The organism is Streptomyces sp. NPDC005761 (assembly GCF_040630635.1).
Taxonomy (GTDB): Bacteria; Actinomycetota; Actinomycetes; order Streptomycetales; family Streptomycetaceae; genus Streptomyces.
This window is the reverse complement of sequence record NZ_JBEXXX010000003.1, coordinates 159,071-214,169: the sequence shown is the minus strand read 5'-3', so window position 1 is coordinate 214,169 and position 55,099 is coordinate 159,071. Positions and strand designations below refer to the sequence as shown.

62 protein-coding genes and 3 tRNA genes (1 of these 65 only partly in view) are annotated in these 55,099 nt (G+C 68.0%); 10 read left to right on the top strand and 55 right to left on the bottom strand.

The window, feature by feature from the left end; translation table 11 throughout:
- On the top strand, positions 1-1,317 hold the 3' portion of the coding sequence (locus ABZ434_RS04940) for a hypothetical protein (protein ID WP_359132092.1). Its footprint begins 555 nt before the window's first position; the window shows 1,317 of its 1,872 coding nt (coding positions 556-1,872); its start codon lies beyond the left edge, outside the window; the stop codon is at positions 1,315-1,317.
- Positions 1,318-1,328: 11 nt separating this feature from the next.
- On the opposite strand, the gene truA is transcribed toward ABZ434_RS04940, so the two are convergent.
- The 31 genes from truA to rpsJ all read right to left on the bottom strand — a co-directional run bounded on the left by truA (position 1,329) and on the right by rpsJ (position 18,616).
- Positions 1,329-2,183, bottom strand: a complete 855-nt coding sequence (gene truA, locus ABZ434_RS04935) for a tRNA pseudouridine(38-40) synthase TruA (protein ID WP_359132091.1) — start codon at positions 2,181-2,183, stop codon at positions 1,329-1,331.
- A gap of 90 nt (positions 2,184-2,273) precedes the next feature.
- Positions 2,274-2,777: a 50S ribosomal protein L17 gene (gene rplQ / locus ABZ434_RS04930; protein WP_359132090.1), complete on the bottom strand. Its 504-nt coding sequence runs from the start codon at positions 2,775-2,777 to the stop codon at positions 2,274-2,276.
- A 199-nt stretch (positions 2,778-2,976) separates the two neighbouring features.
- Complete coding sequence (locus ABZ434_RS04925) at positions 2,977-3,999, bottom strand: DNA-directed RNA polymerase subunit alpha (RefSeq protein WP_024755423.1); 1,023 nt, start codon at positions 3,997-3,999, stop codon at positions 2,977-2,979.
- 137 nt (positions 4,000-4,136) lie between these two features.
- Positions 4,137-4,541, bottom strand: a complete 405-nt coding sequence (gene rpsK, locus ABZ434_RS04920; protein ID WP_003956432.1) for a 30S ribosomal protein S11 — start codon at positions 4,539-4,541, stop codon at positions 4,137-4,139.
- A 105-nt stretch (positions 4,542-4,646) separates the two neighbouring features.
- Positions 4,647-5,027 carry a 30S ribosomal protein S13 gene (gene rpsM / locus ABZ434_RS04915; protein WP_014154579.1) on the bottom strand — a complete coding sequence of 127 codons (381 nt, stop codon included), beginning with the start codon at positions 5,025-5,027 and terminating at the stop codon, positions 4,647-4,649.
- A 191-nt stretch (positions 5,028-5,218) separates the two neighbouring features.
- Positions 5,219-5,332, bottom strand: a complete 114-nt coding sequence (rpmJ, locus tag ABZ434_RS04910; RefSeq protein ID WP_003956441.1) for a 50S ribosomal protein L36 — start codon at positions 5,330-5,332, stop codon at positions 5,219-5,221.
- Positions 5,333-5,392: 60 nt separating this feature from the next.
- Positions 5,393-5,614, bottom strand: coding sequence for a translation initiation factor IF-1 (gene infA, locus ABZ434_RS04905; RefSeq protein ID WP_003956442.1), 222 nt, complete (start codon positions 5,612-5,614; stop codon positions 5,393-5,395).
- Between the two features lie 163 nt (positions 5,615-5,777).
- Positions 5,778-6,614: a type I methionyl aminopeptidase gene (map, locus tag ABZ434_RS04900; RefSeq protein ID WP_148020238.1), complete on the bottom strand. Its 837-nt coding sequence runs from the start codon at positions 6,612-6,614 to the stop codon at positions 5,778-5,780.
- A gap of 118 nt (positions 6,615-6,732) precedes the next feature.
- Positions 6,733-7,389 carry an adenylate kinase gene (locus tag ABZ434_RS04895; protein ID WP_359132087.1) on the bottom strand — a complete coding sequence of 219 codons (657 nt, stop codon included), beginning with the start codon at positions 7,387-7,389 and terminating at the stop codon, positions 6,733-6,735.
- Positions 7,389-8,708, bottom strand: a complete 1,320-nt coding sequence (secY, locus tag ABZ434_RS04890) for a preprotein translocase subunit SecY (RefSeq protein WP_359132085.1) — start codon at positions 8,706-8,708, stop codon at positions 7,389-7,391. The genes ABZ434_RS04895 and secY overlap by 1 nt, the downstream gene beginning before the upstream one ends.
- 223 nt (positions 8,709-8,931) lie before the next feature.
- Positions 8,932-9,387 (bottom strand): 50S ribosomal protein L15, encoded by a 456-nt coding sequence (gene rplO, locus ABZ434_RS04885; protein ID WP_018550610.1) that lies wholly within the window; start codon positions 9,385-9,387, stop codon positions 8,932-8,934.
- Between the two features lies 1 nt (position 9,388).
- Positions 9,389-9,571: a 50S ribosomal protein L30 gene (rpmD, locus tag ABZ434_RS04880; RefSeq protein ID WP_024491595.1), complete on the bottom strand. Its 183-nt coding sequence runs from the start codon at positions 9,569-9,571 to the stop codon at positions 9,389-9,391.
- A complete protein-coding gene (rpsE, locus tag ABZ434_RS04875) occupies positions 9,571-10,176 on the bottom strand; it encodes a 30S ribosomal protein S5 (RefSeq protein WP_359078354.1) in 606 nt (201 codons plus the stop codon). Before rpsE ends, rpmD begins: the two co-directional genes overlap by 1 nt.
- A 47-nt stretch (positions 10,177-10,223) precedes the next feature.
- Positions 10,224-10,607 carry a 50S ribosomal protein L18 gene (gene rplR, locus ABZ434_RS04870; protein WP_219569007.1) on the bottom strand — a complete coding sequence of 128 codons (384 nt, stop codon included), beginning with the start codon at positions 10,605-10,607 and terminating at the stop codon, positions 10,224-10,226.
- 3 nt (positions 10,608-10,610) lie between these two features.
- A complete protein-coding gene (gene rplF, locus ABZ434_RS04865) occupies positions 10,611-11,150 on the bottom strand; it encodes a 50S ribosomal protein L6 (RefSeq protein ID WP_359078351.1) in 540 nt (179 codons plus the stop codon).
- Positions 11,151-11,171: 21 nt separating this feature from the next.
- Complete coding sequence (rpsH, locus tag ABZ434_RS04860; RefSeq protein WP_219569008.1) at positions 11,172-11,570, bottom strand: 30S ribosomal protein S8; 399 nt, start codon at positions 11,568-11,570, stop codon at positions 11,172-11,174.
- Between the two features lie 224 nt (positions 11,571-11,794).
- Entirely contained in the window at positions 11,795-11,980 is a 186-nt protein-coding gene (locus tag ABZ434_RS04855) for a type Z 30S ribosomal protein S14 (protein WP_024491590.1), read from the bottom strand.
- Positions 11,981-11,982: 2 nt separating this feature from the next.
- Positions 11,983-12,540, bottom strand: a complete 558-nt coding sequence (rplE, locus tag ABZ434_RS04850; RefSeq protein ID WP_014047789.1) for a 50S ribosomal protein L5 — start codon at positions 12,538-12,540, stop codon at positions 11,983-11,985.
- Entirely contained in the window at positions 12,540-12,863 is a 324-nt protein-coding gene (gene rplX / locus ABZ434_RS04845) for a 50S ribosomal protein L24 (protein ID WP_018550616.1), read from the bottom strand. Before rplX ends, rplE begins: the two co-directional genes overlap by 1 nt.
- 2 nt (positions 12,864-12,865) lie before the next feature.
- The gene (rplN, locus tag ABZ434_RS04840) at positions 12,866-13,234 is read right to left on the bottom strand and encodes a 50S ribosomal protein L14 (RefSeq protein ID WP_003966950.1); all 369 of its coding nucleotides are present in this window, start codon (positions 13,232-13,234) and stop codon (positions 12,866-12,868) included.
- Between the two features lie 107 nt (positions 13,235-13,341).
- Complete coding sequence (gene rpsQ, locus ABZ434_RS04835) at positions 13,342-13,626, bottom strand: 30S ribosomal protein S17 (RefSeq protein WP_024494977.1); 285 nt, start codon at positions 13,624-13,626, stop codon at positions 13,342-13,344.
- Entirely contained in the window at positions 13,626-13,850 is a 225-nt protein-coding gene (rpmC, locus tag ABZ434_RS04830; protein ID WP_024494976.1) for a 50S ribosomal protein L29, read from the bottom strand. Before rpmC ends, rpsQ begins: the two co-directional genes overlap by 1 nt.
- The gene (gene rplP, locus ABZ434_RS04825; RefSeq protein WP_003966953.1) at positions 13,850-14,269 is read right to left on the bottom strand and encodes a 50S ribosomal protein L16; all 420 of its coding nucleotides are present in this window, start codon (positions 14,267-14,269) and stop codon (positions 13,850-13,852) included. The genes rpmC and rplP overlap by 1 nt, the downstream gene beginning before the upstream one ends.
- Positions 14,270-14,274: 5 nt before the next feature.
- Positions 14,275-15,111 (bottom strand): 30S ribosomal protein S3, encoded by an 837-nt coding sequence (gene rpsC, locus ABZ434_RS04820; RefSeq protein WP_326738105.1) that lies wholly within the window; start codon positions 15,109-15,111, stop codon positions 14,275-14,277.
- Entirely contained in the window at positions 15,111-15,458 is a 348-nt protein-coding gene (gene rplV / locus ABZ434_RS04815; RefSeq protein ID WP_073733141.1) for a 50S ribosomal protein L22, read from the bottom strand. Before rplV ends, rpsC begins: the two co-directional genes overlap by 1 nt.
- A gap of 42 nt (positions 15,459-15,500) precedes the next feature.
- Positions 15,501-15,782: a 30S ribosomal protein S19 gene (gene rpsS / locus ABZ434_RS04810; protein ID WP_015610726.1), complete on the bottom strand. Its 282-nt coding sequence runs from the start codon at positions 15,780-15,782 to the stop codon at positions 15,501-15,503.
- A gap of 12 nt (positions 15,783-15,794) precedes the next feature.
- A complete protein-coding gene (rplB, locus tag ABZ434_RS04805; RefSeq protein ID WP_024494973.1) occupies positions 15,795-16,631 on the bottom strand; it encodes a 50S ribosomal protein L2 in 837 nt (278 codons plus the stop codon).
- Between the two features lie 39 nt (positions 16,632-16,670).
- On the bottom strand, positions 16,671-16,994 hold the full coding sequence (rplW, locus tag ABZ434_RS04800; protein WP_356322373.1) for a 50S ribosomal protein L23: 324 nt from the start codon (positions 16,992-16,994) through the stop codon (positions 16,671-16,673).
- Complete coding sequence (gene rplD / locus ABZ434_RS04795) at positions 16,994-17,644, bottom strand: 50S ribosomal protein L4 (RefSeq protein WP_359078345.1); 651 nt, start codon at positions 17,642-17,644, stop codon at positions 16,994-16,996. The genes rplW and rplD overlap by 1 nt, the downstream gene beginning before the upstream one ends.
- Positions 17,645-17,648: 4 nt before the next feature.
- Positions 17,649-18,293, bottom strand: a complete 645-nt coding sequence (gene rplC / locus ABZ434_RS04790) for a 50S ribosomal protein L3 (RefSeq protein ID WP_136328436.1) — start codon at positions 18,291-18,293, stop codon at positions 17,649-17,651.
- 14 nt (positions 18,294-18,307) lie between these two features.
- A complete protein-coding gene (gene rpsJ, locus ABZ434_RS04785; RefSeq protein ID WP_003948644.1) occupies positions 18,308-18,616 on the bottom strand; it encodes a 30S ribosomal protein S10 in 309 nt (102 codons plus the stop codon).
- A 506-nt stretch (positions 18,617-19,122) separates the two neighbouring features.
- Here rpsJ and ABZ434_RS04780 point away from each other — a divergent pair.
- From ABZ434_RS04780 to ABZ434_RS04770, 3 genes are all read left to right on the top strand, one after another.
- Positions 19,123-20,811, top strand: a complete 1,689-nt coding sequence (locus ABZ434_RS04780) for an RNA ligase family protein (RefSeq protein WP_359132082.1) — start codon at positions 19,123-19,125, stop codon at positions 20,809-20,811.
- Entirely contained in the window at positions 20,811-23,045 is a 2,235-nt protein-coding gene (locus tag ABZ434_RS04775) for a poly(A) polymerase (RefSeq protein ID WP_359132080.1), read from the top strand. Before ABZ434_RS04780 ends, ABZ434_RS04775 begins: the two co-directional genes overlap by 1 nt.
- Positions 23,046-23,686: 641 nt before the next feature.
- Entirely contained in the window at positions 23,687-24,565 is an 879-nt protein-coding gene (locus ABZ434_RS04770; RefSeq protein ID WP_359132079.1) for a hypothetical protein, read from the top strand.
- 98 nt (positions 24,566-24,663) lie between these two features.
- Here ABZ434_RS04770 and ABZ434_RS04765 read toward each other — a convergent pair whose 3' ends face one another.
- Positions 24,664-25,137: a hemerythrin domain-containing protein gene (locus ABZ434_RS04765; RefSeq protein ID WP_359132078.1), complete on the bottom strand. Its 474-nt coding sequence runs from the start codon at positions 25,135-25,137 to the stop codon at positions 24,664-24,666.
- Positions 25,138-25,258: 121 nt separating this feature from the next.
- Between ABZ434_RS04765 and ABZ434_RS04760 the strand changes: the two genes are divergently transcribed.
- Positions 25,259-25,726 carry a GNAT family N-acetyltransferase gene (locus tag ABZ434_RS04760; protein ID WP_359132076.1) on the top strand — a complete coding sequence of 156 codons (468 nt, stop codon included), beginning with the start codon at positions 25,259-25,261 and terminating at the stop codon, positions 25,724-25,726.
- 95 nt (positions 25,727-25,821) lie between these two features.
- On the opposite strand, the gene tuf is transcribed toward ABZ434_RS04760, so the two are convergent.
- The 14 genes from tuf to ABZ434_RS04690 form a co-directional block, all read right to left on the bottom strand.
- On the bottom strand, positions 25,822-27,015 hold the full coding sequence (gene tuf, locus ABZ434_RS04755; protein WP_359132075.1) for an elongation factor Tu: 1,194 nt from the start codon (positions 27,013-27,015) through the stop codon (positions 25,822-25,824).
- A 159-nt stretch (positions 27,016-27,174) separates the two neighbouring features.
- Positions 27,175-29,304, bottom strand: a complete 2,130-nt coding sequence (fusA, locus tag ABZ434_RS04750) for an elongation factor G (protein WP_359132073.1) — start codon at positions 29,302-29,304, stop codon at positions 27,175-27,177.
- Positions 29,305-29,342: 38 nt separating this feature from the next.
- Positions 29,343-29,813, bottom strand: coding sequence for a 30S ribosomal protein S7 (gene rpsG, locus ABZ434_RS04745; protein WP_014154599.1), 471 nt, complete (start codon positions 29,811-29,813; stop codon positions 29,343-29,345).
- Between the two features lie 2 nt (positions 29,814-29,815).
- Positions 29,816-30,187 (bottom strand): 30S ribosomal protein S12, encoded by a 372-nt coding sequence (gene rpsL / locus ABZ434_RS04740; RefSeq protein WP_003948652.1) that lies wholly within the window; start codon positions 30,185-30,187, stop codon positions 29,816-29,818.
- A 434-nt stretch (positions 30,188-30,621) separates the two neighbouring features.
- Positions 30,622-34,521: a DNA-directed RNA polymerase subunit beta' gene (locus ABZ434_RS04735; protein ID WP_359132071.1), complete on the bottom strand. Its 3,900-nt coding sequence runs from the start codon at positions 34,519-34,521 to the stop codon at positions 30,622-30,624.
- 129 nt (positions 34,522-34,650) lie between these two features.
- On the bottom strand, positions 34,651-38,136 hold the full coding sequence (rpoB, locus tag ABZ434_RS04730; RefSeq protein WP_359132070.1) for a DNA-directed RNA polymerase subunit beta: 3,486 nt from the start codon (positions 38,134-38,136) through the stop codon (positions 34,651-34,653).
- 593 nt (positions 38,137-38,729) lie between these two features.
- Positions 38,730-39,113: a 50S ribosomal protein L7/L12 gene (rplL, locus tag ABZ434_RS04725; RefSeq protein WP_359132069.1), complete on the bottom strand. Its 384-nt coding sequence runs from the start codon at positions 39,111-39,113 to the stop codon at positions 38,730-38,732.
- A gap of 83 nt (positions 39,114-39,196) precedes the next feature.
- Positions 39,197-39,757 carry a 50S ribosomal protein L10 gene (gene rplJ / locus ABZ434_RS04720; RefSeq protein WP_136328447.1) on the bottom strand — a complete coding sequence of 187 codons (561 nt, stop codon included), beginning with the start codon at positions 39,755-39,757 and terminating at the stop codon, positions 39,197-39,199.
- A gap of 295 nt (positions 39,758-40,052) precedes the next feature.
- The gene (locus tag ABZ434_RS04715) at positions 40,053-40,970 is read right to left on the bottom strand and encodes a hypothetical protein (protein WP_359132068.1); all 918 of its coding nucleotides are present in this window, start codon (positions 40,968-40,970) and stop codon (positions 40,053-40,055) included.
- A 163-nt stretch (positions 40,971-41,133) separates the two neighbouring features.
- Positions 41,134-41,856 (bottom strand): 50S ribosomal protein L1, encoded by a 723-nt coding sequence (gene rplA, locus ABZ434_RS04710; RefSeq protein WP_266781638.1) that lies wholly within the window; start codon positions 41,854-41,856, stop codon positions 41,134-41,136.
- A gap of 79 nt (positions 41,857-41,935) precedes the next feature.
- The gene (gene rplK / locus ABZ434_RS04705; protein ID WP_010058817.1) at positions 41,936-42,370 is read right to left on the bottom strand and encodes a 50S ribosomal protein L11; all 435 of its coding nucleotides are present in this window, start codon (positions 42,368-42,370) and stop codon (positions 41,936-41,938) included.
- 177 nt (positions 42,371-42,547) lie between these two features.
- Complete coding sequence (gene nusG / locus ABZ434_RS04700; RefSeq protein ID WP_359132067.1) at positions 42,548-43,459, bottom strand: transcription termination/antitermination protein NusG; 912 nt, start codon at positions 43,457-43,459, stop codon at positions 42,548-42,550.
- A gap of 73 nt (positions 43,460-43,532) precedes the next feature.
- On the bottom strand, positions 43,533-43,820 hold the full coding sequence (secE, locus tag ABZ434_RS04695; protein WP_073732696.1) for a preprotein translocase subunit SecE: 288 nt from the start codon (positions 43,818-43,820) through the stop codon (positions 43,533-43,535).
- 106 nt (positions 43,821-43,926) lie between these two features.
- A tRNA-Trp gene (locus tag ABZ434_RS04690) sits at positions 43,927-43,999 on the bottom strand.
- A 235-nt stretch (positions 44,000-44,234) separates the two neighbouring features.
- Here ABZ434_RS04690 and ABZ434_RS04685 point away from each other — a divergent pair.
- Positions 44,235-45,461 carry a pyridoxal phosphate-dependent aminotransferase gene (locus tag ABZ434_RS04685; RefSeq protein WP_359132066.1) on the top strand — a complete coding sequence of 409 codons (1,227 nt, stop codon included), beginning with the start codon at positions 44,235-44,237 and terminating at the stop codon, positions 45,459-45,461.
- A gap of 235 nt (positions 45,462-45,696) precedes the next feature.
- Positions 45,697-46,719: an adenosine deaminase gene (locus ABZ434_RS04680; protein ID WP_359132064.1), complete on the top strand. Its 1,023-nt coding sequence runs from the start codon at positions 45,697-45,699 to the stop codon at positions 46,717-46,719.
- 12 nt (positions 46,720-46,731) lie between these two features.
- Here the strand turns inward: ABZ434_RS04680 and ABZ434_RS04675 are convergent, their stop codons facing one another.
- The gene (locus tag ABZ434_RS04675) at positions 46,732-47,337 is read right to left on the bottom strand and encodes a helix-turn-helix domain-containing protein (protein ID WP_359132062.1); all 606 of its coding nucleotides are present in this window, start codon (positions 47,335-47,337) and stop codon (positions 46,732-46,734) included.
- Positions 47,338-47,424: 87 nt separating this feature from the next.
- Here ABZ434_RS04675 and ABZ434_RS04670 point away from each other — a divergent pair, with 87 nt between their 5' ends.
- A complete protein-coding gene (locus ABZ434_RS04670) occupies positions 47,425-48,060 on the top strand; it encodes an NAD(P)H-binding protein (RefSeq protein WP_359132060.1) in 636 nt (211 codons plus the stop codon).
- 13 nt (positions 48,061-48,073) lie between these two features.
- Here ABZ434_RS04670 and ABZ434_RS04665 read toward each other — a convergent pair whose 3' ends face one another.
- The 8 genes from ABZ434_RS04665 to ABZ434_RS04630 all read right to left on the bottom strand — a co-directional run bounded on the left by ABZ434_RS04665 (position 48,074) and on the right by ABZ434_RS04630 (position 52,817).
- Positions 48,074-49,129 carry a UDP-N-acetylmuramate dehydrogenase gene (locus tag ABZ434_RS04665; RefSeq protein ID WP_359132059.1) on the bottom strand — a complete coding sequence of 352 codons (1,056 nt, stop codon included), beginning with the start codon at positions 49,127-49,129 and terminating at the stop codon, positions 48,074-48,076.
- 70 nt (positions 49,130-49,199) lie between these two features.
- Entirely contained in the window at positions 49,200-50,636 is a 1,437-nt protein-coding gene (locus ABZ434_RS04660) for an MFS transporter (RefSeq protein ID WP_359132057.1), read from the bottom strand.
- 75 nt (positions 50,637-50,711) lie between these two features.
- Positions 50,712-51,260: a helix-turn-helix domain-containing protein gene (locus ABZ434_RS04655; protein ID WP_359132233.1), complete on the bottom strand. Its 549-nt coding sequence runs from the start codon at positions 51,258-51,260 to the stop codon at positions 50,712-50,714.
- 126 nt (positions 51,261-51,386) lie between these two features.
- On the bottom strand, positions 51,387-51,815 hold the full coding sequence (locus ABZ434_RS04650; protein WP_359132056.1) for a MaoC family dehydratase: 429 nt from the start codon (positions 51,813-51,815) through the stop codon (positions 51,387-51,389).
- Complete coding sequence (locus ABZ434_RS04645; protein ID WP_359132055.1) at positions 51,815-52,267, bottom strand: MaoC family dehydratase N-terminal domain-containing protein; 453 nt, start codon at positions 52,265-52,267, stop codon at positions 51,815-51,817. Before ABZ434_RS04645 ends, ABZ434_RS04650 begins: the two co-directional genes overlap by 1 nt.
- Positions 52,268-52,370: 103 nt before the next feature.
- Positions 52,371-52,535, bottom strand: coding sequence for a 50S ribosomal protein L33 (gene rpmG, locus ABZ434_RS04640; protein WP_003956487.1), 165 nt, complete (start codon positions 52,533-52,535; stop codon positions 52,371-52,373).
- Between the two features lie 90 nt (positions 52,536-52,625).
- Positions 52,626-52,698: transfer RNA gene (locus ABZ434_RS04635), tRNA-Met, on the bottom strand.
- Between the two features lie 46 nt (positions 52,699-52,744).
- Positions 52,745-52,817 (bottom strand) — tRNA-Thr (locus ABZ434_RS04630).
- A 279-nt stretch (positions 52,818-53,096) separates the two neighbouring features.
- Here ABZ434_RS04630 and ABZ434_RS04625 point away from each other — a divergent pair.
- Both ABZ434_RS04625 and ABZ434_RS04620 read left to right on the top strand, forming a co-directional pair.
- Positions 53,097-54,374 carry an amidohydrolase family protein gene (locus tag ABZ434_RS04625; protein ID WP_359132054.1) on the top strand — a complete coding sequence of 426 codons (1,278 nt, stop codon included), beginning with the start codon at positions 53,097-53,099 and terminating at the stop codon, positions 54,372-54,374.
- Between the two features lie 34 nt (positions 54,375-54,408).
- Positions 54,409-55,065: an SDR family oxidoreductase gene (locus ABZ434_RS04620; protein WP_359132053.1), complete on the top strand. Its 657-nt coding sequence runs from the start codon at positions 54,409-54,411 to the stop codon at positions 55,063-55,065.
- Positions 55,066-55,099 lie beyond the last annotated feature (34 nt).

Sequence of the window (55,099 nt, the reverse complement as noted above, 5' to 3'; positions counted from 1 at the left end):
CCGCACCACTTCGGCTGCCACGCGCAGGCGCTGCAGTACCTGTGCGCCAAGTGGTACGGCTCGCACGAGGAGATGTTCCGGTACGCGGAGCGCGTGGCCGCGTCCGCCCCGCCCGGCTCCAGGCTGCACGCGCTGCCGCTCCAGGCGGCACTGGAGTACCGGCTGTCCGAGGCGGACGAGCCCGAGGGCCCCGACCCGTACGGGCCCAAGGTCGACGCGGCCATCACCAGGGCACTGAGCCTCTCCGACACCTACGACGGGGCCGGCGACCGCGAGGCCGCCGGGTTCCGCAACGAACTGGCCCTGTTGCTGATCATGTCGGCGCGGCCTGCCGAGGCCCTCGACGTGTTCCGGGCCATCGGCGTCCACGCCACCGAGTACCCGTGGAACCGGCTCGGCGACCCCCGTACCGAGTTCCTCGAAGCCCGGTCCGACGTCCGGCTGGACCTCGCTGCGGAGATCCCGCTCTTCCGCCGTCCGCCCGAGCCGCCCGCCGTCGCCCCCGACTGGGCGGCCCTCACCCCGCGCGCCGTCGCCATCGTTCCCGCGCCCCCGGCCGTCGTGGCCCAGGCCGCTCTGATCTGCGGATTCTCACTGCGTACGGCTCCGGCCGGCGAAGGCTACAGCTATGTGGAGGTGGTCCCCGAGGCCACCCGCGGGCGGCGCGCGGCGCTGCTGCCGGAGGAGCCGCTGACCGCGGCGGCGGAGACCTTCACGACCGGTGAGAGCTGGCCCGCCCTGGTGCTGCACCGCACCCCCGAGCGCTGCACCGTCACCGCCCTCCACCAGGGCCGGCAGATCGCGACGCACACCTGGGACGCCGAATCCCCCGCCCCGGACCACGCCGACGTACAGGACGTCGCCGCGGAGCTCGCACATCTGTACCGGGTGGCGGACCCGCGCCCGCTGGCCCACATCCTGCGCGCCACCGGCGACCCGGTCCGCCACCAGGCCGACCTGGTGACCGCTCTCGGCCTTCCGCCCGTGCCGACCGGCTTCGGCGGGGACCCCGAGATCCTCGGCGACATCCCCGGCGCGCGGGTGCAGGCCCGCCGCTCCATCCTGGCGGGGATGCGCGACACGATGACGACGAGCACCGGCAGCCATCCGCCGGCGACCGACGACGACACCCCGCGGACGACCCGCTGGTGGCTGCTCCGGACCGCCGCGCTGGTGGCCGTGGGTGCGGCCGCCGTCCTCGCCTGGTGGAGTCCGCGGATCGGCTGGTTCCGCTCCTCGTTGCTGAGCGGCGCGGCGCTGTATCTGGCCGGCTCCCTCACGACCGCGCTGCGCCGTCGCAGACGTACGACAACCTGACAGGCCTGCCGTCAGCAGCAGCCGGCCCCCGGCAGCGTCCGCACGTTCCGCGCCTCCACTGCCCTGGCGGCGAGCAACTCGTCGGCCGGGTATGCGACTTCCTCCAGCGTCAGCCCGTGCGGCCGCACCACGTGCACGCCCGGGTCGCGGACCCGGGCGGCCAGCACCTCGGCCGGCCACGGGGCCGGACGGCGCCCGTCGCCCACGAACAGCATCGCCCCGACCAGCGCCCGCACCATGTTGTGGCAGAAGGCGTCGGCCTGCACGGTGCCGGTGATGATCCCGGACGCCCCGTCACGTACCCAGCTCAGCTTCTGCAACGTCCGGATGGTCGTGGCACCCTCACGCTTCTTGCAGTACGCGGCGAAGTCGTGCTCACCCGTCATGCGCGCCGCCGCCGCGTTCATCGCGTCGAGGTCCAACGGCCGGTCGTGCCACAGGACATGACCGCGCACCAGCGGATCGACCCCGCCCGGCCCGTCCGAGATCCGGTACGCGTACCGGCGCCACAAGGCGGAGAAGCGGGCGTTGAACCCGGCCGGCGCCTCCTCGATGCGCCGGATCCGAACATCGGGCGCCATCCGGCCGGCCATCCGCCGCAGCAGCTTCTCCGCATGCTCGGCCCACACCTCGGCCGGCAGGTCCACGTGCGCGACCTGGCCCCGGGAGTGCACGCCGGCGTCGGTGCGCCCTGCCACGGTCAGGTCGTAGTTTCGCGGGGAGCGGGTCACGGTCCGCAGCGCGTCCTCGATCTCCCCCTGGACGGTCCTCCGGCCGGTCTGCTTCGCCCAGCCCGAGAAGTCCTTGCCGTCATAGGCCAGGTCCAGCCGCACCCGTACGAATCCGGGCTCCACCACGTCACTCACACCAGCGATCCTCTCAAGATCCGTACACAGCGAAACGGGCCCGCACCGCCCCGAAGGGTGATGCGGGCCCGTCCAGAGGTCTCAGAACGCTCAGGCGTCCTTGGACTCCTCGTCGGCCTCGGCCGGCTTGACGTCCTCGACGGACTCGACCGGGGTCTCGTCCTTCTTGAGGGCGTCTTCCTTGACCGCACGCTTCGTGGCGGCCTCGGCCTCACCGGTGGCGGCCTGCGCCACGGTCAGGGCCTCGACCAGCTCGATGACGGCCATCGGGGCGTTGTCGCCACGACGGTTGCCGATCTTGGTGATGCGGGTGTAACCACCGGGGCGGTTCTCGTACCGCGGGGCGATCTCGGTGAAGAGCGTGTGCACGATGCCCTTGTCCGTGATCGACTGCAGCACCAGGCGACGGTTGTGGATGTCGCCCTTCTTCGCCTTGGTGATGAAACGCTCGGCGACCGGACGCAGGCGGCGGGCCTTGGCCTCGGTCGTGGTGATGCGGCCGTGCTCGAACAGCGACTTCGCAAGGTTGTTGAGAAGAAGCTTCTCGTGCGCAGCGCTGCCGCCCAGACGGGCACCCTTGGCGGGCTGAGGCATGGTTTTCTCCTTGTGTGCTGCACCGGCCGTATCAGGTACCGGTGTCAGTTCCCGTGCGGCGGTCGCCACACAGAAGTCCAGGTGCCGGAAAACACTTCCAGCCCGTCCGAGCCGAACTCGAGCCCGAACGGCGATTGAGGCCGGAGCCTCGCCCGGTCCGGGGCACCCGGAGAATCCGGGGGCCCCGGCCGGAGGCGTACTAGTACTGCTCGGTCTCCACGAAACCGGCGTCCGCGTCGTCATCCGCACCGAACGCGTCGGCCGCGGCGGTCGGGTCGAAGCCGGGAGGCGAGTCCTTCAGCGCCAGGCCCATACCGGCCAGCTTCGCCTTGACCTCGTCGATCGACTTCGCACCGAAGTTGCGGATGTCGAGCAGGTCCGCCTCGGAGCGGGCCACGAGCTCGCCCACCGAGTGGATGCCCTCGCGCTTGAGGCAGTTGTACGAGCGGACCGTGAGCTCCAGCTCCTCGATCGGCAGCGCCAGATCGGCGGCGAGCGCGGCGTCCGTGGGCGAGGGGCCCATGTCGATGCCCTCGGCGTCGATGTTGAGCTCGCGCGCCAGACCGAACAGCTCGACCAGGGTCTTACCGGCCGACGCCATGGCGTCACGGGGACGCATGGCCTGCTTGGTCTCGACGTCGACGATCAGCTTGTCGAAGTCGGTGCGCTGCTCGACACGGGTCGCCTCGACCTTGTACGTGACCTTGAGCACCGGCGAGTAGATGGAGTCGACCGGAATCCGGCCGATCTCCTGGCCCGCCTGCTTGTTCTGGACGGCGGAGACGTAGCCGCGACCGCGCTCGACGGTCAGCTCCATCTCCAGCTTGCCCTTGCCGTTCAGCGTCGCCAGGACGAGGTCCGGGTTGTGGACCTCGACACCGGCCGGCGGGGCGATGTCAGCAGCGGTGACCAGGCCGGGACCCTGCTTGCGCAGGTACATCACGACCGGCTCGTCGTGCTCCGAGGAGACGACCAGCTGCTTGATGTTGAGGATGAGGTCGGTCACGTCCTCCTTGACGCCCGGCACGGTGGTGAACTCGTGCAGGACACCGTCGATACGGATGCTGGTGACAGCGGCACCCGGGATCGAGGAGAGGAGCGTGCGGCGCAGGGAGTTGCCGAGCGTGTAGCCGAAGCCCGGCTCCAGCGGCTCGATGACGAACCGCGAGCGGAACTCGTCAACGACCTCTTCGGTCAGCGACGGACGCTGAGCGATAAGCATGTGTGAATCCTTCAGTCGTGGGCGCCCACTATTTGACACCCGACAGATGAAACAAGGATACGGGCGGCACACCCCCGTAGGGGGCATACCGCCCGTACCCACGCTACTGACGCACGGCCGTCACCGGCCGTGGCGAATCAGACGCGGCGACGCTTCGGCGGACGGCAGCCGTTGTGCGGCGTCGGGGTGACGTCCTGGATCGAACCGACCTCCAGGCCCGTGGCCTGCAGGGAGCGGATCGCGGTCTCGCGGCCGGAGCCCGGACCCTTCACGAAGACGTCGACCTTGCGCATGCCGTGCTCCTGCGCGCGGCGGGCGGCCGACTCGGCGGCCATCTGCGCGGCGAAGGGGGTGGACTTGCGCGAGCCCTTGAAGCCGACGTGGCCGGCGGAGGCCCAGGAGATCACGTTGCCCGAGGGGTCCGTGATCGAGACGATGGTGTTGTTGAACGTGCTCTTGATGTGGGCGTGCCCGTGAGCGACGTTCTTCTTTTCCTTGCGACGCACCTTCTTGGCTGCGCCCTGACGACCCTTGGGGGGCATGTCTTGACTCCAGATGGAGAGGGGAGGTGATCGGTCCTACAGCGAAGACCGCTGGATACTGCGGTTGTCCGGCGAACCGGACGCTCGCAGTGCGTCCGCTGAGGACTACTTCTTGCCCGGCTTCTTCTTACCGGCGATCGCGCGACGCGGGCCCTTGCGGGTACGAGCGTTCGTGCTGGTGCGCTGGCCGTGGACCGGCAGACCGCGACGGTGGCGAATGCCCTGGTAGCAGCCGATCTCGATCTTGCGGCGGATGTCGCCCTGGATCTCGCGGCGAAGGTCACCCTCGGTGCGGAGGTTGGCGTCCACGTACTCGCGGATCTTGACCAGGTCCTCTTCGGCCAGGTCACGAACGCGGGTGTTGGGGTTCACGCCGGCGGCGGCGAGGATCTCCTTGGACCGGGTGCGCCCGATACCGAAGACGTAGGTGAGGGCAACCTCCACGCGCTTTTCGCGCGGGATGTCAACACCTGAAACGCGTGCCATTCAATGGCTCCAGTTGTTATTTCGGGGGTCTTCCACAGAACCACTCCCGACCGCCGACCTCTCGGAGAGAGGTGGTACGCCCGGGTCCCCGGCCCCCGCCGGAGGTGTCGTCAGCCGTGGCTTGGACGGGTTCTGCGTATGTACGTTTACGTGCGTCGCGCGAAGTACTGCGAGATGCAGGGGGTCGTGCGTCAGCCCTGGCGCTGCTTGTGGCGCAGGTTGTCGCAGATGACCATGACCCGACCGTGACGGCGGATCACCTTGCACTTGTCGCAGATCTTCTTGACGCTCGGCTTGACCTTCATGGGATGTCAGGTTCTCCGGGTCAGTGCCAGCACCCCGCCGAAACGAGATGTGGGCAAGATCTACTTGTAGCGGTAGACGATCCGGCCACGCGTCAGGTCGTACGGGGAGAGCTCCACCACGACCCGGTCGTCCGGGAGGATTCGGATGTAGTGCATCCGCATCTTGCCGGAGATGTGCGCGAGGACCTTGTGACCGTTCTGGAGTTCCACCTTGAACATGGCGTTCGGGAGGGACTCGATCACGGTGCCCTCAATTTCGATGGCACCTTGCTTCTTGGCCACGCTTCGCCTTTCGAATCGGCTACCTTGATCGACTTCGTCACTCGTATGCGGACACACGGATGCACGAGAGCCGACGAGTCAGTCTACGTCAGCGGACTCCAAAAGACGAATCCGTCAAGTTTGCCCACCGCGGGAGATCCTTAGACCTCGCGGTGGCTCCCAATCAGCCCAGCGGGTCGGGCGCCGCCTCCACCCCGTACTGCGCCAGCTTCTCGCGGCCGCAGTCCGGAGCGGTCAGGACCAGCGGGCCCTGCTCGGTGAGGGCGATGGAGTGCTCCCAGTGGGAGGACCAGGTGCCGTCGGTGGTGATGACGGTCCACTCGTCCTCCAGCACCTCGGTGCGGGCCGTGCCGAGGGAGACCATCGGCTCGATGGCCAGGCAGAGACCCGGGACCAGCTTGATGCCCTTGCCGCGCTTGCGGGCGACGTAGTTCAGCAGGTGCGGGTCCATGTGCATCTCGGTGCCGATGCCGTGCCCGCCGTAGTCCTCGATGATCCCGTACTTGCCGGTCGCCGGGCGGGGCTGACGGCGGATGTAGGACTCGATCGCCTTCGAGATGTCGACCAGGCGGTTGTTCACCTTCATCGCGGCGATGCCGGCCCACATCGACTCCTCGGTCACCCGGGAGAGCTCGATGAGTTCCGGAGCGTGGCCGGTGCCGACGAAGGCCGTGTACGCGGCGTCGCCGTGCCAGCCGTCGATGATCGCGCCGGCGTCGATGGAGATGATGTCGCCGTCCTTGAGGACGGTCTTCTCGTCCGGGATGCCGTGGACGACTACCTCGTTCACCGAGGTGCAGATGGTCGCGGGGAAACCGCCGTACCCGAGGAAGTTCGACTTCGCGCCGTGGTCGGCGATCACCTTGCGGGCGACCTGGTCCAGGTCGTGCGTGGTGGCGCCGGGCACCGCCGCCTCGCGGGTGGCGGCGTGAATGGCGGCGACCACCAGCCCCGCCTCACGCATCTTCGCGATCTGCTCGGGGGTCTTGATCTGCACCATTGCGCGGCGCCTTTCTGCATGAGCGGGGACGGGTACTCAACGATACGGCGGCAAACAGTCGGCCGCGGCGCCCAAGGACGCCGCGGCCGAATGCACTGCTGGTACTACGGGTGTGCTCTCAGCCCTTGTCGGCCCGCAGAGCCTCCATGGCCCGCTCGGTCACATCGGTGACCTTGCCGAGCGCGGAGATGGTGACCACCAGGTTCTGCGCCCTGTAGTAGTCGATGATCGGCTCGGTCTGCGTGTGGTAGACCTCGAGCCGGGTGCGGACCGTCTCTTCGCTGTCGTCGTCGCGCTGGTACAGCTCACCGCCGCAGATGTCGCAGACACCCTCGGTCTTCGGCGGGTTGTACGTCACGTGGAACACGTGCGCGCTCTCGTTGCGGCAGACCCGGCGGCCCGCGATCCGCTTCACGACCTCGTCCTCGGGTACCTCGAGGTCGAGCACCGCGTCCAGCTTTACGCCCTCGTCCTTGAGCATCTCATCGAGAGCCTCGGCCTGACCCACGTTGCGCGGGAAGCCGTCGAGCAGGAAGCCGTTGACCGCGTCCGGCTGGGACATGCGGTCCTTGGCCATCCCGATCGTGACCTCGTCCGGCACCAGCTGCCCCGCGTCCATGTAGGCGCGGGCCTGCTTGCCAAGGTCAGTGCCCTGGCTGATGTTGGCGCGGAAGAGGTCGCCCGTGGAGATGTGCGGAATCGACAGGTTCTTGGCAAGGTACGCAGCCTGCGTTCCCTTGCCGGCACCCGGCGGGCCGACGAGGACGATTCGCATCAGCGGAGGAACCCTTCGTAATTGCGCTGCTGGAGCTGACTCTCGATCTGCTTCACGGTCTCCAGACCCACACCCACGATGATCAGGATGCTCGTCCCGCCGAACGGGAAGTTCTGGTTGGCTCCACCGAAGCCTGCCAACGCCATCGTCGGCACAAGAGCGATCAGACCCAGATACAGCGAGCCCGGCCAAGTGATCCTGTTGAGCACGTAGCTCAGGTACTCGGCAGTAGGTCGACCAGCCCGGATACCCGGGATGAAGCCACCATACTTCTTCATGTTGTCGGCGACTTCCTCGGGGTTGAACGAGATCGCCACGTAGAAGAAGGCGAAGAACACGATCAACAGGAAGTACGCGGTGATGTAGTACGGGTGGTCGCCCTTGACGAAGTGATCCTGGATCCAGGTCGCCCAGCCCGCCTGAGAGTTGGAGAACTGGACGATCAGGGCCGGGATGTAGAGCAGCGAAGAAGCGAAGATGACGGGAATCACACCCGCCTGGTTCACCTTCAGCGGGATGTACGTGGACGTACCGCCGTACGACCTGCGGCCGATCATGCGCTTCGCGTACTGAACCGGGATACGACGCTGGGCCTGTTCGACGAAGACGACGAGGCCCACCATCACGAAGCCGATCAGGATGACGGTCGCGAACTCGATCCAGCCGTCCGCGAGCTTGCCGCTCGTCTTGATGGCCCAGATCGCGCCGGGGAAGCTGGCGGCGATCGAGATGAACATCAGGATCGACATGCCGTTGCCGATGCCGCGGTCGGTGATGAGCTCACCGAGCCACATGACGGCGGCGGTGCCGGCGGTCATGGTGATGACCATGACGACCGTCGTGAACATCGACTGGTTCGGGACGATCTGGTCGGCGACCGGGCAGCCGCTGAAGAGCGCACCGCTGCGTGCGGTGGCCACCAGGCCGGTGCCCTGGAGGATCGCGAGCGCGACCGTCAGATAACGCGTGTACTGCGTGATCTTGGTCTGCCCGGACGACCCCTCCTTCTTGAGCGCCTCGAGTCGGGGAATCACCACGGTCAGCAGCTGAAGAATGATGCTGGCCGTGATGTACGGCATGATGCCGAGCGCGAAGATCGTGATCTGCAGCAGTGCACCACCGCTGAACATGTTCACCAGGCCGAAGAGGCTGTTGTTGCCCTTGCTTGCCTGATCAACACAGGTCTGGACGTTCTCGTAGCTCACTCCTGGCACCGGGATGTGCGCCCCGAGCCGGTAGAGCACGATGATGCCGAGCGTGAAGAACAGCTTCTTGCGCAGGTCGGGCGTCTTGAACGCCCGGGCGAACGCGGTGAGCACGGTGCCTCCTGCGACCCCCGCGCAATGCGTAGAGGTGACGGTCTTGAGGATCGACGAATAAGTAAGAGCCAAAGGCCCCCGGACGCGTACATCCAGGGGTTACCACAGCAACGGACGCCACCTTACCGGCGTACATGCCCCCCTAGGAACGACCAACCGGGGATGCCCCATATGAGAGGCATCCCCGGTCGGATGTTCAGGCCACCGAATGGTCCGAGTTGTCTCAGACGAGCTCGGTGACGGTGCCGCCCGCAGCGGCAATCTTCTCCTTGGCGGAGCCGGAGACGGCGTCAACCGAAACCTGCAGTGCCACGGAGATCTCGCCCTGTCCGAGGACCTTGACGAGGTGGTTGTTGCGCACAGCGCCCTTGGCGACCAGATCGGCCACCGTGACCTCTCCACCCTCGGGGTAGAGCGTCGCGAGCTTGTCCAGGTTCACGACCTGGTACTCGGTGCGGAACGGGTTCTTGAAGCCCTTGAGCTTCGGGAGACGCATGTGGAGGGGCATCTGTCCACCCTCGAAGCGCTCCGGAACCTGGTAACGGGCCTTGGTGCCCTTGGTACCACGACCAGCGGTCTTACCCTTGGACGCCTCACCACGGCCCACACGGGTCTTGGCGGTCTTGGCACCCGGGGCAGGCCGGAGGTCATGCGCCTTCAGCGGCTTGTTCTCCGCCATGTCAGTCGACCTCCTCAACCGTCACGAGGTGGCGGACGGTGTTAGCCATTCCGCGGAACTCGGGGCGGTCCTCCTTGACAACCACGTCGTGCAGGCGCTTGAGCCCGAGCGAACGCAGGGTGTCGCGGTGGTTCTGCTTGCTGCCGATGTACGACTTCGTCTGCGTGATCTTGAGACGGGCCATTACGCACCCGCTCCCGCACGAGCACGAAGCAGAGCCGCGGGGGCGACGTCCTCGAGGGGCAGACCGCGGCGGGCCGCGATCTCCTCGGGACGCTGCAGGCCCTGGAGGGCCGCCACGGTCGCGTGCACGATGTTGATCGGGTTCGAAGACCCGAGCGACTTCGACAGGATGTCGTGAACGCCGGCGCACTCCAGAACGGCGCGCACCGGGCCACCCGCGATCACACCGGTACCGGGGGAAGCAGGCTTGAGCAGAACGACGCCCGCAGCCTTCTCGCCCTGGATCGGGTGAGGGATCGTGCCCTGGATACGCGGAACCTTGAAGAAGTTCTTCTTGGCCTCTTCAACGCCCTTGGCGATGGCCGCGGGAACTTCCTTGGCCTTGCCGTATCCGACACCGACACTGCCGTCGCCATCGCCCACCACGACGAGCGCGGTGAAGCTGAAGCGGCGACCACCCTTTACGACCTTGGCGACGCGGTTGATCGCGACGACTCGCTCGACGTACGCGGTCTTCTCGGCGGCGCTGGGGCCACCGTCACGGCCCTTCCGGTCCCGCCGCTCGCCGCCACCGGCACCGCTTCCGCGGCGCTGGGGTCCAGCCATTGGAATTACCTCTCTCTGTTACGTCCGCTGTGCGTAGGAACCGGGGCTTAGAACTTCAGCCCGGCTTCACGGGCGGCGTCAGCCAGAGCGGCAATCCGCCCGGCGTACTGGTTACCACCGCGGTCAAACACGACGGCCTCGACGCCTGCGGCCTTGGCGCGCTCGGCGACCAGGGCCCCGACCTGCTTGGCGAGGGCACTCTTGTCACCCTCGCCACCGCGGATGGAAGCGTCAAGCGTCGACGCCGACGCGAGCGTGTGGCCCGCGATGTCGTCGATGACCTGAGCGACCATGTGACGGTTCGAACGCGTCACAACCAGGCGCGGGCGCTCGGGCGAACCCGAGATGTGCTTCCGCACGCGGATGTGGCGGCGCTTGAGGGCGGCACGCTTGTAGGCGTCACCCTTGGCAATCTTTACACCGTATGCCATGGCTTACTTACCCGCCTTTCCGACCTTGCGGCGGATAACCTCGCCGGCGTACTTGACGCCCTTGGCCTTGTACGGGTCAGGCTTCCGCAGCTTGCGGATCTTCGCCGAGACCTCGCCGACCTTCTGCTTGTCGATGCCCTCGACGCTGAACTTCGTGGGCGACTCGACCTTGAAGGTGATGCCTTCGGGGGCCTCGATGAGGATCGGGTGGCTGTAGCCCAGGGCGAACTCCAGATTGGAGCCCTTCGCCTGGACGCGGTAACCGACACCACTGATCTCGAGCGCCTTGATGTATCCCGTGGTCACGCCGGTGATCATGTTCGCCACCAGCGTGCGGGACAGGCCGTGAAGGGCCTTGTTCTGACGCTCGTCGTTCGGGCGGATGACGTTCAGGACGCCGTCCTCACCCTTGGTGACCTCGATCGGCGCGGCAACGGTGTGCGAGAGGGAGCCCTTGGGCCCCTTCACCGCGACCGTACGGCCATCGATGGTGACGTCCACACCGGCGGGAACCTGGATGGGGAGCTTGCCGATTCGCGACATGAGCTTTTCCTCCGTTCCCGACTACCAGACGTAGGCGAGGACTTCCCCACCTACGCCCTTCTTGCTGGCCTGCTGGCCGGTCAGGAGACCGTGGGACGTGGAGATGATCGCCACGCCCAGGCCGCCGAGAACCTTCGGCAGATTGGTGGACTTTGCGTATACACGCAGACCCGGCTTCGAAATACGCTTGATGCCGGCGATCGAACGCTCGCGGTTCGGACCGAACTTCAGGTCGAGCACGAGGGTCTTGCCGACCTCGGCGTCCTCGACCTTCCAGCCGGTGATGAAGCCCTCCTGCTGGAGGATCTCCGCGATGTGCGACTTGATCTTGCTGTGCGGCATCTTGACGTCGTCGTGATACGCCGAGTTCGCGTTACGCAGACGCGTGAGCATGTCTGCGATGGGATCAGTCATGGTCATGAGTTGGCCTTCGGCCTCTCTCGCCGGGGTTTCCTGTATGCGCCATCCCTCTCCCCACTCAGTGGTGGGACGGGTGCGGTGCGGGGACCTACGGCGTAGTAAGTCGGTCTTGGGCGGCAGGCGCCCAACCACACAAGCCTACGGCATGTGCGGGCGGGCTCCTGCCGACCAGATACTTACCGAGAGTCTCCGGGTAATCCCAACGCCCAAAGGGCGAAGGAGAGTTACCAGGAGCTCTTGGTCACGCCCGGCAGCTCGCCACGGTGAGCCATCTCACGAAGGCACACGCGGCACAGGCCGAACTTGCGGTAGACGGAGTGGGGCCGGCCGCAGCGCTGGCAGCGGGTGTACCCGCGGACGCCGAACTTCGGCTTGCGGGCGGCCTTAGCGATCAGGGACTTCTTCGCCACGGTCAGTTCTCCTTGAACGGGAAGCCGAGGTGACGAAGGAGGGCACGACCCTCGTCGTCATTGGTCGCCGTGGTGACCACGGTGATGTCCATGCCCCGGACCCGGTCGATCTTGTCCTGGTCGATCTCGTGGAACATGACCTGCTCCGTGAGACCGAAGGTGTAGTTGCCACGGCCGTCGAACTGCTTCGGCGACAGGCCACGGAAGTCACGGATACGCGGCAGCGCGAGCGACAGCGTACGGTCCAGGAACTCCCACATGCGGTCACCACGGAGGGTGACGTGGCAGCCGATCGGCTGCCCCTCGCGCAGCTTGAACTGCGCGATCGACTTGCGGGCCTTGGTGACGGCCGGCTTCTGACCGGTGATCGTGGTGAGGTCGCGCACGGCGCCATCGATCAGCTTGGAGTCGCGGGCGGCGTCGCCCACACCCATGTTGACCACGATCTTGACCAGACCGGGAACCTGCATGACGTTCTCGTAGGAGAACTCCTCACGCAGCTTGCCGGCGATTTCCTCGCGGTAGCGCGTCTTGAGACGCGGCGCAGTGGTGGTAGTCATCAGATGTCCTCACCGGTGCGCTTGGCAACGCGGATCTTGTTGCCCTCGTCGTCAAAGCGGTAGCCGACGCGAGTAACGACCTTGTTGCCGTCCTTCTCAACAACCAGCTGCACGTTGCTGACGTGGACGGGGGCCTCGGTCGTCACAATGCCACCGGTCTGCGAACCGCGAGCGGTCTGACCGGCCTTCGTGTGCTTCTTGACCCGGTTGACACCCTCGACGAGGACGCGGTCCTGAGCAGGGTAGGCAACGATGACCTTGCCCTGCTTGCCCTTGTCCTTACCGGTGATGACCTGAACCAGGTCGCCCTTCTTGATCTTCATGCTTACAGCACCTCCGGCGCGAGCGAGATGATCTTCATGAACTTCTTCTCGCGCAGCTCACGGCCCACCGGGCCGAAGATACGGGTGCCGCGGGGGTCGCCGTCGTTCTTCAGAATGACGGCGGCGTTCTCGTCGAAGCGGATGTACGAGCCATCCTGACGACGACGCTCCTTGACGGTGCGAACGATGACGGCCTTGACGACGTCACCCTTCTTCACGTTGCCACCGGGGATCGCGTCCTTGACGGTGGCGACGATGACGTCACCGATGCCCGCGTAGCGGCGACCCGAGCCACCGAGAACACGGATGGTGAGAATTTCCTTCGCACCCGTGTTGTCGGCGACACGCAGTCGCGACTCCTGCTGGATCACGTCTATCTCCTGATCGTCTGCCGGTTCCCGGCGGGGGCCGCTCCGTTACCGGAGCGAACCCCCGCCGAGCCTGGCGGAACCTGCCTGAGGGGAATGCCCCTCAGGAATTACTTGGCCTTCTCGAGGATCTCGACGACGCGCCACCGCTTCGTGGCGGACAGCGGCCGGGTCTCCATGAGGATGACACGGTCGCCGACGCCGGCGGCGTTCTGCTCGTCGTGAGCCTTGAGCTTGTTCGTACGGCGGATGACCTTGCCGTACAGCGCGTGCTTGACGCGGTCCTCGACAGCGACGACGACGGTCTTGTCCATCTTGTCGCTGACGACCAGACCCTCACGGGTCTTACGGAAACCGCGGTCAGTGTTCGTCTCAGTCACAGTCTTCTCGCTCATCAGACGCTCTCCACCGTCTCGATGCCGAGCTCGCGCTCGCGCATCAGGGTGTAGATCCGGGCGATGTCCTTACGGACGGACTTGAGCCGGCCGTGGTTCTCGAGCTGTCCGGTCGCCGCCTGGAAGCGGAGGTTGAACAGCTCTTCCTTGGCCTCGCGGAGCTTGTTGAGGAGCTCCTCGTTGCCCAGCTCGCGCAGCTCGGACGTCTTGGTACCGGCCGACATCACGACTCACCTGCCTCGCGCCGAACAATCCGGCACTTCATCGGAAGCTTGTGAGCAGCGCGGGTGAGCGCCTCACGAGCAATCTTCTCGTTCGGGTAGGACAGCTCGAACATCACCCGACCCGGCTTGACGTTCGCGATCCACCACTCGGGGGAACCCTTACCGGAACCCATGCGGGTCTCGGCAGGCTTCTTCGTCAGGGGACGGTCCGGGTAGATGTTGATCCAGACCTTGCCGCCACGCTTGATGTGACGGGTCATCGCGATACGAGCGGACTCGATCTGACGGTTCGTCACGTACGCCGGGGTCAGCGCCTGGATGCCGTACTCGCCGAACGCAACCTGCGTGCCACCCTTGGACATACCGCTGCGCTTCGGGTGGTGCTGCTTGCGGTGCTTGACCCTACGGGGGATCAGCATTTCGGTCAGGCCTCCGTTCCGGTGCTCTCAGCCGCCGGAGCAGCGGCGGTCGCGTCGGCCTTGGGGGCCTCGGCGGCCGGAGCCGACTGCTGCGGCTTGCGGCCGCGACCGCCACGCTCGCCACCACGGCCACCGCGGCCGGCCGGACGGTCAGCGCCGCCACGGGCCGGGCGGTTGCCCGCACGGGCAGCAGCGTTCTCGGCGCGGACCTCGGCGATGTTCTTGACGTCGCCCTTGTAGATCCAGACCTTCACGCCGATGCGGCCGAAGGTCGTCTTGGCCTCGAAGAAGCCGTAGTCGACGTTCGCACGGAGGGTGTGCAGGGGCACGCGGCCCTCGCGGTAGAACTCCGAGCGGGACATCTCGGCGCCGCCGAGGCGACCGCCGCACTGGATCTTGATGCCCTTGGCGCCGGCCTTCATCGTGCTCTGCATGCTCTTGCGCATGGCACGACGGAAGGAGACGCGGGAGGAGAGCTGCTCGGCGACGGCCTGGGCCACCAGCTGAGCGTCCACCTCGGGGTTCTTGACCTCGAGGATGTTCAGCTGGACCTGCTTGCCGGTCAGCTTCTCCAGCTCGCCACGGATGCGATCGGCCTCGGCGCCACGGCGACCGATGACGATGCCCGGGCGGGCGGTGTGGATGTCAACGCGGACGCGGTCGCGGGTGCGCTCGATCTCAACCTTCGAGATGCCGGCTCGCTCCATGCCCTTCGTCATCATGCGACGAATGGCAACGTCTTCCTTGACGTAGTCCTTGTACAGCTTGTCGGCGTACCAACGGGACTTGAAGTCCGTGGTAATGCCGAGCCGGAACCCGTGCGGGTTTACCTTCTGGCCCATTACCGGGTTCCTTCCTTGCTGCTGACGACCACGGTGATGTGGCTGGTCCGCTTACGGATCCGGTAGGCACGGCCCTGAGCACGCGGACGGAACCGCTTCAGGGTCGGGCCCTCGTCCACGAACGCCTCGCTGATGACCAGCGAAGAAGCGTCAGGGTGGTCGTAGTTGTGTGCAGCGTTGGCAATGGCGCTGTCGAGCACCTTGCCAACCGGCACGCTCGCGGCCTGCGGGGCGAAACGCAGGACCGCCTGAGCCTCCGTGGCATCCATGCCACGGATGAGGTCCACCACTCGGCGGGCCTTCATGGGCGTGACGCGGATGTACCGCGCCTGGGCCCTGGCTTCCATGGTTGTCCCTTCGGTGTGAGTCATAGTCGTTTCCACCCCGCGCTAGCGGCGCTTCGACTTCCGGTCGTCCTTGACGTGGCCGCGGAAGGTGCGAGTCGGCGAGAACTCGCCGAGCTTGTGGCCGACCATCGACTCGGTGACGAACACCGGGACGTGGATCTTGCCGTTGTGCACCGCGATGGTGTGACCCAGCATGGCCGGGATGATCATCGAGCGACGGGACCAGGTCTTGATGACGTTCTTGGTGCCAGCTTCGTTCTGGACGTCCACCTTCTTGACGAGGTGGCCGTCGACGAAGGGCCCCTTCTTGAGACTGCGCGGCATCTAAACCCGCTCCTAGCGCTTCTTGTTCGTCTTGCGGCGGCGGACGATGTACTTGCTCGATGCCTTCTTCGGCGAGCGAGTACGACCCTCCTTCTGACCCCACGGCGAGACCGGGTGACGTCCACCGGAGGTCTTGCCTTCACCACCACCGTGCGGGTGGTCGACCGGGTTCATCGCAACACCGCGGACGGACGGGCGAACGCCCTTCCAGCGCATGCGACCGGCCTTGCCCCAGTTGATGTTCGACTGCTCGGCGTTGCCGACCTCGCCGATCGTGGCGCGGCAGCGCGCGTCGACCAGACGGATCTCACCCGACGGCATACGAAGGTGGGCCATGGTGCCCTCCTTCGCCAGCAGCTGCACGGAGGCACCCGCGGAACGGGCGAACTTCGCGCCGCCGCCGGGCCGCAGCTCGATGGCGTGGATGGTCGTACCGACCGGGATGTTGCGCAGCGCCAGGTTGTTACCGGGCTTGATGTCGGCGGCCGGGCCGTTCTCGACACGGTCGCCCTGACCCAGGCCGCGCGGCGCGATGATGTAGCGCTTCTCGCCGTCGGCGTAGTGCAGGAGCGCGATGCGCGCGGTGCGGTTCGGGTCGTACTCGATGTGCGCGACCTTGGCCGGCACGCCGTCCTTGTCGTGACGACGGAAGTCGATCACGCGGTAGGCGCGCTTGTGGCCACCACCCTGGTGGCGAACGGTCACACGACCGGTGTTGTTACGGCCGCCCTTGCTGTGCAGGGGGCGGACCAGCGACTTCTCCGGCGTGGACCGCGTGATCTCGACAAAGTCGGCGACGCTGGAGCCACGACGGCCCGGGGTCGTCGGCTTGTACTTGCGGATACCCATTTCTCAGTCCTCGTCCGATTCCGGACGACTCGACCTCCGTTAGGAGGTCGGGCCGCCGAAGATGTCGATACGGTCGCCCTCAGCGAGGGTCACGATGGCGCGCTTCGTGTCGGCGCGCTTGCCGAAACCGGTCTTGGTGCGCTTGCGCTTACCCTGACGGTTGATCGTGTTGACCCCGGTGACCTTGACCGAGAAGACCGCTTCCACGGCCTGCTTGATCTGGGTCTTGTTGGAGCCGGGCGCGACGATGAACGTGTACTTGTTCTCGTCGAGCAGCGCGTAGCTCTTCTCCGAGACAACCGGCTTGACGAGAACGTCACGCGGGTCGTCGTAGGTCTTGCTGGTAACGGTCGCCTCACTCATCAGGCGTCGCTCCCTTCGGTCTCAGCGGTCTGGGGGCCAGACACGAAGGACTCGAAAGCGGCCTGGGTGAAGACCACGTCGTCAGAGACGATCACGTCGTACGTGTTCAGCTGGCCCGGGTCCAGGATGTGCACCTGGGGCAGGTTGCGCGCGGAGAGCCACGCGGCCTCGTCGCTGCGCTCGACGACCAGAAGCACGTTGTTGCGCTCCGAGATCTTGCCGAGCAGCGTCTTGACGGACTTGGTGGAGATCCCACTCTCGATCACGCCGGTGACGACGTGGATGCGGGAGTGACGCGCCCGGTCCGAGAGGGCACCGCGCAGGGCGGCGGCCTTCATCTTCTTCGGGGTGCGCTGCGAGTAGTCGCGCGGCTTGGGGCCGTGCACGACGCCACCGCCGACGAACTGCGGCGCGCGGGTCGAACCCTGGCGCGCGCGGCCGGTGCCCTTCTGGCGGTAAGGCTTGCGCCCACCACCACGGACTTCGCCGCGACGCTTGGTCGAGTGCGTGCCCTGACGGGCAGCTGCCAGCTGTGCGACAACGACCTGGTGGATCAGCGGAACGCTGGTCTTCGCGTCGAAGATCTCCGCGGGGAGCTCGACGGTACCGGCCTTGTCGCCTGCCGGCGAAAGGATGTCAATGGTGCTCATTACCTCAAGCCCCCTTGGCCGCGGTACGGACCAGGACGAGGCCGCCGTTCGGACCGGGGACCGCGCCCTTGATGAGCAGCAGACCCTTCTCCGCGTCAACCGCGTGGATGGTCAGGTTCTGGGTGGTGACGCGCTCGTTGCCCATCCGGCCGGCCATGCGCATGCCCTTGAAGACACGCCCAGGGGTGGCGCAGCCACCGATCGAACCGGGGGAACGGTGCTTGCGCTGGACGCCGTGTCCGGCGCCGAGGCCCTTGAAGTTGTGACGCTTCATGACACCGGCGAAGCCCTTGCCCTTGCTCTTGCCCGTGACGTCAACCTTGACGCCGGACTCGAACACCTGGGCGGTGATCTCCTGGCCGAGCGTGTACTCGCTCGCGTCAGGGGTGCGGAGCTCCACCAGGTGGCGGCGCGGGGTCACGTCGGCCTTGGCGAAGTGGCCCTTGAGGGGCTTGTTCACCTTGCGCGGGTCGATCTCGCCGAAGGCGATCTGGACCGACTCGTAGCCGTCGCTGTCGTTCGTACGAACCTGCGTCACGACGCACGGCCCGGCCTTGACGACGGTCACCGGGACAACCCGGTTGTTCTCGTCCCAGACCTGGGTCATGCCGAGCTTCTCGCCCAGGACGCCCTTGATGTTCTTGCTCATCTCGGCCCGTCCCTTCAGAGCTTGATCTCGATGTCGACGCCAGCCGGCAGGTCGAGGCGCATCAGCGAGTCAACCGTCTTCGGGGTGGGGTCGAGAATGTCGATGAGGCGCTTGTGCGTGCGCATCTCGAAGTGCTCGCGAGAGTCCTTGTACTTGTGCGGCGACTTGATGACGCAGTACACGTTCTTCTCAGTGGGCAGCGGCACCGGGCCCGCGACCGACGCACCAGTGCGGGTCACCGTCTCGACGATCTTCTTCGCCGAGGAGTCGATGACCTCGTGGTCGTAGGCCTTGAGCCGGATGCGGATCTTCTGTCCCGCCATGGCTACTAGTAGTCCTGTCTCTCGTAACGCTCTGGAACCCGAGGTTCTGGTAACTCCACCTCCGACCCACGCGGTCGGGCGTGTCGCATCCCCTCTACGCAGAAGTCCCGAAGGATTTCCCAACCAAGGGGGTGCGGGCCTGAGACCGCGCTGCCGGGGGTGAAACCCCACCGGGCGCCTGGCCGGTGCCACACATACGCTTCCCGAAAGATTCCCGTACGTCCGGCCCTTACAGGGCCGACGAGTACTGTGGGACTCGCTTCCGGTCCTCCCGGCGGGAGGCGCGCAGCATTGACACTCAACCGAGCAACCTGGTCAGTGTGCCATACGGGGCACGAGCCTGGCCAATCGGGCGGAGGATCTTACCCCCCGCGCCGCCGTGGTCAAACGCGGGCACGAACCGCGACGGCCCGCCCTGCGCCGCCTGCCGGAATATTCGGTCGAGGGTCGCGGTCCCCCGCCCCTAGTGTGACCGGCCGGGACGGCGACTCACGGGGGCACAGAACATGCGTACGCACTATCCACGGACCCCGCATCTCCCCTGGTCCCCCGGGGCCACCTCGGACGATGTACGTCTGGCCGACCTCGCCGGGCTGACCGGCTCGCAGGTCGTGGTCACGGAGAAGCTGGACGGCGAGAACACCACGCTGTACGCCGACGGGCTGCACGCCCGCTCCCTCGACTCTGCGCACCACCCCTCCCGCGGATGGGTCAAAGCACTCCAGAGCCGCATCGGCCCGCGCATCCCGGCGGGGTGGCGGATCTGCGGCGAGAACATGTTCGCCCGCCACTCCATCCCGTACGAGGACCTCGCGAGCCACTTCTACGGCTTCTCCGTCTGGGACGGCGAGGTCTGCCTGGACTGGGACCTGACCGTGGACTTCCTGCGGGACCTGGGGATCCCCACGCCGCCCGTGCTGTGGCGCGGCGTGTTCGACGCCCGGGCCGAGAGGACGCTGCGCGCGCTGCGGCCGGACACGGAACGCCAGGAGGGATACGTCGTCCGCCCTGCCGAGAGCTTTCCGGCCCCGGCGTTCAAGCGGCGGGTGGCCAAATGGGTGCGGCCCGGCCATGTGACGACGGACACCCACTGGATGCACGCCGAGGTGGTGGAGAACGGGCTGGGCCCGGCCGCCCCCCTCTGGGCCGTCCGCTCGGGCGCCCCGGTGGACCCGGCGGCCCTCGCCGCCGCGGCGGGCACCGGGGCCGCCCGGTCCACCGGCATCGGCGACGCGCCGGCCGCCCTCGCCACGGCCGACGCCCTGGACGCGCTGGGCCGCACCGGCGACGACCGGCTGGCCGGGGTTCTCGCCGCCCTGCTGCACCGCACCCGCCGGGCCGCACTCGCTCCGGCGCTCGCCGGACCGCTCGGCATGCCGCTCGCCCGTCGCGTCGCGGACCTCGTCGGGCTGTCCCCCTCCCTGCACCGCCCCCACCCGGACGACGACCGCCACGCCGGCCTGGCCAGGATGGCGCTCGCCGCCGACCTCACGGTCCTGCACGCGCTGGCCGGTGTACTGGCCGAGGGGCCCGAGGCGCGCGAACAGGTGGAGTGGTCGGCCCTGCATGCCCAGGACGTGGCCGAACCGGCCGGACTGGCCGAGGCCTTCGCCGGCCTGGAGCCGGAGGCCGCCGACCGCTGTCTGGCGCAGGCCCGCACGGCGTACGCGCTGGGACGCGTCATCACCGCGGAGGAAGCGGTCGCCGCGACCTGGCGGTGGCGGTCCGGGGCCTTCCCCTCCCTGATCCACCTGGTCGGGCCCTCAGGCAGCGGGAAGAGCACCTTCGGCCGCGGCCTGCCGGGCATCGCCACGTACATCTCGCTCGACGACCTGCGTCGGTCCCGCGGATCACGCGCCGACCAGAGTGCCAACGCGGACGTCCTGCGCGAGGGCCTGCGGCACCTGGACTCCGCGCTCGTCCCCGGCGCCACCGTGGTCTGGGACGCCACCTCTCTCAACCCGCACCAGCGCTCCCTGGTCCACGCGGTGGCGGGGCGCAGGGACGCCCTGGTCACCCATGCTGTGGCGTGGGTGGACGCGGACGAGCTGAGCGCGCGAAACGGGCGGCGCGCCCACCCCGTGCCCCCGGAGGTCCTGGCCTCCCAGCTGAACCGCTTCGCACCCCCTTATCCCGGTCAGGCCCACCGCACCTGGTACATCGGAACGAGCGGAACCGTGGAGGACCGGACCTGATGCGTACGAGCGAGGAGATCTACCACCGGGTCCGCTGGGACGCCCGGTTCGACCCGGCCCGCTTCGTCCTGGGCGTGGCCCAGCGCGGCCGTGACCCCAAGCGGGTGCCTCTGGAGCGGTTCACCCCGGGCGGCGACATCCCCTGGCACCGGGTGCTGTTCTTCGAGGCGGACGGCGAAACGGTGTGGGACCGCTCCTCGGGCGTGGACCGGATCGACGCGACGGAGGCGGGCCGGATACGCGATCCACGCCGCCTGCCGTCCCCGTACTTCGCCTCCCGCGTCCCGCACGCCTTCTCCCCGGCCACGGGCGCCTGGGAACCGGCCACCCCCGGGCCTCCGAGCTCAGCCGCCCCGCTGACCGTGCTCACCTGGAACACCCTCTGGGACCGGTACGACAGCGACCGCATCGACACCGCCCGGCGCCGCCCGCTCCTGCTCGACGCGCTGCGCACGGCCGACGCGGACGTCATCGCGCTCCAGGAGGTGGAGCCCGCGCTGCTGGATCTGCTGCTCGACTGCGCATGGGTGCGCGACGGGTACGTCCTCGCCACCGAACCGGCCGGCCGCGACGTGGCGGACTGCGGCCTGCTGCTGCTCAGCCGGCTGCCGGTGAGTGAGGCGGGTCTCTACTCCCTGGGCCCGCACAAAGCGGTGGCGGCGGGCGTCGTGGACACGGCCGAGGGCCCCGTCACGGTGGCCGTGACCCACCTCAGCAGCGACCACTCCCCCGCCGGCGCCACGCGCCGTGACGCAGAACTCGCCGACCTGGCAACCGTGTTGGCGGGCGTGGACGGCGAACTGCTGCTCGTCGGCGACTTCAACGACGGTGGCGACCGCCCGCAGACCCGGCTGGCGATGACGGACGCCTGGAGCGCGGTGCACGGCCCCGCCGACACCACTCCCACCTTCGACCCCTCCGTCAACCCGCTGGCGGCCGTCTCCTCCCTGGCCGGCCATGTCTCCCGCCTGGACAGGGTGCTGCTGCGCACGGAGCGACTGCACGCCCGGGCGGCGGCCCTGACGGGCGAGGCGCCCGGCCCGGAGGGCCTGTACATCTCCGATCACTACGGGGTACGGGTGGAGCTGGGCCCGGCCCCTGCGACCGCCGATGCCGATACCGGTCGCATCACCGAGCGGGTCACCGCGGCCCTGCCCGACGCACACGTCCACGTCGTCGGCTCCCGGCGCATGGGCTGCGCGCTGCCCGGTGCGGACCTGGACCTGGTGGCCGCGCTGCCGGGCGCCCCCGATCCGGCACGTGTGCGGCAACGACTGGCCGCCGCGTTCCCGGAGGCCCGGGCCCTCCGCGAGGTGTCGGGTGCCCGGGTGCCCGGTCTGCGCTGGCACCTCGACGGCCTCCGGGTCGACCTGGTCACCGTGGCCACCGGGGCGCTCTCCCCCGGCGAGGCGGTCGCCGGCCGGAGCGGACTGGGCGAGGCGGCGGCGGTCGCCCTGAGCGCGGTGAGCGACGCCGAAGCGGTGCTCGCGGCGGCGGACCCGCACCGGGACGCGTTCGCCGCTCTCGCCCGGGACGTCAAGGCATGGGCGACGGCGAGGGGCCTGGACTCCGCCCCCTGCGGCGGACTGCCGGGCCTCGCCTGGGCCGTCCTCGCGGCGCGCACAGCGCACGAGGCGGGGGACCTGCCGCCGCCGGCGCTGCTCCGGCACTTCTTCGCGACCTGGGCGGCGTGGGACTGGGCCGACGTGGTGGGCGCGGGCCGTGCCGCGGGCCCTGTCACGGTGCTGACCCCGACGGCTCCCGTGCGTTCCTGCACCACGCAGGTCTCCGCCGCCGGCCGCGATGTCCTCGCCGCCGAGCTCTACCGCGCCTGGGAGATCGTGGAGGCCGCGGAGTGCACGGCGGACGGTGACGACCCGCGCCCCTTGCTGTGCGCCCCGCCTGCGCTCCGTGAACTGCACCCGTCGTGGGCCCTCGCCTCCGTCCCCTCGGGCGGCCCGGACGAGGGGCGGCTGCGCGGCAGGCTCCTGACTCTGTCCGTCGCGCTCGGCGACGCGGGGGCCCCCGACTGCCGCGTCTGGCCGCGTCCGCTCACGGCCGGCGGTCGCACGGGGTACGCGATCGGCCTCGGTGCGACGCCGCCGGACGCCACCCGGCTGGCGGAGATCGGGGCGGAGGTGCTTCGGGGCATCCGGGGGGCGTCGCTGGCGCCTGCGGGGGCGGCCGCGCTGCGTGCGGCCGGGGGCCGGGCGTTCCGGGACGTCGCCTTCTGACATCGAGCGCCCGCCCAGGCGGGGGATCAGCGTCCGGGGCGAAGCCTGGACAGAAGCAGCCGAGTCAGGGCGGGCCTGGGACGAGGCGCCTTTGTCCATGTGCGGTGCACGCCCGGCCCCTGTATCCCGACGGAAGAGTCATGGTCGTTGCGCCGATCGAGCGGTGCGCGCCCAGTCATGCCGCCAGGCCCCGCTGACCAGCAGGAACGACGTTACGCTCCACTCTGTTCGCACCGGAGGACAGGGAGAACGCGCATGAGGTCTGGCTCCTTCTGGACAGCCCGCCTCGGCGTGCTCACGGCGTCCCTGTGGCTTGTCGCAGCCTGCGGTTCAGGAGGGGGGCCGAGCAAGGACGACACGTCCCCCACTCCGTCGTCTCCGAGCTCCACCCCATCAACCCCGAGCCCCACCGTGTCGAAGAAGAGCGCGACGCGTTCGCCGTCCAGCGGTTCTCGTTCCTACGGCGGCGAGTCGATCCCTCCGCCGCCGCCCGTTCCGAAGCACTCCGGACCGTCGCGCAAGACGGACCCCGAGATCGCTCCGTCGGAGTCGTCTGCCGATCCGTCCGTCTGCCCCGACGCTCCCGGTTGCTCCCCGCCCCCTGAGAACCGCCGGCCCCAAGAGCCCGTGCCGGACCCGACGTGAACGAAACGGATCGCCCCGCACCGTGGGCCGAGCGAGCGGGCAAGGACCTGGCGTCGCCGACCGCGCTGGTCAATCTCGTGGTCGCCCAGGCGTCGTTCATCGCCGCTTTGATGTTCTACGTGGGCGTGATCTATTCAAGTGCGTACTACGGCTACTTCCACCTCTCCCCCTTCTCCCTCGGCTTCGGCTTCGCTGAATTCGTCCTGCAGAGCCTGCAGCTGATGACCTTCCCGGTGCTCGTGGGTGCGGTCGCGCTGCTCCTCATGGTTGCCGTGATCGGGCGACGGCCGCGACCGGCCCGGCCCAACGGCCTGACGCGCAGCATTTCGCGGGCTACGTCGGCACTCACCCGCTCCTACGTGGCCCTCGTGGCCGCAGGCCTGCTGATGCTGGTCATGTGGTGGCAATGGCAACTGCTGCTGCCGTACCGCTGGGCCGGCCCGCTGCTCATCGCCCTCGGTCTTCTGCTCGGTGAAGTGCGGCCGATGGAGGGGGGTCGCGCGAGGGGTCTGCTGGACACAGCCGTGCCGATCTTCGCCGCCGGAGTGTTCCTGCTCTGGGCCGTCACCCTGGCCGCCGGCCAGCTCGGCGAGCAGAGCGCAAGGAACGAGGCCCGCGATGTGGTCAGGCGCACGGGCCTGGTCGTCTTCAGCGCGGAGCGGCTCGGCCTCCGCTCGCGATCACCGGAGCTCCACTTCGACGACCTCGGGGAGACCGTCCACCTGCGGTACCGCTACTCGGGCCTGCGCCTCATCACGGCACGCGAGGGGCGCTACTACGCCGTGCCCATCGGGTGGCGGGCGAAGAGCGACCAGGTCTACGTCATCCGGGAAGCCGACGATGTGCGCGTCGAGTTCACGCCCGGGGTGCAGTAGACGCAGGGCCCGTCGGGCCGCCCCTGGACTCCGTCCTCGCCTCCGACCGCGCGAAGGCGAGGGGTGCCACCGCCAGGAGCCCGGCCCCCGCGCCCTCGCTAGCGGCCGAGGTTCCCGCGGGCGTCCGGGTGGGCCGTGCGCCACGCCGTCATCGAGCGGTCCCACTCGTCCCCGGACAGCGCGGTGAGGGAGGCCGGGAACAGCCCGTCCTCCTCCTTCGCGATGTGGTGGTACAGCTCATCGACCGCCTCGCGAAGCCGTACGACGTCCTCGGCGCGGGCCAGATCGACCCGGCAGAGAAACGCGGCTAGCTCGCGGTGCTCCTGCACCAGCGCGTCGATGTACCCCGCGTACTCCTCGTCGCCGCTCATCACCGCGAAGAGCCCCTGCTCCTCCCCTTGCCAGTGGGCCCGCAGCTCTCGCTCCATCCGGGCCACCAGTTCCGCGGCGAGGGCCCGGTCACCGGAGTCCAGGGCCCGCAGCGCACCGCCCGCCGCGTCGGTGACGGACTCGTGCTCCGCGATGAACTCCTTGATCAACGGGATCTCGCGGCAGCCGCAGTAGTGACACATGCGCCCACTTTAGGCAGGTATGCCGCATTCCCTGGCGTAGCCGGACCAACACCGGCCATCCCCCACACCGCTCGCAGCCGCCACCCGGAAACCCCCCGGCCCGCTCTGTCAGACTCCCGCCATGCATGCACGCACCACCCACAGCTGGGCCCTGCGCCCCGCCACCCACGACGACGCCGACGCCATAGCCGACCTCCGGGCCGTCGTGATGCGCCCGGACCTGCTCCGCCTCGGCCGCTTCGACGAGGTCCGGGTGCGGCAGAGGTTCCTGGACGGCTACGCGCCCGAGTACACCTCGGTGATCCTTCACGACGACCGGTTCGCCGGCAGCGTCACGCTCCGCCCCTTCGCGGACGGCTGGTGCCTGGAGAGCTTCTACCTCGACCCGTCGCTCCAGGGGCGTGGCATCGGGTCGTCGGTCCTCGGTGCCCTGCTGGCCCGTACGGACGCCGAAGGGGTGCCGGTACGCCTCGACGTGCTCCAGGGCAGCGCGGCCCGGCGGCTGTACGAGCGGCACGGGTTCGTTCCGGAGCGGGAGGACCCCGTCGACGTGTTCATGGTGCGCCGGCCTCCCGTACCCGTGGTCTGAGACAAGAAGAAGGGCCCCGTCCCACCGCTTGCGCGGCGGGGCGGGGCCCTTCTCGGTGCTCTTGTGCGGAGCTACCAGGTCAGACTCTCAAGTACTTACTTGAGGATCTTGGTGACCTGGCCGGCGCCCACGGTCCGGCCACCCTCACGGATGGCGAACTTCAGGCCCTCTTCCATGGCGACCGGCTGGATCAGCGCGACGTTCATGAGGGTGTTGTCACCCGGCATGACCATCTCGGTGCCCTCGGGAAGGGTCACGACGCCCGTTACGTCCGTGGTACGGAAGTAGAACTGCGGGCGGTAGTTGTTGAAGAAGGGGGTGTGACGGCCACCCTCGTCCTTCGACAGGATGTAGGACTGAGCCTCGAACTCGGTGTGCGGCGTGACCGAACCCGGCTTGATGATGACCTGGCCGCGCTCGACGTCCTCGCGCTTGATGCCACGAAGAAGCAGACCGACGTTCTCACCGGCCTGGCCCTCGTCGAGCAGCTTGCGGAACATCTCGATACCGGTGACCGTGGTGGTGGTCTTCTCGGTCTTGATACCGACGATGTCGACGGTCTCGTTGACCTTGAGGACACCACGCTCGATACGACCGGTGACGACCGTGCCACGACCGGTGATCGTGAAGACGTCCTCGATCGGCATCAGGAACGGCTTCTCGACGTCACGCTCGGGCTGCGGGATCGACTCGTCGACGGCGGCCATGAGGTCCAGAACGGTCTGGCCCCACTCCTTGTCGCCCTCGAGCGCCTTGAGCGCCGAGACCTTGACGACCGGAAGGTCGTCGCCCGGGAACTCGTACTCGGAGAGGAGCTCACGAACCTCGAGCTCGACGAGCTCCAGGATCTCCTCGTCGTCCACCATGTCGGCCTTGTTCAGGGCGACGACGATGTACGGAACGCCGACCTGGCGGGCCAGGAGCACGTGCTCCTTGGTCTGCGGCATCGGGCCGTCGGTCGCGGCGACAACGAGGATGGCGCCGTCCATCTGCGCCGCACCCGTGATCATGTTCTTGATGTAGTCGGCGTGCCCGGGGCAGTCGACGTGCGCGTAGTGACGCGACTCCGTCTGGTACTCGACGTGCGCGATCGAGATGGTGATACCGCGCTGGCGCTCTTCGGGAGCCTTGTCGATCTGGTCGAAGGCCGAGGCCTCGTTCAGGTCCGGGTACGCGTCGTGCAGCACCTTGGTAATGGCGGCCGTAAGGGTCGTCTTACCGTGGTCGATGTGACCGATGGTGCCGATGTTGACGTGCGGCTTAGTCCGCTCGAACTTTGCCTTCGCCACTGGGTCCTCCTGCGGAGTGGTTCTGTACGCCTTGCTTCATCGGCGCCAGGTGATCTTTGCTGGGATGCCGGGGCCGGGGGCATTCGACACATTGCTTGCGCGCCGTGTCAAATGCCCCACCAGGCTCCGGTGATAAGCCTAAAGCGTCAACTCGGGGAGTTACTCGCCCTTGGCCTTCGCGATGATCTCCTCGGCGACGTTCCGCGGAACCTCGGCGTAGGAGTCGAACTGCATCGAGTAGCTTGCGCGACCCGAGGTCTTGCTGCGGAGGTCTCCGACGTAGCCGAACATCTCCGAGAGGGGCACGAGGCCCTTCACGACGCGAGCGCCGCTGCGCTCCTCCATGGCCTGGATCTGGCCACGGCGGGAGTTGAGGTCGCCGATGACATCGCCCATGTAGTCCTCGGGCGTGGTGACCTCGACGGCCATCATCGGCTCGAGGAGCACGGGGGACGCCTTGCGGGCACCCTCCTTGAACGCCTGCGAACCGGCGATCTTGAAGGCGAGCTCCGAGGAGTCGACCTCGTGGTAACCACCGTCGAGAAGGGTGACGCGGACGCCGACCATCTCGTAACCGGCCAGGATGCCGAACTGCATGGCTTCCTGAGCACCCGCGTCCACCGAGGGGATGTACTCACGGGGGATGCGGCCACCGGTGACCTTGTTGACGAACTCGTAGGACGCGTCGCCACCCTCGATGGGCTCGATGGCGATCTGCACCTTCGCGAACTGGCCGGTACCACCAGTCTGCTTCTTGTGCGTGTAGTCGATGCGCTCGACGGCCTTGCGGATCGTCTCGCGGTACGCGACCTGCGGCTTGCCGACGTTCGCCTCGACGCGGAACTCGCGCTTCATGCGGTCGACGAGCACCTCGAGGTGAAGCTCACCCATACCACCGATGATGGTCTGGCCGGTCTCCTCGTCGGAGTGCACCTGGAAGGACGGGTCCTCCTCGGAGAGGCGCTGGATGGCGACACCCAGCTTCTCCTGGTCACCCTTGGACTTGGGCTCGATGGCGACCTGAATGACCGGCGCCGGGAAGTCCATGGACTCCAGGATGACCGGGTTCTTGTCGTCACACAGCGTCTCACCGGTGGTGGTCTGCTTCAGGCCCATGACGGCGATGATGTCACCGGCGCCCACCGACGCGATCTCCTCACGCTTGTTCGCGTGCATGCGGTAGATCTTGCCGATGCGCTCCTTCTTGCCCTTGACCGAGTTCAGCACCGCGGTGCCGGCCTCGAGGCGACCGGAGTAGATCCGGACGAAGGTGAGCTTGCCCAGGTGCGGGTCGCTCGCGATCTTGAACGCCAGGCCGGAGAACGGCTCGTCGTCCGAAGGCTTGCGCGAGATGACCTTCTCCGGGTCCTTGACGTCGTGGCCTTCGATGGCCTCGACGTCCAGGGGGGAAGGCAGGTAGCGGACGACCGCGTCGAGCAGGGGCTGGACGCCCTTGTTCTTGAACGCGGTGCCACAGAACACCGGGGTGACCGTGATGGAGTCCGCGGTGCCCTTCGACGCAAGGGTGATCCGACGGATCGCCTCGTGCAGCTGGTCCTGGGTGGGCTCCTCGCCCTCCAGGTACAGCTCCATCATGGCGTCGTCGTTCTCCGAGACGGCCTCAAGGAGCTTGCCGCGCCATTCCTCGGCGGCCTCCTTCAGGTTGTCCGGGATCTCGACGATGTTGTACATCTCGCCCTTGACGGCCTCTTCGGGGTACACGAAGGCCTTCATGGTCACGAGGTCGACGACACCCGTGAAGTCGGCCTCGGCGCCGATGGGGAGCTGCATGACGATCGGGACAGCGCCGAGGCGCTGGACGATCATGTCGACGCAACGGAAGAAGTCGGCACCGGTGCGGTCGAGCTTGTTGACGAAGCAGATACGCGGCACGCCGTAGCGGTCCGCCTGACGCCACACGGTCTCGGACTGCGGTTCGACGCCGGCCACACCGTCGAACACGGTGACGGCACCGTCGAGGACGCGGAGCGAACGCTCCACCTCGACGGTGAAGTCGACGTGACCCGGGGTGTCGATGATGTTGATGGTGTGGTCAACATCGTTGAGCGGCCAGTGACAGGTCGTCGCGGCGGACGTGATCGTGATGCCGCGCTCCTGCTCCTGCTCCATCCAGTCCATCGTGGCAGCGCCGTCGTGGACTTCACCGATCTTGTAGCTCACACCGGTGTAGAAGAGGATCCGCTCAGTGGTGGTCGTCTTGCCCGCGTCGATGTGGGCCATGATCCCAATGTTGCGGACCTTGGCCAGGTCAAGCGAAGTGGTGGCCATAAGGCTCAATCTTCTCTCGGTCTCGATGGGGTAAGCGACTACCAGCGGTAGTGCGCGAAGGCCTTGTTGGACTCGGCCATCTTGTGGGTGTCCTCGCGCTTCTTGACGGCAGCGCCAAGACCGTTGGAGGCGTCGAGCAGCTCGTTCATGAGGCGCTCGGTCATGGTCTTCTCGCGACGGGCGCGGGAGTAACCCACGATCCAGCGCAGCGAGAGGGTGGCGGCACGACCGGGCTTGACCTCGATCGGCACCTGGTAGGTGGCGCCACCGACACGGCGGGACTTGACCTCGAGCGAGGGCTTGACGTTCTCAAGCGCGCGCTTCAGCGTGATGACCGGGTCAGCGCCGGTCTTCTCGCGGAGGCCTTCCATGGCGCCGTACACGATCCGCTCGGCGGTGGAACGCTTGCCGTCGAGCAGGATCTTGTTGATCAGCGAGGTGACAAGAGGAGAGCTGTAGACCGGGTCGATGATGACCGGGCGCTTCGGGGCGGGGCCCTTACGAGGCATTCTTACTTCTCCTTCTTGGCGCCGTAGCGGCTGCGGGCCTGCTTGCGGTTCTTGACACCCTGGGTGTCGAGCGAGCCGCGGATGATCTTGTAACGAACACCCGGCAGGTCCTTCACACGGCCACCACGCACGAGCACGATCGAGTGCTCCTGCAGGTTGTGTCCCTCACCCGGAATGTAGGCCGTGACCTCGATGCCGGAGGTCAGACGCACACGCGCGACCTTACGGAGAGCCGAGTTCGGCTTCTTCGGGGTGGTCGTGAAGACACGCGTGCAGACGCCACGACGCTGGGGCGAACCCTCGAGCGCGGGCGTCTTGTTCTTCTCGACCTTGTCCTGCCGGCCCTTCCGGACCAGCTGCTGAATCGTAGGCACTACTTCTCCGGTTTCTGTGTGCCGTCGGTGAAACTAACCTGGAACATCGCCGACCCACGCGGTCGGGTGTGTCGGATACTGCGGGCCACTCCCCTGGAGCAGTGGAAGCACAGATCGCGGTGGCCAAAGACGGACTCGCCGTGCGGCTGAAGACACGCACACGAGCCCAGGCACACCCCAGGCACAAGGTCTGAGCGTACCTACCTCACGGACCTGGGTCAAAACAAATGCTGTCCGCCCCGGCCCGCCGAGCCGGCCATCCTGCTCGTACCGACCCGTCCGGAGCCCCACAGGGGCCCTCACGGGCCTCTGAGCGCCTTCCGCGTACCACGACCACCGTACGCCCGCCGTGCGGGAGTGACGTATCGCACGCCGGAGGGCGGTCACCCCGTGTGCACGGGGTGACCGCCCTCCGGATGTATCAGGCGACTCGCTTACTGGTTGTACGGACCGTAGTCGTAGTCCTCCAGCGGAACGGCCTGGCCGGAGCCCGTGCCGAACGGCGAGTAGTCGATGTCGTCGTAGCCGACGGCCGAGTACATCGCGGCCTTGGCCTCCTCGGTCGGCTCGACCCGGATGTTGCGGTAGCGGGACAGACCCGTACCGGCCGGGATGAGCTTACCGATGATGACGTTCTCCTTGAGGCCGATCAGGGAGTCGGACTTGGCGTTGATCGCCGCGTCCGTCAGGACCCTGGTCGTCTCCTGGAAGGAAGCCGCGGACAGCCACGACTCCGTCGCCAGCGAGGCCTTGGTGATACCCATCAGCTGCGGACGACCGGAGGCGGGGTGACCGCTCTCCTGGACCACACGACGGTTCTCGGTCTCGAACTTCGAACGCTCGACGAGCTCGCCCGGCAGCAGTTCCGCGTCGCCGGACTCGATGATCGTCACGCGGCGGAGCATCTGCCGGATGATGATCTCGATGTGCTTGTCGTGGATCGACACGCCCTGCGAGTTGTAGACCTTCTGGACTTCGCCGACCAGGTGGACCTGGACCGCGCGCTGACCGAGGATCCGCAGCACGTCGTGCGGGTTGGTGGCACCCACGGTGAGCTTCTGGCCCACCTCGACGTGGTCGCCCTCGCCCACCAGCAGACGGGCACGCTTGGAGATCGGGAAGGGGATCTCCTCGCTGCCGTCGTCCGGCGTGACCACGAGCTTCTTGGTCTTCTCGGTCTCCTCGATCCGGACCCGGCCCGCGGACTCCGAGATCGGGGCGACACCCTTCGGCGTACGGGCTTCGAAGAGCTCGACGACTCGGGGCAGACCCTGGGTGATGTCGTCACCGGCCACACCACCGGTGTGGAAGGTACGCATCGTCAGCTGGGTACCGGGCTCACCGATGGACTGGGCGGCGATGATGCCGACCGCCTCACCGATGTCGACCAGCTTGCCGGTGGCGAGCGAGCGTCCGTAGCAGAAGGCACAGGTGCCGACCGCGGACTCACAGGTCAGGACCGAGCGGGTCTTGACCTCCTCGACGCCGGCGCCCACCAGGGCGTCGATCAGGACGTCACCGAGGTCGACGTTGGCAGGCGCGATGACCTTGCCGTCGACGACAACGTCCTCGGCGAGCATGCGGGCGTACACCGAGGTCTCGACGTCGTCCGTCTTGCGGAGCACGCCGTCGGCACCCTTGACCGCGATCTTCAGCTTGAGGCCACGGTCGGTGCCGCAGTCCTCCTCGCGAATGATCACGTCCTGCGAGACGTCCACCAGACGACGGGTCAGGTAACCCGAGTCGGCGGTACGCAGGGCGGTGTCCGCCAGACCCTTACGGGCACCGTGCGTGGAGATGAAGTACTCCAGAACGGTGAGGCCCTCACGGAAGGACGCCTTGATGGGACGAGGGATCGTCTCGTTCTTGGCGTTGGACACCAGACCACGCATACCGGCGATCTGACGCATCTGCATCATGTTTCCTCGGGCACCCGAGTCAACCATCATGAAGATGGGGTTCGTCTTGGGGAAGTTCGCGTTCATCGCCTCGGCAACCTCGTTGGTCGCCTTGGTCCAGATCGCGATGAGCTCCTGCGTGCGCTCGTCCTTGGTGATCAGACCGCGCTCGTACTGCTTCTGGACCTTCTCGTCCTGCTCCTCGTAGCCCCTGACGATGGCCTTCTTGGCCTCGGGCACGACGATGTCCGCAACGGAGACGGTGACGCCGGAACGGGTCGCCCAGTGGAAGCCCGCCGCCTTCAGGTTGTCGAGCGTCGCCGCCACGATGACCTTGGGGTAGCGCTCGGCGAGGTCGTTGACGATCTCGGAGAGCTGCTTCTTGCCGACCGAGTAGTCGACGAACGGGTAGTCCTCGGGCAGCAGCTCGTTGAAGAGCGCGCGGCCCAGGCTCGTCCGCAGCCGGAAGGTGTCACCCGGCTGGTACTCGGGCTCGCCCTCCTCGGCGACCGGCGGCACCCAGCCACGCGGCGGCATGGTGCCCACCGGGAAGCGGATGTCGACGGACGACTGGAGCGCCAGCTCGCCGGCGTCGAACGCCATGATCGCCTCGGCCGTGGAGCCGAACGCGCGGCCCTCGCCCTTGGTGTCACGGAGTTCGCCGTCGGTCGTCAGGAAGAACAGACCCAGCACCATGTCCTGCGTAGGCATGGTGACGGGACGACCGTCGGCCGGCTTCAGGATGTTGTTCGAGGACAGCATCAGGATGCGGGCCTCGGCCTGCGCCTCCGCGGAGAGCGGCAGGTGCACGGCCATCTGGTCACCGTCGAAGTCCGCGTTGAACGCGGTGCAGACGAGCGGGTGGATCTGGATGGCCTTGCCCTCGACCAGCTGCGGCTCGAAGGCCTGGATGCCGAGGCGGTGCAGGGTCGGTGCACGGTTCAGCAGCACCGGGTGCTCGGCGATGACCTCTTCGAGGACGTCGTACACCACGGTGCGGCCGCGCTCGACCATGCGCTTGGCCGACTTGATGTTCTGCGCGTGGTTCAGGTCCACCAGGCGCTTCATCACGAACGGCTTGAAGAGCTCCAGCGCCATGGCCTTGGGCAGACCGCACTGGTGCAGCTTGAGCTGCGGGCCGACGACGATCACGGAACGCGCGGAGTAGTCCACACGCTTACCGAGGAGGTTCTGACGGAATCGGCCCTGCTTGCCCTTCAGCATGTCGCTGAGGGACTTGAGCGGGCGGTTACCGGGACCGGTGACCGGGCGACCGCGGCGGCCGTTGTCGAACAGCGCGTCGACGGCCTCCTGCAGCATCCGCTTCTCGTTGTTCACGATGATCTCGGGGGCGCCGAGGTCAAGGAGACGCTTGAGGCGGTTGTTGCGGTTGATCACACGGCGGTACAGGTCGTTCAGGTCGGAGGTCGCGAAGCGGCCACCGTCCAGCTGCACCATCGGACGCAGGTCCGGCGGGATGACCGGCACGCAGTCGAGCACCATGCCCTTGGGCTTGTTGCTGGTCTGCAGGAACGCGGAGACGACCTTGAGGCGCTTGAGCGCGCGGGTCTTCTTCTGGCCCTTGCCGGTGCGGATGATCTCGCGGAGGCGCTCGGCCTCCTCGTCGAGGTCGAACGACTCCAGGCGCTTCTGCAGGGCGGCAGCGCCCATGCAGCCGTCGAAGTACGTGCCGAAGCGGTCACGCAGCTCGCGGTAGAGCAGCTCGTCGCCCTCGAGGTCCTGGACCTTGAGGTTCTTGAAGCGGCTCCACACCTCGTCGAGGCGGTCGATCTCGCGCTGCGCACGGTCACGCAGCTGCTTCATCTCACGCTCGGCACCTTCGCGCACCTTGCGGCGCACGTCGGCCTTGGCGCCCTCGGCCTCGAGCTCGCCGAGGTCGGTCTCGAGCTTCTTGGCACGGTTCTCGAGGTCCGAGTCGCGACGGTTCTCGACCTGCTGACGCTCGACGGAGACGTGCGCCTCCAGCGACGGGAGGTCGCGGGTGCGGCGCTCCTCGTCGACGAACGTGATCATGTACGCGGCGAAGTAGATGACCTTCTCGAGGTCCTTCGGCGCGAGGTCCAGCAGGTAGCCCAGACGCGACGGGACGCCCTTGAAGTACCAGATGTGGGTGACGGGAGCGGCAAGCTCGATGTGGCCCATGCGCTCACGACGCACCTTGGCGCGCGTGACCTCGACGCCACAGCGCTCACAGATGATGCCCTTGAAGCGGACACGCTTGTACTTGCCGCAGTAGCACTCCCAGTCCCGGGTCGGACCGAAGATCTTCTCGCAGAAGAGTCCGTCCTTTTCGGGCTTGAGCGTGCGGTAGTTGATGGTCTCCGGCTTCTTCACTTCGCCGTGGGACCAGGTCCGGATGTCGTCCGCGGTGGCAAGGCCGATCCGCAGCTCGTCGAAGAAGTTGACGTCGAGCACTTGTCGTCAATCCCTCTTTCGGGGGTTCGAGCCCCCTCGCTTCACGCGAGAAATCGGGGCACTTCAGCAATGGTCTGAACGGGTCCGGGGAGAGCCGGCCGGATCACTGGGATCCGGCCGGCCAACCCGTCAGACCTCTTCGACGCTGCTCGGCTCGCGCCGGGACAGGTCGATACCGAGCTCCTCCGCCGCGCGGAAGACGTCCTCGTCCGTGTCGCGCATCTCGATGGACATGCCGTCCGAGGACAGCACCTCCACGTTGAGGCAGAGCGACTGCATTTCCTTGATGAGCACCTTGAAGGACTCGGGAATGCCGGGCTCGGGGATGTTCTCGCCCTTGACGATGGCCTCGTAGACCTTCACGCGGCCGGTCACGTCGTCGGACTTGATCGTCAGCAGCTCCTGGAGGGCGTAAGCGGCGCCATAAGCTTCAAGGGCCCACACCTCCATTTCACCGAAGCGCTGTCCACCGAACTGAGCCTTACCACCCAGCGGCTGCTGGGTGATCATGGAGTACGGACCCGTCGAACGAGCGTGCAGCTTGTCGTCGACGAGGTGGTGGAGCTTGAGGATGTACATGTAGCCGACCGAGACCGGCTCGGGGAACGGCTCACCGGAGCGTCCGTCGAACAGGTTGGCCTTGCCCGAGGGCTGGACCAGCCGGTCGCCGTCGCGGTTCGGGATCGTGGCCTGGAAGAGGCCGGTGATCTCGTCCTCGCGCGCACCGTCGAAGACCGGGGTCGCGACGTTGGTGCCGGGGGCGACCTGGTCGGCGCCGATGAACTGCAGGCGCTTGGCCCACTCGTCACCGAGGCCGGAGACGTCCCAGCCGCGGCTGGCGAGCCAGCCGAGGTGGATCTCCAGGACCTGTCCCGGGTTCATTCGGGACGGGACACCCAGCGGGTTGAGGATGATGTCGACCGGGGTGCCGTCCTCCAGGAACGGCATGTCCTCGATCGGGAGGATCTTCGAGATGACGCCCTTGTTGCCGTGACGGCCGGCGAGCTTGTCACCATCGGTGATCTTGCGCTTCTGCGCGACGTAGACGCGGACCAGCTGGTTCACGCCCGGCGGCAGCTCGTCGCCCTCTTCGCGGTCGAAGACGCGGACGCCGATGATCTTGCCGATCTCGCCGTGCGGCACCTTCAGCGAGGTGTCGCGCACCTCGCGCGCCTTCTCACCGAAGATCGCGCGGAGCAGGCGCTCCTCGGGGGTCAGCTCGGTCTCGCCCTTGGGCGTGACCTTGCCGACGAGGATGTCGCCGGCCGTGACCTCGGCACCGATCCGGATGATGCCGCGCTCGTCGAGGTCCGCGAGGACCTCTTCGGAGACGTTCGGGATGTCCCGGGTGATCTCCTCCGGACCGAGCTTGGTGTCACGGGCGTCGACCTCGTGCTCCTCGATGTGGATCGAGGAGAGGACGTCGTCCTGCACGAGGCGCTGCGACAGGATGATCGCGTCCTCGTAGTTGTGACCTTCCCACGGCATGAACGCCACGAGCAGGTTCTTGCCGAGGGCCATCTCACCGTTCTCGGTGGCCGGTCCGTCGGCGAGCACCTGGTCGGCGACGATCCGGTCGCCTTCGGAGACGACGACCTTCTGGTTGACCGAGGTGCCCTGGTTGGAGCGCATGAACTTCGCGATGCGGTACGTGGTGTACGTGCCGTCGTCGTTGGTCACGGTGATGTAGTCCGCGGAGACCTCCTGGACCACACCGTCCTTCTCGGCCTTCAGCACGTCACCGGCGTCGGTGGCGCAGCGGTACTCCATGCCGGTGCCCACGAGCGGGGCCTCCGACTTGATGAGCGGAACCGCCTGGCGCATCATGTTCGCGCCCATGAGGGCACGGTTGGCGTCGTCGTGCTCCAGGAACGGGATCATCGCGGTGGCGACGGACACCATCTGGCGCGGCGAGACGTCCATGTAGTCGACTTCGGTGCCGGGCACGTAGTCGACCTCTCCGCCACGACGGCGGACCAGGACGCGGGGCTCGGTGAAGCGCAGCTCGTCGGAGAGCGTCGCGTTCGCCTGGGCGATGACGTAACGGTCTTCCTCGTCGGCCGTGACGTAGTCGACCTCGTCGGTGACCTGACCGTCGACGACCTTGCGGTACGGCGTCTCGATGAAGCCGAACGCGTTGACGCGGCCGTACGAGGCGAGCGAACCGATCAGACCGATGTTCGGGCCTTCAGGGGTCTCGATCGGGCACATGCGTCCGTAGTGGGACGGGTGCACGTCACGGACCTCGAAGCCGGCCCGCTCACGGGACAGACCACCCGGGCCAAGAGCCGACAGGCGGCGCTTGTGGGTGAGACCCGACAGCGGGTTGTTCTGGTCCATGAACTGCGACAGCTGGCTGGTGCCGAAGAACTCCTTGATGGAGGCGACGACCGGCCGGATGTTGATCAGGGTCTGCGGCGTGATGGCCTCGACGTCCTGAGTCGTCATGCGCTCACGCACGACGCGCTCCATCCGGGCCAGGCCCGTACGGACCTGGTTCTGGATGAGCTCGCCGACGTTACGCAGACGACGGTTGCCGAAGTGGTCGATGTCGTCGGTCTCGACGACGATCTCCCGGCCGGACTCACCGGTCGTCTCGGTCTCACCGGCGTGCAGCTTGACCAGGTACTTGATGGTCGCGATGACGTCGTCGGTGGTGAGCACCCCGGCGTCCAGCGGCTCATCGGCGCCGAGCTTCTTGTTCACCTTGTAGCGGCCGACCTTCGCGAGGTCGTAGCGCTTCGGGTTGAAGTAGAGGTTCTCGAGCAGCGTCTGAGCGGCCTCGCGGGTCGGCGGCTCGCCCGGGCGGAGCTTGCGGTAGATGTCGAGCAGCGCGTCGTCCTGGCCCTGGGTGTGGTCCTTCTCCAGGGTGGCGCGCATGGACTCGTACTCGCCGAACTCCTCGAGGATCTGCTCGGTGCTCCAGCCGAGAGCCTTCAGGAGGACGGTGACGGACTGCTTGCGCTTGCGGTCGATGCGGACACCGACCATGTCGCGCTTGTCGATCTCCATCTCCAGCCAGGCACCCCGGGAAGGGATGATCTTGGCGGAGAAGATGTCCTTGTCGGACGTCTTGTCGATCGACGAGTCGAAGTAGACACCCGGCGAGCGGACCAGCTGCGACACCACGACACGCTCGGTGCCGTTGATGACGAAGGTGCCCTTGTTGGTCATGAGCGGGAAATCGCCCATGAAGACCGTCTGGGACTTGATCTCGCCGGTCTCGTTGTTGGTGAACTCGGCCGTGACGAAGAGAGGGGCCGCGAACGTGAAGTCGCGCTCCTTGCACTCGTCGATCGAGTTCTTGGGGGGCTCGAAGCGGTGGTCGCGGAACGTAAGCGACATCGACCCGGAGAAGTCCTCGATCGGTGAGATCTCCTCGAAGATCTCCTCCAGGCCGGACTTGGTGGGGACGTCTTGTCCACTGTCCAGAGCAGCCTCGACGCGAGCCTTCCAGGCGGCGTTGCCGAGGAGCCAGTCAAAGCTCTCGGTCTGCAGCGCGAGGAGGTTCGGAACCTCGAGGGGCTCCTTGATCTTTGCAAAAGAGATGCGCAGCGGGGCGGTGCTGGCACCGTTGTTCGTATTCGCGGTCGAGGCGTTGCGCGAGGCGGCCAAGAGGGGGTCCTTCCGAGGGCTCGGACTCACTACGCGCGTACCGGTCCCAAACTGGACGGGTGGACAGGTATCCCTGGTCAGGGATGAAAGGTCCACGGTGCACAGGATGGGTATGCCCCTGGTGACGGGCAGGAGGCAGCTAACAGGCAGCGCAAAGGGTCAGTGTAGCCAAGCGGCACACTGATGTCCAGTCGGGGTTCTCAGAGACCCACGTTGCTCTCAACAGCTGTTCTCAACACCTATGTCTAGCCCTGCGCGAGGTGCGCTCTTCTTTACTGCCCTCTTCGCCATCGATCCATGCCTCGGATTCGGATCGATATGACGACGCGCCTTGAGAATTGCGCGCCTCGTGCGGTTCGTCAAGGCCCCCCAGCCGGTACGGGCCCCGAGACCCGCGTCCCGCCGCCACCCCGCACCGCCCGTGCCCCCACGAGAGGCGCACGGCGAAGATCACCCTACTCGTCAGCGCGGGAAGAGCAAGGCACCCGCCGCGGGTACGCCGAAAGGCGACCACCCGTACGGGTGATCGCCTTTCGCGAAGTGACGTCCGCGCCTCGCGGCACGGGTCCAGAGGAGTCAGAAGACTCGCTGGGTCACTTGACCTCGACGGAGGCGCCGGCGGCCTTGAGGGACTCGGCAGCCTTCTCGGCGGCCTCCTTGGCGACCTTCTCGACGACGGGCTTCGGGGCGCCGTCGACGAGGTCCTTGGCCTCCTTCAGGCCGAGGGAGGTCAGCTCACGCACGACCTTGATGACCTGGATCTTCTTGTCACCGGCGGCGGTGAGGATGACGTCGAACTCGTCCTTCTCCTCGGGAGCCTCGGCAGCCGGGCCACCCTGGGCCGGACCGGCGACGGCGACGGCCGCGGCGGCGGTGACGTCGAACTTCTCCTCGAAGGCCTTCACGAACTCGGAGAGCTCGATGAGGGTGAGCTCCTCGAACTGGGCGAGCAGGTCTTCCTGGCTGAGCTTCGCCATGATGGCGTCCTTCCACTATTCGGCAGGTGCCGGATGTATATGTCGGCGGGCGTACGTGGAGCCCGCTGGACCGCTGGGCGAAATTACTCGGCGGCCTCGGCGGGAGCCGGAGTACCGGCACCGCCCTGCTCTTCTTCCCGCTTGGCACGAAGAGCTTCCGCGGTGCGGACGAACTTCGACGGCAGAGCCTGGAAGAGCTGCGCAGCCTGAGTCTGCTTGCCCTTCATGGCGCCGGCCAGCTTGGAGAGCAGAACCTCGCGGGACTCGAGGTCCGCGAGCTTCTTGATCTCATCGGCGGACAGCGCCTTACCGTCAAGGACACCGCCCTTGATGATGAGGTTGGGGTTGTCCTTGGCGAAGTCACGAAGACCCTTCGCCGACTCCACCGGGTCACCGGTGACGAAGGCAACCGCCGTCGGACCTGCGAACAGGTCGTCCAGCGTGTCGATCCCGGCCTCGTTGGCCGCGATCTTGGTCAGCGTGTTCTTCACCACGGCGTACTGGGCGTTCTCACCGAGCGAACGGCGCAGCTGCTTGAGCTGTGCCACGGTGAGGCCCCGGTACTCGGTCAGCACGGCGGCGTTCGAGCTGCGGAACTGGTCCGCGAGCTCGGCTACCGCTGCAGCCTTGTCGGGCCTTGCCATGAGCGTGGCCTCCTTCCGGGTGATGAGGACCGCTCAAAAGGGCCCGGAAAAGACGAAACGCCCCGGCGCAGGCGCCAGGGCGAAGCTCGACCGAACAAGATCCGGGAGCTTTTCCGCAGTCACCTGCGCAGGTCGTCCGTATTCAACGGATCCTTCGGTTGCCGTCCCCCTTGCGGGTTTCAGCAACGACCAGCGGTCTTTGGCTTCTGCAGAAGAGTACGCGACAGGGGTCGCGCCGGGCAAATCCGTCCCGGTTCGGGTGGTCCGAAAGGTTTGGAGCCCGTCCCTCGCGGTATTAGGAGGCGCCCCCGGTCGCGCCCTGCTGCTGCTGGAGCAGCTCCTTGAACCCGATGGTCTCGCCGGCGGGCGGCCGCTGGACCGAGACCTTGGTGCCGTAGTCGCTGTAGAACACCGTCGTGTTGAGCTCGCCGGTCTTCATCTGCCCGCGCTCGCTCTTCTTCACCAGCAGATCGTTCGCGTCGACCCAGAGGTCGACCGTCTCCGTGGTGATCCCGGCGTCGTTGAGCTGCTTCTTGAGCGCGGCCAGCTGACCGGCGTCCAGGTTCGACGTCTTGGCGGTCAGCTCGGCGACGTCGACCGTGCCGGAGTAGTGCGTGGTGGCGACACCGCGGACCTGCTCCTTGCCGACCTCCTTCACGTCGCCGGACGCCAGCAGCGACTTCACTCCCTGGTCGGGAGTGGTGTTCTGCATCTGGTCCTTCATCGCCGCCCCGGAGGCGCCCCCGAGCTCGGCGAGGTCGTCGTACGAGTAGCTGATCCAGCGCTTGCCACCGGTCTGCTGGGCCAGGGCCGCACCCATGTCCGCCGCGTAGCCGTCCTTGAAGTAGCGGGCCTGCATCGTGCCGGTGCCGCCGGCCTTCTTCATGGTGTCGGCCATGGCACCGCCGGTGTACGTGATCTCCATGGTGCCGCTGACGCCGTCGCTCCAGTCCAGCGCGCCGGACTGCTTCATGGACATCGCACTGCCCATGACCATGGTGCCCTCGACCTTCGCCGAGCTCGCCGCGCCGGTCTTCTTCTGCACGTCGAGCAGCGCGGCGATCGCGTCGGTCTTCACCACGCCGCTGCCGCCGGCCCGCTCCTTGCCCTCGGTCGTGCCGCCGTCGTCCGATCCGCCGCAGGCCCCGACCGATGTCAGCGCCGCTGCCACAGCCACGGCCAGGCCGACGCGCCGTACGGTACTGGTCCTCATGTCCGTCTCCACCCCTCGGTCGGCTCCCGGTGCAACCCGCACGCTGGTGCACGGCACCGGCAGCCACTGGTACACGTACATACGAGGACGGGCCCCGCACCTCGAAAGGTTGCGGGGCCCGTCAATGTCACACGTGACGCGGCGGTCGTACGAGCGCGATGGCTCAGACGGCAGCCGGGTCCTCCTCGACGAGGAGGTTACGGGTGCGGTTGGAGTCCAGCGGGATGCCGGGGCCCATCGTGGTGGCCAGCGTGGCCTTCTTGATGTAGCGGCCCTTGGCGGCGGACGGCTTCAGACGGAGGATCTCCTCCAGCGCCGCTGCGTAGTTCTCCACCAGCTTGGTCTCGTCGAACGAGGTCTTGCCGATGATGAAGTGCAGGTTCGAGTGCTTGTCGACGCGGAACTCGATCTTGCCGCCCTTGATGTCGTTGACAGCCTTCACGACGTCGGGGGTGACGGTGCCGGTCTTCGGGTTCGGCATCAGACCACGCGGACCGAGCACGCGGCCGAGGCGGCCGACCTTGCCCATGAGGTCCGGGGTCGCGACGACGGCGTCGAAGTCCAGACGGCCCTTCGCCACCTCGTCGATGAGCTCGTCGGCGCCGACGATGTCGGCGCCCGCGGCTTCCGCGGCCGCAGCACGGTCACCGGTCGCGAAGACCAGGACCCGGGCGGTCTTGCCGGTGCCGTGCGGGAGGTTCACGGTGCCACGGACCATCTGGTCGGCCTTGCGAGGGTCAACACCCAGGGCAAACGCGACCTCGACGGTGCTGTCGAACTTCGTGGAGGCGGTGTCCTTGGCGATACGGACGGCCTCGAGCGGGGCGTAGTTGCGCGCCCGGTCGATCTTGGCGTCCGCAGCGCGGAGGTTCTTGCTGCGCTTCACTTCTACTCCTGTGGTTTCAGAGTGTGGAGTCGTGGTGCGGACCAGCGCTTGGTCCTACCACTGAGGGGGTGGGGCTGAATCAGCCTTCGACCGTGATGCCCATGGAACGGGCGGTGCCGGCGATGATCTTCGACGCGGCGTCGAGGTCATTGGCGTTCAGGTCGGGGAGCTTCGTCGTGGCGATCTCGCGGACCTGGGCGGCCGTCAGCTTGGCAACCTTGGTCTTGTGCGGCTCGCCGGAGCCCTTGTCCACACCCGCGGCCTTGAGGATCAGCTTGGCGGCCGGCGGAGTCTTGGTGATGAAGGTGAAGGAACGGTCCTCGTAGACCGTGATCTCCACCGGCACGACCATGCCACGCTGCGACTCGGTCGCGGCGTTGTAGGCCTTGCAGAACTCCATGATGTTGACGCCGTGCTGGCCCAGTGCGGGGCCGACCGGCGGGGCCGGGTTGGCCGCACCGGCGTTGATCTGGAGCTTGATAAGCCCCGTGACCTTCTTCTTCTTGGGAGGCATGTGCTCTCTCCGGGTCCTAGTGAGAGTTTTCGCCGTCATCCGGTCATCCGGATGCAGGCATACCGCACAACGATAACGGGTATAGCTGCGCGACCAAAAACCGAGCAGGTCAGACCTGCTGTGACAGCCGGTCTGACCTGCTCGGTAGGCATGTGTCCAGAAGCTGGCGGAAAACCGCTAGTTCTTCTGGATCTGGTCGAAGCTGAGCTCGACCGGGGTCTCGCGGCCGAAGATCTCTACGAGACCCTTGACCTTCTTCGAGTCGGCGTTGATCTCGTTGATCGTCGCCTGCAGCGTCGCGAACGGGCCGTCGGTGACGGTGACGGAGTCGCCGACCTCGAAGTCCAGCACCTGGACCTCGACCTTGCGGGACGGAACCGGCTTGCCCTCGGCCTCGGCCGCCTCGCGAGCGGCCTTCTCCTCGGCCTCCGGGGCGAGCATCTTGACGATCTCGTCCAGGGTCAGCGGGTACGGGTCGTAGGCGTTGCCAACGAAGCCGGTGACGCCAGGCGTGTTGCGGACGACGCCCCAGGACTCGTTCGTCAGGTCCATGCGCACCAGGACGTAACCCGGGAGCTTGTTCTGACGGACGTTCTTGCGCTCGCCGTTCTTGATCTGGACGATTTCCTCCTCAGGCACCTCGGCCTGATAGACGAACTCCTCCACGTTCAGCGAGACGGCGCGCTGCTCCAGGTTGGCCTTCACACGCTTCTCGTAACCGGCGTACGTGTGAATGACGTACCACTCGCCCGGGAGGCCGCGGAGCTCCTCGCGCAGGGCGGTGACGGCGTCGACGGGCTCGGCCTGCTCGGCCTCTTCCTCGTCGGTCTCGTCGGTGGCTTCCTCGGTCGCCTCGGCGTCGGGGTTCTCGTCCTCGTCGTCACCGGCTTCGGCCTCTTCGGCCTCGTCGGCGGACTCCTCGGTGTGCACGGCGGCCTGCTCGGCGGGCTCGCCCGCGGCGGCGTCGGCAGCTTCAGCCTGGTCCGGCTCCACAGCGTCCGCCGCCTCGACGATGTCGAGCTCGTCCTCGGCGGACTCGAAGGCGCCCGCCGTCGGCTCGACGGCGTCGTTCAGGTTCGGGTCAGACACGGTGGCTGCTTCTTCCTGGATACAAATGGGTGGAACATGCGAAAGGGGCGCCCATGAGGCGCCCTCCGCGGGATCAGCCGAAGACGTACTTGATGACCCGCTGGAATCCGAAGTCAATCACGGTAACGAGGCCAATCATGACGACTACGAACACAATCACCACTGAGGTGTATGTCGTCAGCTGGTTGCGCGTCGGCCAGACGACCTTGCGCAGCTCCGCCACGATCTGGCGGTAGAAGAGCGCGAGACGGCCCAGAGGGCCCTTCTTGCCGCGCTTTCCGCCCTTCCGGGTCTTCTTCTTCGACTCGGGGACTTCATCCTCGGCATCAGGCATGTCGATGGAGCCCACGGCGTCCGTCACGCTTCTCACCTGATTCCGGGTCATGGCCGTGCCGCGCCCGGTGGAGCCGCACGGCGGTGCATTGAAGTACGTACATGCGCACACATCCTGGCGAAGGAGTGTGTAGCAGGGCCGGAGGGACTTGAACCCCCAACCGCTGGTTTTGGAGACCAGTGCTCTACCAATTGAGCTACGACCCTTTGTGGTTTCCACCAACCTACCGCATGTCCCCGAATGCCTCGGGTGCAGGAACGGTGCGGCTGGTGAAGGCCAACGACAGGTGAGTGTACGTGCTCAGCGGCCCGGCGTCGAACAGATAGGTCCCGACCGTTCCTGTCCGATGCTGTACGGCTGTCTGTCCGCATGCTGTCCGAGTGCTGTCCGGTCCCTGAAACCCCTGTGCCGACGGGGAATACGGTCTGGGAACATGGGGGCATGAGCGCTGCTACTTCTCCCTCCGAGCGCCGGGTCTCCGCCCGCATCGGTGCCATCTCCGAGTCCGCCACCCTCGCCGTCGACGCCAAGGCCAAGGCCCTCAAGGCCGCCGGCCGTCCGGTGATCGGCTTCGGTGCCGGCGAGCCCGACTTCCCGACCCCCGGCTACATCGTCGACGCCGCGGTCGAGGCCTGCCGCAACCCGAAGTACCACCGCTACACCCCCGCGGGCGGGCTCCCCGAGCTCAAGGCCGCCATTGCAGAGAAGACGCTGCGCGACTCCGGCTACGAGGTCGACGCCTCCCAGATCCTGGTGACCAACGGCGGCAAGCAGGCCATCTACGAGGCGTTCGCCGCGATCCTCGACCCGGGCGACGAGGTCATCGTCCCCGCTCCGTACTGGACCACCTACCCGGAGTCGATCCGCCTCGCCGGCGGCGTCCCGGTGGATGTCGTCGCCGACGAGACCACGGGTTACCGGGTCTCCGTGGAGCAGCTGGAGGCGGCACGCACGGAGCGTACGAAGGTCGTCCTGTTCGTCTCCCCCTCGAACCCGACCGGTGCGGTCTACAGCGAGGCGGAGGCCGAGGCGATCGGCAAGTGGGCCGTCGAGCACGGCCTGTGGGTGCTGACCGACGAGATCTACGAGCACCTGGTCTACGGCGACGCGACGTTCACCTCGCTGCCGGCGATCGTGCCCGAGCTGCGCGACAAGTGCATCGTCGTCAACGGCGTCGCCAAGACGTACGCGATGACCGGCTGGCGCGTGGGGTGGATCGTCGGCCCCAAGGACGTGGTGAAGGCGGCGACGAACCTGCAGTCGCACGCCACCTCGAACGTCTCCAACGTCGCCCAGATCGCCGCGCTGGCCGCCGTCTCCGGGAACCTGGACGCGGTCGCCGAGATGCGCACCGCCTTCGACCGGCGCCGGCAGACCATCGTGCGGATGCTCAACGAGATCGACGGCGTCCTGTGCCCGGAGCCCGAGGGCGCGTTCTACGCGTACCCGTCGGTGAAGGAGCTGCTCGGCAAGGAGATCCGCGGCAAGCGCCCGGCCACCTCCGTCGAGCTGGCGGCACTGATCCTGGACGAGGCCGAGGTGGCGGTCGTACCGGGCGAGGCCTTCGGTACCCCGGGCTACCTGCGCCTTTCCTACGCGCTGGGTGACGACGACCTCGTCGAAGGCGTCTCGCGGCTCCAGAAGCTGCTGGGCGAGGCGAAGGCCTGAGGCGTATTTCGAAAGTAGCGCCGTCCGCCCGAAGGGCGGCCCCGCGGCGTCTGGTGCGTGCGTGCCAGGCGTCGCGGGGCAGGCGGGACTTTCGAAATACGCCCTACCTCCCGCACAGCCATGGCGACCCCCGGCTCCGGCCGGGGGTCGCTTTCTTGTCGCTCCTGTGTTCGAGTGACAACTCGATGGGGAAACCGGCTACCGCCGCACCCCGTCCGTGCGGCAGGATCTTGGAATGGAGCGTGATGTACGGCTGTTGCCCAAGGCCCACCTGCACTTGCATTTCACCGGGTCGATGCGGCCCACGACGCTGCTCGAACTCGCCGACAAGTACGGCGTGCGGTTGCCCGAGGCCCTGACCGGCGGCGAGCCCCCGAGGCTGCGGGCGACGGACGAGCGCGGCTGGTTCCGCTTCCAGCGGCTCTACGACATCGCCAGGTCCTGCCTGCGGACTCCCGAGGACATCCAGCGGCTGGTGCGCGAGGCCGCCCAGGAGGACGTGACGGACGGCTCCGGCTGGCTGGAGATCCAGGTCGATCCCACCTCGTACGCGCCCCTGCTCGGCGGGCTCATCCCGGCGATCGAGATCATCCTGGACGCCGTGGACAGCGCGTCGCGCGAGACGGGCCTGCCGATCCGGGTGGTGATCGCGGCGAACCGGATGAAGCATCCGCTGGACGCCAGGACGCTGGCCCGGCTCGCGGTGCGGTACGCGGACCGGGGTGTCGTCGGCTTCGGGCTCTCCAACGACGAGCGTCGCGGCATGGCACGTGACTTCGACCGGGCCTTCGCCATCGCCCGGGAGGGTGGCCTGCTGGCGGCCCCGCACGGCGGTGAACTGTCGGGCCCCTCCAGCGTCCGTGACTGCCTGGACGACCTCGACGCGTCGCGCGTGGGGCACGGGGTGCGGGCAGCCGAGGACCCGCGACTGCTGCGCAGGCTGGCGGAGAGCGGGGTGACCTGCGAGGTGTGCCCTGCCTCGAACGTGGCGCTCGGCGTCTACGAGAAGCCCTCCGACGTCCCCCTGCGCACTCTGTTCGACGCAGGCGTTCCGATGGCGCTCGGCGCGGACGACCCGCTGCTCTTCGGATCCCGGCTGGCCGCGCAGTACGACCTGGTGCGGCGCCATCACGCCTTCACCGACGAGGAGCTGGCGGAGCTGGCACGCCAGTCGGTACGGGGTTCGGCGGCACCCGAAGCGGTGCGGGCGGAGCTCCTGGCGGGCGTCGACGACTGGCTGGCCAAGCCGGCGGGCTGACCCGCCCGGGGGCTACTCCCCGAGCCCGCGCAGCAGGGTCCGGGCCAGGGACGCGGCGAAGTCGTCGAGGGACTGGGGAGGCGTGCCCGCCGCGGTCGCGTCGTAGGCGAACGCCCGCTGGGCGCAGGCCCCCAGCAGCAGGGAGGCGGCTGCGTACGTGTCGGCGTCGGCCCGTACCCGGCCCGCGGACTGCTCGGCGCGCAGATACGCGTCCACACCGCGGATGGGTACGTGGGGGCCGGTGCCCAGCTCCCGCATCGCCGCGTCGTGGCGTTCCTTGAGCCTCGGCTCGGCGTACAGGGACGCGGCGATCGGGAAGCTCTGTTCGTAGAAGAGGGCGGCCTCACGGGCGATCTCGGTGAGATTGCGCTCCACTGTCCGCTCCCCCTCCCCCGGATCGGCGATCAGGCGCTTCAGGACGCCGTCGACCTTGGGCAGCCGTTCCTTGAGCACCGTCACGAAGAGCTCTTCCTTGCTGGCGAAGTGCTTGTAGAGCGCGGCCTCCGAGCAGCCGGCGGCCCTGGCGATCTCCTTGGTCGTGGCCCGTGCCAGGCCGATGGTGAGCATCAGCCGATGGGCTGCGTCGAGGATCCGGGCGCGGGTCGGCTTCTGCTCCATGTGCACTCCGACGGGGCTTGACGAGTGGGTGAGTATCCACTCACTCTAGGGGTGAGTGAATACTTACCCACCCTAGGAGGGTGTGCCATGAAACTCACGGTGTTCGGCGCGACCGGTGGCATCGGGCAGGAGATCGTCCGCCAGGCGGTGGCGGCGGGGCACGAGGTGACGGCGGTGGTCCGTGACCCCGCGGGGCTGCCGGTGCCGCTCTCCGCCCTGACGGTCCGCACCACGGCCCGTATCGACGATCCGGAGGCGTTGCGGGAGGCGGTCGCGGGCCGCGACGCGGTGCTCTCCGGTCTGGGCTCACGCGGCCGGAGGGCCGACGGGATCGCCGAGCGGCTGACCCGCAGCGTCCTGGCGGCCATGGAGGCGGAGGGGACACGGCGGCTGCTCGTGGTGAGCGCGGCCCCGGTCGCCCCGAAACCCGCGGACGACCCCCTGCTCGACCGGATGATGCTCTCGGCGATCGGCGCGATCCTGAAGGAGGTCTACGCGGACCTCACCGCCATGGAGGCCGCGCTGACGGCCTCGGCCACGGACTGGACGTCGGTCCGTCCCCCGAAGCTCACGAACGGGCCGCTGACCGGCGTCTACCGGACGGTCATCGGCAGCAACCCGCGCAGCGGCCGGTCCATCTCCCGGGCCGACGTGGCGCACGCGATGCTGGCGCTGACCGGCGACCCGGCGGCGGTGAAGCAGGGGGTGGGCGTGGCGTACTGAGGGGACGCGGCCCCTACAGGCTCACGCCGACGGTCACCGGTTCGTTGACGAGCGTGACGCCGAAGACCGCGCGTACCCCGGCGACGACCTCGCGTGCCAGGGCCAGCAGGTCCTCGGTGCTCGCCGCCCCCCGGTTGGTGAGGGCGAGCGTGTGCTTGGTGGAGATGCGGGCCGGGCCGGAGCCGTATCCCTTGGTGAAACCGGCCCGGTCGATGAGCCAGGCCGCCGAGGTCTTGGTGCGTCCCTCGCCTGCGGGGAAGGCGGGGGGCGTGACGTCCGGTCCGAGGTGTTCCGCCACCCGGGCGAGGAATGCCTCGTACTGCGCGGGGTCCAGGATCGGGTTGGTGAAGAAGGAGCCGGCCGACCAGGTGTCGTGGTCCTCGGCGTCGAGCACCATGCCCTTGCCGGCCCGGAGCCGGAGCACGGTTTCACGGGCGGCCGCGGCGGGAACGCGTTCCCCCTCTTCGACACCCATGGCGCGCGCGGTCTCGGGGTACTTGAGCGGCGCGGACAGGCCGCCCGCCTCTTCCAGCCCGAAGCGGACACGCAGCACCACGAAGCGGTCGGGTTCGGCCTTGAAACGGCTGTGCCGGTACGCGAAGGCGCACTCGGAGTTCGGGATGGTGACCGTCTCCCGGGTGTGCCGGTCGTAGGCGACGACCTCCGTGATGGTGGACGACACCTCCTGTCCGTACGCCCCGACGTTCTGGATCGGCGTGGCCCCCGCCGAGCCGGGGATGCCGGCCAGGCATTCGAGGCCCGCCAGTCCGGCTTCCACGCTGCGGGCGACGGCGTCGGTCCAGACCTCGCCCGCGGCCAGTTCGAGCGTCGCCCCGTCCAGTACGAAACCCTTGGTCGCGATGCGCAGGGCGGTGCCTTCGAAGCCCTTGTCGCCGATGACCAGGTTGCTGCCGCCGCCGATGACCAGGAGCGGGGTGCCGCTGTCGTCGGCCTCCCGCACGGCCTCGACCACTTCGGCGTCGGTCGTCGCGGTCAGGAGGCGGGTGGCGGGTCCGCCGAGCCGGAAGGTGGTCAGGGGGGCGAGGGGCGCGTCGTGGAGTTCCTGCACGGGGACAAGAGTACGGTCCGCGGCCCCGCCGTCAGGGCGGGGCCGCGGACCGTACGCGTGTGACATCCGCTCAGGCGGCCACGGGGACCCGCGCCTCCTGCTGTCCGGGGGCGGCCTCCGGGGCCGGAGCGTGGCGGCGGCCCGGGATCAGCAGGGCCACGAGGGCGGCGAGCGCCACCACCCCCGCGCCGATCCAGACGGCCGGCACGGTCCCGTCCGTGAAGAACTGCGGGGAGCCGAGCCCGCCCTGCGAGGAGAAGACGGTGGCGAGCACGGCGACCCCGAGGGCTCCGCCCACCTCGCGCAGCGCGTTGTTGGCACCGGAGGCGATGCCCTGCTCGGCGGGGCCGACGCTGGACATCACGAGCGTGGCGGCGGGGGCGAAGTACATGGCCATGCCGATGCCGCTGACGATCAGGCCGGGCAGTTGCGCCGTGTAGGAGACGTCGGGGCCGAGGACCATGGCGAACAGGCCGAGGCCGACAGCCTGGAGGGCGAGCCCCGCCACGACGACCGGCCGGCCGCCGAACCGGTCGGCGAGTATGCCGGCGACCGGGGCCACCAGCATCGGCATACCGGTCCAGGGCAGCATCCGCAGACCGGCCTCGGTGGGCGAGTAGCCCAGGGCGCCCTGGAGGAACTGGCTGAGCAGGAAGATCGACCCGAACATCCCGAGGAACATGAGCATGCTGGCGATGTTGATCCCGAAGAACGCCCGGTCCCGGAAGAGCCTCATGGGCAGGATCGGCGTCCTGGCGCGGAAGCCGTGGTGGATGAAGCCGCCGATGAGCGCGGTGCCGGCGGTGAGCGAGGTCAGGACGGTCGGGCTGGTCCAGCCCTCGGCGTTGGCGTTGACCAGGCCGTAGACGATTCCGAAGAGACCGCCGCTGACCAGAAGGGTGCCGGGGATGTCGAGCCGGGCATCCGGGGCGCAGGACTCGGACAGACGCATCCGGGCGAGCGGCAGCAGCACCAGCCCGATGGGGACGTTCAGCCAGAAGATCCACTGCCACGAGATGTGCTCGGTGAGGCTGCCTCCGATCAGCGGCCCGCCGGCCACCGCCAGTCCGGTCACGGCACTGAAGATTCCCAGCGCCCTCCCGCGGCGGGCAGGCTCCACGGCGGCCGTGAGCAGGGTGAGCGTCAACGGCATCATGATCGCGGCGCCGACGCCCTGGACCGCGCGGAAGGCGATCAGTTCACTGATCCCGGGCGAGAGGGCGGCCGCGGCGGACGCTCCGGTGAAGACGGCGAGTCCGGCGAGGAAGAGCCGACGGCGGCCGAACCGGTCACCGAGGGCGGCGCCGAACAACAGGAGGACGGCGAAGGTGAGCGTGTAGGCGTTCACCGTCCATTCGAGCTCTTCGAGTTCGCCGCCGAGGCTTTCGCGAATGGACGGCAGCGCGGTGGTGACGACGAGGTTGTCGAGGGCCGCCATGAAGCCGGCGACGCTGGTGATGACGAGGGCCCAGGCCGCTCCCGTGCGGCCTGTCGTGTGCTGGTTCACTGCTCCCCCTGAGGGTTAGTTATCAATGACTAACTTTTTTGGGCAGAAAACCGGGCCGAGCCCGGGTGGTGCTGTTCAGGCGGGCGGTCTGGCCGACTCGTACAGCCCGCCCCAGAGCCGGTGGTCCGCCGGGTAGCCGAGTGCCGTCAGGGTGTTGGCGAGCATGCCGTACGCGAGGAACGTGGTCGCCTCGACGGGATCCGCCCCGAACGTGAGGGTGATGTCGTCGAACAATTGCAACCAGCCGGCCCGCAGCGTCTCACCGAACTCGTGATCCCCGGCCGCCTCCGCCGCCGCGACGGCCGCGTACATCTGCATCTGCATCAGCAGGCGGTCGGGGTCATGGAGGACCAGGCGCTGATAGGCCGCGGCCATGGCGTGCAGCGCGTCATCGCCCTCGAGCCCCTCGGCAGCGTCCGCGAAGACCTTGCGGGTGTCGGTGAGGCACCGCTCGGCGGCAGCCAGGAACATGGCCTGCTTGTTGGAGAAGAGGCGGAAGAGGTACGGCTGCGAGACGCCCACCCGTCTGGCGATCGCCTCGGTGGACGTGGCGTTGTACCCGCCGCGGGCGAACTCGGTGATCGCCGCACGGATGACGCTCTCGCGCCGCTCGTCTGCACTCATCCTTGCCATGCAAAGAAGTTAGTACTCAATCACTAACTTGGTCAACCGGTGCGCGCACCGCGTCGAACTCACACATGAGGGGCACGGTCCATGCGGACCGCGCCCCTCACACGACTTCCTACGACGTCAGCCGAGCTGCACCACGGCGCGGGACATGCCCAGCACCTTCTTGCCGTCACTCATCGCCGTCAGGTCCACGCGCACCCGCTGGTCGTCCAGCAGTGCGCCCACCTTGCCGCTGACCTCGATCAGCGCACCCGTGTCGTCGTTGGGTACGACGACCGGCCTGGTGAACCGCACCCCGTACTCGACGACGGCCCCCGGATCGCCGGCCCAGTCCGTGACCACACGGATCGCCTCGGCCATGGTGAACATGCCGTGGGCGATCACATCGTCCAGCCCGACCTCGCGCGCGAACTTCTCGTTCCAGTGGATCGGGTTGAAATCGCCCGAGGCACCCGCGTACTGCACCAGCATCGCGCGGCTGACCGGGAAGGACTGCGACGGCAGCTCCGTACCGACCTCGACCGAGTCGTAACTCACCTTCGCCGTCATCACGCCTCCTCGGCGGCGCGCGCCACCAGCTTCGTCCACGCCGTCACGACATGCTCACCGGACTCGTCGTGGACCTCGCCGCGGATGTCCACGATGTCGTTCCCCGCCAGGGACTTGACGGCCTCGATCGTCGAGGTGACCGTCAGCCGGTCCCCCGCCCGCACCGGACGCACGTAGGCGAACTTCTGGTCACCGTGCACCACCCGGCTGTAGTCCAGACCCAGCTGCGGGTCCCGGACGACCTGCCCGGCGGCCTTGAAGGTGATCGAGAACACGAACGTCGGCGGTGCGATCACATCGCTGTGACCGAGCGCCTTGGCCGCCTCGGGGTCGACGTACGCGGGATTGGCGTCGCCCACCGCCTCGGCGAACTCTCGGATCTTCTCCCGGCCGACCTCGTACGCCGGGGTGGGCGGATAGGTCCGCCCCACGAAGGACTGGTCGAGCGCCATGAGCTCGCAACCTCCTGATGAAAGACGAAGGGGCCGGAGTGCAGCCCAGTACAAACGACACGAGGCCGCCCCCAATGGGGACGGCCTCGTGTACGAGCCTGATTCAGCGCGTTTCGCGGTGCGCAGTGTGCGAGTTGCAGCGCGGGCAATGCTTCTTCATCTCAAGACGGTCCGGGTTGTTACGCCGGTTCTTCTTGGTGATGTAGTTCCGCTCCTTGCACTCCACGCAGGCCAGCGTGATCTTCGGGCGGACGTCGGTGGCAGCCACGTGAGTGCTCCTTGGACGGACGGTGGACGGATGAACGCAAAAAAAAGAGTAGCCGATCGGAGGACCGACCCCACAATCGGCTACTGTTAGTAGCGGTGACCGGACTTGAACCGGTGACACAGCGATTATGAGCCGCTTGCTCTACCGACTGAGCTACACCGCTTTGATGACTGAGTCCCCCCGCCGAAGCGGGGTTTCCCGATCACCAGAGCCCCAATGCGGAATCGAACCGCAGACCTTCTCCTTACCATGGAGACGCTCTACCGACTGAGCTATTGGGGCGAGCGATGAAGACATTACACGGTTGGTCGCCGATCGCCCAAATCCGTTTCGAAGCCCCCTTCCAAGCCCTTGATCGGCATCGCCCCGGGCCCTTGCCCGGCACCGCTCCAGGCCCTTGATCAGCTACTCCTCCCCCTCCGGCCCCTCGCGCGCGCTCCGGCCTCCCACGCACCACAGGGCCGCGCCGGTACGACTATTTCGCTCCTCCTCGAACCCGGCCGGGCGCACCCCTAGGCTCGTCTCACTCTGCGTGACCTTGCCCCCCTCCCAGGAGCCGCGATGCCCGACAGTCAGCCGCGGCAGCCGGACGACCACGCGGCCGACGCCACCGGCAGCCGGGAGAGCTCCGGGCTGACGCTCTGCGGCGCCCGCCTCACCGACGGCCGCATCGTGGACGTACGTCTCGGCGGCAGCCACATCGAGGCCGTCGGCACCGCCGGCAGCCTCGTCGCGCCCGGTGCCCGCGTGGACCTGCGCGGCCACCTGCTGCTCCCCGCTCCCGCCGAACCGCACGCCCACAGCGACACCGCGCTCACCGCCGACGGCCCCGGACCCGGAGCCCCCGGCCCCGCTTCGCAGCACCCCGACGACGTCCAGCGGCGCGCCACCGAGGCCGCGTTGCTGCAACTCGGGCACGGCGCGACCGCCCTGCGCTCGCACGTGCGGATCGGCGACATACAGGGCCTGGGCGCCCTCGAAGCCGTCCTGCAGGCCCGCCGCTCGCTGCGCGGCCTCGCCGATCTGACCGCGGTCGCCGTCCCTCGGCTGCTCACCGGCGTCGCGGGCGCCGGCAACCTGGCGATGCTGCGCGACGCGCTGAAGATGGGGGCCGGCGCGGTGGGCGGCTGCCCCGACCTGGATCCCGACCCGGCGGGGTACGCGGAGGCCGTCCTGGAGGTCGCCGCCGAGCAGGGCTGCCCCGTCGACCTGCACACGGACAGTGACGATCCGGCCCGGCTGGCCCGGTTCGCGGCGATGGCGGGCGGTATGCGGCAAAGGGTCTCCATCGGGCCCTGCGCGGGCCTCTCGCGGCTTCCCGAGGAGGCTGCCGCCCGCGCCGCCGACCAGCTCGCGGCAGCCGGTGTGACGGTCGTCTGTCTGCCCCAGGGCGGCTGCGGCGGGGCGGAGCGCCGGGGCACCGCCCCCGTACGGCTGCTGCATGCGGCCGGTGTGCGGGTCGCGGCGGGCAGCGGGGCCCTGCGCGACCTCGCCAACCCGGTGGGGCGCGGAGACCCGCTGGAGGCCGCCTTCCTGCTGGCCTCACAGAGCGGGCTGCGGCCCGAGCGCGCCTACGAGGCAGTCTCCACGGAGGCCAGGAGCGCCATGGGCCTGCCCGAGGTGCGGGTCGAGGCGGGCTTTCCCGCGGAGCTGCTCGCCGTACGCGGGGAGCAGCTGGCCGGGGTCCTCTCGCTGGCGTACAGCCGCGTCGTGGTGCATCGCGGCCGGGTGGTCGCCCGGACCAGTGCGGTGCGCGAGTACTGCGACTCCGAGACGGACGGCTCGTTCGGGCTGCCACGCCAGGGCAGACCGGATTCCGGTGCGGGCGGCGGGCCTTGAGCGCGGCGGCGCCGCGCGGCGTACCGTCGACTGCATGCGCATTGTCATCGCAGGTGGACATGGTCAGATCGCGCTGCGGCTGGAGCGGCTGCTCGCTGCGCGCGGCGACGAGGCGGCGGGCGTCATCCGCAACCCGCAGCAGAGCGAGGACCTCCGTGCCGCGGGAGCCGAACCCGTGGTCCTGGACCTCGAGTCGGCGACGGTGGAGGAGGCGGTCGAAGTGCTGCGCGGCGCCGACGCGGCGGTCTTCGCGGCCGGGGCGGGCCCGAACAGCGGCACGGACCGCAAGGACACGGTGGACCGGGGCGCCGCAGTGCTGTTCGCGGACGCGGCGCAGCGGGCGGGGGTGCGGCGTTACATCGTGGTCTCGTCCATGGGCGCCGATCCGGACCACCCCGGCGACGAGGTGTTCGACGTCTACCTGCGGGCCAAGGGGGCGGCGGACGCGTACGTGCGCTCGCAGGCGGCCCTCGACTGGACGATCCTGCGCCCCGGGATGCTGACCAACGACGCGGGCACCGGGCAGGTCCTGCTCGCCGCGTCGACCGGCCGCGGCCCGGTGCCCCGCGACGATGTGGCGGCGACGCTCCTGGAGCTGCTGGACACCCCGGCGACGGCGGGGCTGACGCTGGAGCTGATCTCGGGCAACATCCCGGTGTCGGTCGCGGTGAAGGACATCGCGGGGAACTGACCCGGGGCCGCCGGGTGGCGGCCGGGTCAGCCGC

Excerpts from the sequence above, each read along its gene's own strand:
- ABZ434_RS04775 (WP_359132080.1), top strand. The coding sequence starts at position 20,811 with ATGCGTACGAGCGAGGAGATCTACCACCGGGTCCGCTGGGACGCCCGG.
- rplJ (WP_136328447.1), bottom strand. The coding sequence starts at position 39,757 with ATGGCAAGGCCCGACAAGGCTGCAGCGGTAGCCGAGCTCGCGGACCAG.
- rpmD (WP_024491595.1), bottom strand. The coding sequence starts at position 9,571 with ATGGCCCGTCTCAAGATCACGCAGACGAAGTCGTACATCGGCAGCAAG.
- map (WP_148020238.1), bottom strand. The coding sequence starts at position 6,614 with ATGGTGCAGATCAAGACCCCCGAGCAGATCGCGAAGATGCGTGAGGCG.
- ABZ434_RS04925 (WP_024755423.1), bottom strand. The coding sequence starts at position 3,999 with ATGCTTATCGCTCAGCGTCCGTCGCTGACCGAAGAGGTCGTTGACGAG.
- ABZ434_RS04670 (WP_359132060.1), top strand. The coding sequence starts at position 47,425 with ATGAAACTCACGGTGTTCGGCGCGACCGGTGGCATCGGGCAGGAGATC.
- ABZ434_RS04765 (WP_359132078.1), bottom strand. The coding sequence starts at position 25,137 with ATGTGTCACTACTGCGGCTGCCGCGAGATCCCGTTGATCAAGGAGTTC.
- ABZ434_RS04895 (WP_359132087.1), bottom strand. The coding sequence starts at position 7,389 with ATGCGAATCGTCCTCGTCGGCCCGCCGGGTGCCGGCAAGGGAACGCAG.
- fusA (WP_359132073.1), bottom strand. The coding sequence starts at position 29,304 with ATGGCCACCACTTCGCTTGACCTGGCCAAGGTCCGCAACATTGGGATC.
- rpsJ (WP_003948644.1), bottom strand. The coding sequence starts at position 18,616 with ATGGCGGGACAGAAGATCCGCATCCGGCTCAAGGCCTACGACCACGAG.
- ABZ434_RS04645 (WP_359132055.1), bottom strand. The coding sequence starts at position 52,267 with ATGGCGCTCGACCAGTCCTTCGTGGGGCGGACCTATCCGCCCACCCCG.
- ABZ434_RS04620 (WP_359132053.1), top strand. The coding sequence starts at position 54,409 with ATGCGCATTGTCATCGCAGGTGGACATGGTCAGATCGCGCTGCGGCTG.
- ABZ434_RS04715 (WP_359132068.1), bottom strand. The coding sequence starts at position 40,970 with ATGAGGACCAGTACCGTACGGCGCGTCGGCCTGGCCGTGGCTGTGGCA.
- rplL (WP_359132069.1), bottom strand. The coding sequence starts at position 39,113 with ATGGCGAAGCTCAGCCAGGAAGACCTGCTCGCCCAGTTCGAGGAGCTC.
- rplC (WP_136328436.1), bottom strand. The coding sequence starts at position 18,293 with ATGAGCAAGAACATCAAGGGCGTCCTGGGCGAGAAGCTCGGCATGACC.
- rplW (WP_356322373.1), bottom strand. The coding sequence starts at position 16,994 with ATGAGTGAGGCGACCGTTACCAGCAAGACCTACGACGACCCGCGTGAC.
- rpmC (WP_024494976.1), bottom strand. The coding sequence starts at position 13,850 with ATGTCGGCCGGTACCAAGACGTCCGAGCTGCGCGAGCTGGGCAACGAG.
- ABZ434_RS04780 (WP_359132082.1), top strand. The coding sequence starts at position 19,123 with ATGCGTACGCACTATCCACGGACCCCGCATCTCCCCTGGTCCCCCGGG.
- rplV (WP_073733141.1), bottom strand. The coding sequence starts at position 15,458 with ATGGAAGCCAGGGCCCAGGCGCGGTACATCCGCGTCACGCCCATGAAG.
- rpsS (WP_015610726.1), bottom strand. The coding sequence starts at position 15,782 with ATGCCGCGCAGTCTCAAGAAGGGGCCCTTCGTCGACGGCCACCTCGTC.
- rplE (WP_014047789.1), bottom strand. The coding sequence starts at position 12,540 with ATGACTACCACCACTGCGCCGCGTCTCAAGACGCGCTACCGCGAGGAA.
- rplK (WP_010058817.1), bottom strand. The coding sequence starts at position 42,370 with ATGCCTCCCAAGAAGAAGAAGGTCACGGGGCTTATCAAGCTCCAGATC.
- ABZ434_RS04625 (WP_359132054.1), top strand. The coding sequence starts at position 53,097 with ATGCCCGACAGTCAGCCGCGGCAGCCGGACGACCACGCGGCCGACGCC.
- rplB (WP_024494973.1), bottom strand. The coding sequence starts at position 16,631 with ATGGGTATCCGCAAGTACAAGCCGACGACCCCGGGCCGTCGTGGCTCC.
- rplR (WP_219569007.1), bottom strand. The coding sequence starts at position 10,607 with ATGGCATACGGTGTAAAGATTGCCAAGGGTGACGCCTACAAGCGTGCC.
- rplD (WP_359078345.1), bottom strand. The coding sequence starts at position 17,644 with ATGAGCACCATTGACATCCTTTCGCCGGCAGGCGACAAGGCCGGTACC.
- ABZ434_RS04685 (WP_359132066.1), top strand. The coding sequence starts at position 44,235 with ATGAGCGCTGCTACTTCTCCCTCCGAGCGCCGGGTCTCCGCCCGCATC.
- rpsE (WP_359078354.1), bottom strand. The coding sequence starts at position 10,176 with ATGGCTGGACCCCAGCGCCGCGGAAGCGGTGCCGGTGGCGGCGAGCGG.
- rpsH (WP_219569008.1), bottom strand. The coding sequence starts at position 11,570 with ATGACCATGACTGATCCCATCGCAGACATGCTCACGCGTCTGCGTAAC.
- ABZ434_RS04760 (WP_359132076.1), top strand. The coding sequence starts at position 25,259 with ATGCATGCACGCACCACCCACAGCTGGGCCCTGCGCCCCGCCACCCAC.
- ABZ434_RS04650 (WP_359132056.1), bottom strand. The coding sequence starts at position 51,815 with ATGACGGCGAAGGTGAGTTACGACTCGGTCGAGGTCGGTACGGAGCTG.
- rplP (WP_003966953.1), bottom strand. The coding sequence starts at position 14,269 with ATGCTGATCCCCCGTAGGGTCAAGCACCGCAAGCAGCACCACCCGAAG.
- rplO (WP_018550610.1), bottom strand. The coding sequence starts at position 9,387 with ATGGCGGAGAACAAGCCGCTGAAGGCGCATGACCTCCGGCCTGCCCCG.
- ABZ434_RS04655 (WP_359132233.1), bottom strand. The coding sequence starts at position 51,260 with ATGAGTGCAGACGAGCGGCGCGAGAGCGTCATCCGTGCGGCGATCACC.
- rpsG (WP_014154599.1), bottom strand. The coding sequence starts at position 29,813 with ATGCCTCGTAAGGGCCCCGCCCCGAAGCGCCCGGTCATCATCGACCCG.
- rpsQ (WP_024494977.1), bottom strand. The coding sequence starts at position 13,626 with ATGAGCGAGAAGACTGTGACTGAGACGAACACTGACCGCGGTTTCCGT.
- ABZ434_RS04675 (WP_359132062.1), bottom strand. The coding sequence starts at position 47,337 with ATGGAGCAGAAGCCGACCCGCGCCCGGATCCTCGACGCAGCCCATCGG.
- rpsM (WP_014154579.1), bottom strand. The coding sequence starts at position 5,027 with ATGGCACGCGTTTCAGGTGTTGACATCCCGCGCGAAAAGCGCGTGGAG.
- rpmJ (WP_003956441.1), bottom strand. The coding sequence starts at position 5,332 with ATGAAGGTCAAGCCGAGCGTCAAGAAGATCTGCGACAAGTGCAAGGTG.
- rplX (WP_018550616.1), bottom strand. The coding sequence starts at position 12,863 with ATGAAGATCAAGAAGGGCGACCTGGTTCAGGTCATCACCGGTAAGGAC.
- rpsK (WP_003956432.1), bottom strand. The coding sequence starts at position 4,541 with ATGCCCCCCAAGGGTCGTCAGGGCGCAGCCAAGAAGGTGCGTCGCAAG.
- rplF (WP_359078351.1), bottom strand. The coding sequence starts at position 11,150 with ATGTCGCGAATCGGCAAGCTCCCCATCCAGGTTCCCGCCGGTGTGGAC.
- rplQ (WP_359132090.1), bottom strand. The coding sequence starts at position 2,777 with ATGCCTCAGCCCGCCAAGGGTGCCCGTCTGGGCGGCAGCGCTGCGCAC.
- ABZ434_RS04680 (WP_359132064.1), top strand. The coding sequence starts at position 45,697 with ATGGAGCGTGATGTACGGCTGTTGCCCAAGGCCCACCTGCACTTGCAT.
- rpsC (WP_326738105.1), bottom strand. The coding sequence starts at position 15,111 with ATGGGCCAGAAGGTAAACCCGCACGGGTTCCGGCTCGGCATTACCACG.